Here is a 57,671-nt window from a genome sequence, read left to right as displayed (position 1 = left end):
TCGCCGGTCTCACCGATCAGCTGAGCGAGGCGAACCAGAGCGAGGGCGGCTTCGGCTTCACCTGGCCGGCCTCCTCGCCCGCGACCCGGCTCGACCACCTGCTGCAGCGCGGCATGGACGTCACCTCGAACCGCACGATGACCGCCGGCGACTCCGACCACCTGGCGATCGTCACCACGCTCACCCTCTGAGCCGTCCCGAAGCGCTCACATCTCCCGCACCCGTCCCGAAGCCCTCAGACCTCCCGAAGCCCTCACACCTCGCGCGACGCGAACCCGGCCTTCCGCGCCGTCGCGTACGCGGCCGGCAGCGCGGCGACCAGCGCGTCGACCTCGGCCTCGGTCGTGCCGTGCCCGAGCGTGAACCGGAGCGCCCCGCGGGCCTCCTCCTCCGGCAGACCCATCGCGGTGAGCACGTGCGAGACCTCGGGCACCCCGGCCTGGCAGGCCGAGCCGGTCGACACCGAGAAGCCCGCCATGTCCAGGAGGAACAGCAGCGAATCGCCCTCCGCTCCGGGGAAGGTGAAGTGCGCGTTGCCGGGAAGCCGCCCCTCCGCCGTCGGGTCGCCGCGCAGCACCGCCTCGGGCACGGCCTCCCGCACGCCGGCGATCAGACGGTCGCGGAGCATCCCGAGCCCGTCGACGAACCCGGCCGAGTCGAGCGACTCCCGCGCCGCGGCGGCGAAGGCGACGGCGCCGGCCGCGTCCTGCGTGCCCGAGCGCACCCGCTGCTGGTTGCCGCCGTGGATGAGGGCCTCGACCTCCCAGGAGCGCGAGAGCACCAGCGCGCCGATCCCCACCGGGCCGCCGATCTTGTGGGCCGAGATGCTGAGGGCCGCGGCACCCAGGGCGTCGAAGGCGATCGGGAGGTAGCCGTAGGCCGCCACCGCGTCCAGGTGCACCGGCACCCCGGCGGCCGTCGCGAGGGCGACGAGCTGGTCGACCGGCTGCACGGTGCCCACCTCGTTGCTGGCCCAGAGCACCGACACCAGGGCGACGGATGCGCCGTGCTCGGCGAGCGCCTCCTCCAGCACGGCGGGTCGCAGCCGCCCGTCGGCGTCGATCGGCAGCCAGTGCACCTGGGCGCCCTCGTGCGCGACCAGCCAGTCGACCGCGTCGACCGTCGCGTGGTGCTCGCCCGAGGCGACCAGCAGCACCGGCCGGGGCGCATCCTGCTGCCGCTTCCAGTACAGACCCTTGACCCCGAGGTTCACCGACTCGGTGCCGCCCGAGGTGAAGACGACCTCGATCGGCTCGGCCCCCACCGAGGCGGCGACGATCTCGCGGGCCTCCTCGAGCATCCGCTTCGCATCCTGACCCTGGCTGTGGATCGACGAGGGATTGCCCACGAGGCCCAGTGCGTCGACGTAGGCCGCGCGGGCCGCGGGGAGCATCGGCGTGGTCGCCGCGTGGTCGAGGTAGACGGGCATGGCACCACTACTCTAAGTCCCATGACTTCGGCCGACCCCCTTGCCCGGATGGGCGTCCGCCAGACTTCGCACGGCGGAGAGATCCGCGTCTGGTCCGAGAACGCGACCAGTGTCGAGGTCTGTCTGTACGACCAGAAAGACCCGAACTGGGTGTTCAAATCGGTGCCGCTCTCCCGGGATGCGGACGGCGTCTGGTCCGGCCGGTCGCGGAGCCTTGCGCCCGGCCGCCGCTACAGCCTCCGGGTCGACGGGCCCGAGGGGCCGCGGAACGCCTTCGACCCGACGCTCGCCCTCCTCGACCCGTACGCGCGCGGGATCGTGCGCTCGGGGCGCGAGCAGTTCCGGAGCGTCGTCGTCGACGAGGAGTTCAACTGGAACGGCGTCGCGAAGCCCGCGACCCCCCTCGACCGCACGGTCATCTACGAGGCGCACGTCAAGGGCATCTCGAAGCTCAACCCGCGCATCCCGGAGCACCTTCGCGGCACCTACGCGGGTCTCGCGCACGAGTCGAGCATCGGCTACCTCAAGAGCCTCGGGGTGACCGCCGTGGAGCTGCTGCCCGTGCAGGCCTTCGTCTCGGAGCAGCGGCTGCAGAAGCAGGGGCTGACCAACTACTGGGGCTACAACACCCTCGGCTTCTTCGCGCCGCACAGCCTCTACGCCTCCCGGACCGCGCAGGCCGAGGGTCCCGGGGCGGTGCTCCGCGAGTTCAAGGGCATGGTGAAGCTGCTGCACGAGGCCGGGCTCGAGGTCATCCTCGACGTGGTCTACAACCACACCGCCGAGGAGGGCCGGCTCGGGCCGACCACGAGCTTCCGCGGCATCGACAACTCCGGGTACTACCGTCAGACCTCGCGCGGCGACTACGTCGACGTGACCGGATGCGGCAACTCGATCGACACCAGCACCCCGGCCGCGGCCCGGATGATCCTCGACTCGGTGAGGTACTGGGCGAACGAGGTGCAGATCGACGGCTTCCGGTTCGACCTGGCCGCCACCCTCGGTCGCAACGCCGACCACTACTACGACCCCCAGCATCCGCTGCTCACCGCGCTCGTCGAGGATCCGGAGCTCGCCGGGGTGAAGATGATCGCCGAACCGTGGGACGTCGGGATGGGCGGCTGGCAGACCGGCAACTTCCCGCCGCACTGGACGGAATGGAACGACCGGTTCCGCGACCGGATGCGCAAGTTCTGGCTGCGCGACATCAAGTCGATCCGCGAGAACGGCAACCCGGGCGACGGCGTCGGGATGCTCGCCACCCGGATCGCGGGATCCTCCAACACCTTCTCCCAGGCCCGCGGCCCGCTCGCCTCGGTGAACTTCGTCACCGCGCACGACGGCTTCACGCTGGCCGACCTGACGGCGTACAACATCAAGCACAACGTGGGCAACGGCGAGTCGAACCGCGACGGCACCGACAACAACATGTCGTACAACCACGGCATCGAGGGCCCCACCGGCAGTCGCACGATCGAGCAGTCGCGACGACGGGCGATGCGCAACCTGATGGGCACGCTGCTGCTCTCGGCCGGGGTGCCGATGATCACCGCGGGCGACGAGTTCGGCCGCAGCCAGAAGGGCAACAACAACGCCTACTGCCACGACAGCGAGCTGACCTGGATCAGCTGGGACCGCCGCACCTGGCAGAAGGATCTCTGGCGCACCACCCAGCACCTGCTGCGGGTGCGGCGCGAGAACCCGGCGCTCCGGCCCGAGCACTTCGGCGTCTTCGGCGAGCGCACGCCTGGGGCGAGCCAGCTCGACTGGTACGACATCCGCGGGGGCTCGATGTCGGTCGCCGACTGGAACTCGCCCGAGTACCGCACGCTGGTCTACGTGGCGGCGTCCACGCCCGAGCAGGAGCCCTTCAACCGCATCCTCACCGTCATCCACGGCGTCGAGGCGGCCGAGACCGTGACGCTGCCCGAGCACGACGGGGTCGAGGCCTACGAGCTGCTCTGGGACTCGGCGGAGGACGCCCCGACCACCCACCACCACGACGACCCGCTCCCCCGCTTCGCGCCGGGGGACACGGTCGAGGTGGGTGCGGTCTCGCTGCAGCTCTATCGAGCGGTGTAGAACCTGTTTCTGCGCCGGGGCGCCTCTCGCCTGCGGCGAGGGGCGCCCCGGCGGTCGCGCCGGTCCCTGCCCGGCGCGACGCGACATGTTCGGGTGAGGTCGCTATCGCGGCCTCGCCCTCACCTTGGGTCGTCGGGTACGGCCCGCCGCTTCCAGCGTTCGTCGGAAGTCCGGGGCCGATCAGGCTGCGGGTTCAGACCGCGGGTGGCGACCGGCGGGGAGGAGCAGGGCCAGGAGGGCGGCCAGGAAGAGGACCGCGGCTCCTGTGGCTACCGCGGGAACCGCCGCGTCGACGTAGCCGGTGGGGGTGAAGCTGCCGCCGGCGCCGGTGAAGACCGCCGTCAGCACCGCGATGCCGAGCGCGACGCCGATCTCCCGCAGGGTCGAGTTGGTGCCCGAGGCCTTCGCGTTGTCCTCCGGCGACATGTTCGCCAGCACCGCCGTCGAGGCCGGCGCGAACACCAGGCCCATCCCGATCCCGGCGAACACGAACGCGGGCACCAGCAGCCCGTAGTCGAGCGTGGTCGACAGGGTCACGGCCAGCCAGGTGACGCCGACGGCCTGCAGCAGCAGCCCCACCACGATCAGGAGCCGGGTGCCCACCCGCGGTGCGATCAGCCCGGCGAGCGGGGCCACCACCATGGGCGCCAAGGTCCACGGCATGGTCATCACACCGGCCTCGAGCGGTGTCGCTCCGCCGACGATCTGCAGGTACTGGATTAGGATGAAGATCGAGCCGAAGATGCCGAAGCTGAACGTCAGGCCCACGATGTTCGACACCGTGAAGCTGCGGTCGCGGAACAGCCGCAGCGGCAGCAACGGGTTCGCCTGCCGGCGCTCCCAGAGCACGAAAGCCACCAGCAGCAGCACCCCTGCGATGAGCGACCCCATCACCTCGAGACTCCCCCAGCCGGCGTCGTTGCCCCGCACGACGCCGTAGACGATCCCGAGCACACCGAGCCCGGCGAGCGCCACACCCGGCAGGTCGACCCTCAGCCGCCGCCCGAACGAGTTCGGCAGCGCCAGCAGCACGAGCGGGATGCTCAGGATGCCGACGGGCACGTTGAGCCAGAAGATCGCATCCCAGTTCCAGCCCTGGATCACCGCGCCGCCGATGAGCGGGCCCAGCGCGACGCCGAGGCCGGAGATTCCGCCCCAGATGCCGATGGCGAGCGGTCGCAGCGCCGAGCTCACCGAGCCGACCAGCAGGGTGAGCGACAGCGGCATGAGTGCGGCGCCGCCCACTCCCTGCAGCGCGCGGGCGACGATGAGCATCCACGGTTCGGTCGCCAGCGCGCACAACGCCGAGGCCAGCGTGAACACGGCGATGCCCGCCAGGAAGACGTTCCGCCGGCCGAGCCGGTCGCCCAACGCCACCGCGAGGAGCATGAACGTCGCGAAGCTCAGCGTGTACGCGTTGACGAACCACTGCAGCTGCTCGATCGAGGCATCGAGTTCGCGACCCAGCACGGGGAGCGCGCTGGTGACCACCAGATTGTCGAGCGTCGCCATGAACATCGGCACCGAGGCGGCGATGACGGCGAGCCAGACCGGGATGCGCCGTCGACCGGACGGGATGGGGGCCTCGAGCGCCTGGGCCTGGTCGGTGATCGCCATGATGATCCTTCGGGAGCGTTGTAGAGGTAATCGGATGATTACTAACTGGACTATAAGTAATCGGCTGATACCATGTCAAGCGTGACCGACTCCACTCCCGCTAGACGCTCGCGGATGCCCGCCGAAGAACGCCGCGAGCAGGTGCTCGATGCCGCCATGTCGGTGTTCGGCGAACTGGGCTACACGGGCGCCACCACCGACCGGGTCGCCCATGCCGCCGGCGTCAGCCAGCCCTACGTGGTGCGCATGTTCGGCACGAAGGAGCAGCTGTTCCTCGAGGTGCTGAACCGGGCCCTGCTGCAGCTCGTGGCGGCGTTCCGCGAGGCCATCGCGGGCGACCCCGTGGTGCCGATCGGGCGCCGTCTGGGCCTGGCGTACTTCGCGCTGACCGCTGACCGCGGCATCCTGCTCTGCCTGATGAACGCGTTCTCGCTCGGCAGCGATCCGGCGATCGGTCCGGCGGCCCGCTGCGGATTCATGGACGTCTACCGTCTGCTCCGCGACGAGGCGGGGATGTCGTCGCAGGAGGCCTCCGACTTCCTCGCGGGCGGCATGCTGGCGAACGTGGTGCTCGGGATGCGCCTCCTCGACGACTATGACGCTGATGCGGGGGTGCGCGAACTCCTTGGCACCGTCTTCCCCGAGAAGCTCGACTTCGTCCGCGCGTCGCAGCCGGGGCCGCAAGGGACCCCGCCAGCAAGGACGTGATTACGCACTAACGGCGGAGGGCGTGGGTCACTGCGGTGCTGAGGGCAGCGGTGGCGCCGGCCCGGTCGTGGGTGGGGAGGGCCTGGGCGGGGGCGGGGCCGTGGCCCTTGCCGGGCGGGAGCGCCAGGGCCGCGAGCGCCGCGACGAGGAGCACGAGCGCCCCGATGCCCACGGCGGGCACCGCGGCCTCGATGTAGCCCGTCGGGGTGAACCGCCCGCCGAGCCCGACGAAGACCGTCGTCATCACCGCGATCCCGAGCGCGACCCCGATCTCGCGGATCGTCGAGTTCGCCCCCGAGGCCTTCGCGTTGTCCTCGGCCGCCATGTTCGCCAGCACCGCGGTCGAGATCGGGGCGAAGACGAGCCCCATGCCGATGCCGCCCGCGATGAAGCCCGGCAGCATCAGCGCGTAGTGCAGCTCCTGGGTCATGGTCAGCGCCAGCCAGCCCACCGCCCCCGCCTGCAGCAGGCAGCCGACCACGATCAGCACCCTGGTTCCCACGCGGGGCGAGAGGATGCCCGTGAGCGGGGCGACGAACAGCGGCGAGAGGGTCCACGGCATCGTCATCAGGCCCGCCCCGAGGGCGTCGACCCCGGCCACGATCTGGAGGTACTGGATCAGGATGAACACGGCCCCGAACATCCCGAAGCTGAAGGTCAGGCCCACGACGTTGGCGACGCGGAAACTGCGGTCGCGGAACAGCCGGAGCGGCAGCAGCGGGTCTGCGACCCGCGACTCCCAGACCACGAACGCCGCCAGGAGCGCGGCCCCCGCGATCAGCGGTACCAGCACCGTCGGGCTCGCCCAGCCCGCGCTGTTGCCGTTCACGATGCCGTAGACCAGCCCCAGGATGCCGAGCCCGGCGAGCACCACGCCCAGCACGTCGGCCCGTACCCGGATCCCGATCGAGTCCGGCAGCGCGTACAGCGCCAGCGGCACCGCGACCACCCCGACCGGCACGTTGATCCAGAAGATCGCGTCCCAGTCCCAGCCCACCAGCACCGCACCGCCGATCAGCGGTCCGAGGGCCACGCCGAGCCCGGAGACCCCACCCCAGATGCCGATCGCGAGGTTGCGGGCGGCGGGCGACACCGAGCCGACCAGCAGCGTCAGCGACAGGGGCATGATCGCCGCCGCGCCCGCGCCCTCGACGGCCCGCGAGACGATCAGCATCTCCGGGGTCGTGCTGAGCGCGCAGGCGGCCGACGAGAGCGTGAACACCACGATGCCGATCAGGAACACGCGACGGCGCCCGTAGCGGTCACCGAGCGAGACGGCCAGCAGCATGAACGTGGCGAAGCTGAGGGTGAAGGCGTTCACGAACCACTGCAGCTGCTCGATCGACGCGTGCAGGTCGCGCCCGATCACCGGCAGCGCGCTCGTCACCACGAGGTTGTCGAGCGTGCCCATGAACACCGGGAGCGACGCGGCGACGATCGCGAGGGCCGTCGGTATCCGTCGTGCGCTCATCCGCAGCCCCTTCGCGAGCGTGATCCCCCCGGGACCACCGGTTCAGGGTACAGGCAGAGGGCGGCCGGAGTAAGCAGCCGCCACCCCCGGCTGTGCTAGCTGCGCCGGGGCACCTCTCGCCTGCGGCGAGGGGCGCTCCGGCGGTCGCGCCGGTCCCTGCCCGGCGCGACGCGACATGTTCGGGTGAGGTCGCTATCGCGGCCTCGCCCTCACTCTGGGTCGTCGGGTACGGCCCGCCGCTTGCCATCACCTGCGGAAGGCTTGGGTTGGTGCGGTGCCAGGCCGCCTACAGCGGCTGGCCCGGCCCGGCCCGGCCGGCCCACAGCGGCCGGGCCGGGCCGGGCCCGGCGCGGGCTCAGTGCGCCGAGGCGATCAGGCCCAGCTCGGCGGGGGACGCCAGGTTCGCGTGCTTGGGCACGATTCGGACGGTGTAGCCGAAGGACCCCGCCCGCGAGAGCGAGAGCGTGCCCGAGTAGACGAGCTCGCCGCCGTCGGGAGCCGCGTCGGTCGACCCGGCGGTTCCCCGGGCACCGACGGCGTGCGGCCGCTCGAGCTCGGCGACCGCCACGTCCGTGAGCTCGTCGCCGTGGGCCGCGTGGCCGTAGACGACCTCGACGGCCACGTCGTCCGGCGAGAGCCCGTCCAGCTGCACGTGCGCCCGCACATGCAGCTCGTCGCCGACCTGCGGGGTGTCGTCCAGTCCGCCCGACTCGACGTGCACGACCGCGACGCCCGGCCACGCGGCGCGCACCCGGTCCTTCCACTCGGCGAGCTCGCGCGCGGCCTCGTGGTCATCGACCGTCATCGCCCGCTCGGCCTCGGCCGCCGGCACGTAGAGCCGCTGCACGTACTCGCGCACCATCCGCTCGGCGCTCAGCTCGGGAGACAGCGTCGAGAGCGTGTGCCTGATCGACTGCATCCAGTGCTGCGGGATGCCGTCGGCGTCACGGTCGTAGAACCGCGGCGCCACCTGGTTCTCCAGCAGGTCGTAGAGGGCCTCCGCCTCGAGCGAGTCGCGCTCCTCGGCATCCCCGGCGGAGTCGGCCGTCGGGATGGCCCAGCCGTTCTCGCCGTCGAAGTACTCGTTCCACCACCCGTCGAGGATCGAGAGGTTGAGCCCGCCGTTCAGCGCCGCCTTCATGCCCGAGGTGCCGCAGGCCTCGAGGGGGCGGAGCGGGTTGTTCAGCCAGACGTCGGTGCCGGGGTAGAGCAGTTGCGCCATCCCGATGTCGTAGTTGGGCAGGAACACCATGCGCTGGCGCACCTCGGGGTCGGAGGCGAACTGCACCAGCTTCTGGATCAGCCGCTTGCCCTCCTCGTCGGCCGGATGCGACTTGCCCGCGATCACGAACTGCACCGGGCGCTCCGGGTTCAGCAGGATCGACTTCAACCGCGCCGGGTCGTGCAGCATCAGCGTGAGCCGCTTGTAGGTCGGCACCCGCCGCGCGAAGCCGATCGTCAGCACCTCGGGGTCGAGCAGCTTCTGGAACCAGCTCGGCGCGATCGAGTCCGGGTTCTGCTCGCGCCACGCCTCGGTCACCCGGCGGCGTGCGTCGTGCACCAGCTGCCGCCGCATGTCGCCGCGCACCGCCCAGAGCTCGGCATCCGTCACCGCGTCCGAGGACCAGTCGGCGGTGGTCGTGTCGCCCGTGCCGAGCTTGGAGCGGGAGAGCTCCTGCAGCAGCGGATCGGTCCAGGTCGGCGCGTGCACCCCGTTGGTGACCGAGGTGATCGGCACGTCGTCGCGGTCGAAGCCGGGCCAGAGCCCGGCGAACATCCCGCGGCTGACCGCGCCGTGCAGCACCGAGACGCCGTTGGCGCGCTGAGCGAGCCGCAGCCCCATGACGGCCATGTTGAACACGTCGGGCGAACCGCCCTCGTAGTCCTCCGCGCCGAGGGCGAGCACCTGCGCGACGTCGAGTCCCGGCAGCATGTCGGTGGAGAAGTACCGCTCCATCAGAGTGCGCTCGAAGCGGTCGATGCCGGCGGGGACCGGGGTGTGGGTGGTGAAGACGGTGCCGGCGCGCACGACCTGCAGGGCCTGGTCGAAGCTCAGCCCACCGCCGATCAGGTTCGAGATCCGCTCCAGGCCGAGGAATCCGGCGTGGCCCTCGTTGGTGTGGTAGACCTCGGGCATCGCCGAGTCGGTCAGTTCGGCGAGCACCTCGAGGGCGCGCACGCCGCCAATGCCCAGCAGCAGCTCCTGCAGCAGGCGGTGCTCGCTGCCGCCGCCGTAGAGGCGGTCGGTCACGCTGCGCAGGTCGTCGTCGTTGTCCGGGATGTCGGTGTCGAGCATCAGCAGGCGCACGCGCCCGACCTGCGCTTGCCAGATGCGGGCGTGCAGCGCCCGATCGGCCGGCAGCGCCAGCACGATCTGCGCCGGGGTGCCGTCGGCCTGGCGAAGAACCGACAGCGGGAGGCCGTCGGGGTCGAGCACCGGGTAGCTCTCCTCCTGCCAGCCGTCCCGCGAGATGGCCTGCGAGAAGTAGCCCGCTCGGTAGAACAGGCCCACGCCGATGATGGGCACGCCGAGGTCCGAGGCGGCCTTCAGGTGGTCGCCGGCCAGGATGCCGAGACCTCCGGAATACTGCGGCAAGGCCGCGGCGATCCCGAACTCGGGTGAGAAGTACCCGATCGACCGGGGCCGCGGGCCGTCGAGCTGCTGGTACCAGCGCGGCTCCTCGAGGTACGCGTGCAGCTGGTCGCGCAGGCTGTCGGCCCAGGCCACGAAGCCGGCGTCGGCGGCGAGCTGCTCGAGGCGCTCGGGACGGACCGCGCCCAGCAGGGCGACCGGGTCGCCGAGGGTCGCGTGCCAGTCGTCCGGCGAGATGAGGGCGAAGATCTGCTGCGTCGGCTGGTCCCAGGCCCAGCGGAGATTCGCCGCGAGTTCGCCGAGCGCGCTCAGCGACTCCGGCAGCACGGAACGGACGGTGAACTTGCGAATCGCCTTCACGCGATGAGCCCTTCTGCAGCGGTGGTCCGACCAACTCGGCCAGCCTAGGCCAGACGGGTTTCCACGCGGTGAACGCCCTTGTGCGCACTACCTTTCTCGGTAGGGTCTGAGTGTGGCTGCTACACGTAAACGACCCGCTTCTCCGAAGGCCTCCGCTTCACGGAAGGCCGTCCCTCCCGAGGCCGAGGAGACGCAAGCGACGGCGCCCGCCGCGGCTGCCGAGGCGGCTCCGGACGCGGCATCTGCCGCGACATCGCAGGCGACCGATGCGGTTTCGCCGGCGGCCCCGCCGGTCGCGTCGTTCACCCCCTCGGCCGGCCGCATCCCGATCCTCGGCGTGTTCCCCGAGGTCGACGGCGGCCGCTGGCCGGCGAAGGGCTACTCGGGCGAGGTCATCCCGTTCGGCGCCACCGTCTTCCGTGAGGGCCACGACGCCGTCGGCGCGCACCTCGAGCTCGAGCGGCCCGACGGCACCGTCTTCGACCGGCCGCTGCACCGCACCCACAGCTGGGACGACGAGTGGCGCGGTCTGGCGCAGGTCGACGTGCAGGGCGACTGGCGGTTCCGCATCCGCGCCTACTCCGACGACTACGCCACCTGGGAGCACAACGCGAGCGTCAAGATCGCCGCGGGCATCGACGTCGAGCTGATGTTCGCGATCGGCGCCGAGCTCTTCGCCCGTCTCGCCGGCGAGGCCGACCGCCCCGAGGCCGAGCGCACCCTCTTCTCCCAGGTCGCCGCCTCGCTCGGCGAGACCGCCGGGCCGATCCCCGACCGCCTCGCCCCCGCCTACTCCGCCGCCGTGCAGGAGGCGCTCGAGGTGCGGCCCGCCCAGAGCCTGGTCACCCACTCGGAGTGGCACCCGCTCCGCGTCGAGCGCACCCGCGCCGGGGCCGGGGCCTGGTACGAGTTCTTCCCCCGCTCCATCGGTGCGGTGAGGGACGAGGACGGCGGCTGGACCAGCGGCACCTTCCAGACCGCGGCGAAGCGGATCCCGGATGTCGCGGCCATGGGCTTCGACGTGCTCTACCTGCCGCCCATCCACCCGATCGGCGAGGCGTTCCGCAAGGGGCGCAACAACACCCTCGACCCCAAGCCCGGCGACCCCGGATCCCCGTGGGCGATCGGCGGGGCGGCCGGCGGGCACGACACCGTGCATCCTGATCTCGGCACCATCGACGACTTCCGCGCCTTCGTGGCCGCGGCGACCGGGTCGGGCCTGGAGATCGCCCTCGACTTCGCCCTGCAGGCCTCGCCGGATCACCCGTGGGTCACCGAGCACCCGGAGTGGTTCACCACCCTGCCGGACGGTTCGATCGCCTACGCCGAGAACCCGCCGAAGAAGTATCAGGACATCTATCCGATCAACTTCGACAACGACCCCGAGGGCATCCGCGCCGAGGCCCTCCGGGTGCTGGAGTACTGGATCGGCCTCGGCGTGCACATCTTCCGCGTCGACAACCCGCACACGAAGCCGCTGAACTTCTGGGAGTGGGTCATCCACGAGGTCAACGCCGCGCATCCCGAGGTCGTCTTCCTCGCCGAGGCGTTCACCCGCCCGGCGCCGATGCAGGCGCTCGCGAAGGTGGGCTTCCAACAGTCGTACACCTACTTCACCTGGCGCAACACGAAGACCGAGATCGAGGAGTTCTTCACCTCGATCTCGCAGGAGACGGACGCCTTCTTCCGCCCCAACCTCTTCGTCAACACCCCCGACATCCTCACCGAGTACCTGCAGTTCGGCGGGATGCCGGCGTACCGGATCCGCGCGGTGCTCGCCGCCACCGGGGCGCCCACCTGGGGCGTGTACTCCGGCTACGAGCTGATCGAGAACGTCGCGCGACCGGGCTCGGAGGAGAACGTCGACAACGAGAAGTACGAGTACAAGCCTCGTGACTTCACCGCCGCCGAGGCGGAGGGCCGCTCGATCGCCGAGGACATCACGCGCCTGAACGCGATCCGTCGCGCCCACCCGGCGCTCTGCCAGCTGCGCAACCTCCGGGTGCACGGCAGCGACGACGACGCGATCGTCGTCTACTCCAAGCACCTCGCCGCCGAGTTCACACCCGACGGCGTCTCGGACACCGTGATCGTGGTCGTGAACACCGACCCGCACTCGGTCAGGGAGACGACCGTGCACCTCGACCTCACCGAGTTCGGGCTCCCCTCCGACGCCGAGTTCCCGGTGGTCGACCTGCTCACCGGCAACGCCTGGCAGTGGTCGGCCAACAACTACGTGCGGCTGGATGCCTTCTCCGCACCCGCGCACATCCTCCACCTGATCCACGAGACCGACCCCGACAGCGAAGGCGGCACCCCCTGATGCCCTCCCCCGACGGCGCAACCGCCCTCACCCTCCCCGAGTTCCCGGAGGAGGTGCTCCAGCAGGTCGCTGCCGGGTCGTACTACAACCCCCACGCGGTCCTCGGCCAGCACCTCGTCGAGGCCGACGGGGTCTCCGACCCGGTCACCGTCATCCGGTCGCTTCGCCCCCTGGCCACCGAGGTCAGCGCGGTGCTCTCCACTGGCGCGCGGGTCGAGCTGACCCACCTGTACGGCGGCATCTGGCAGGGCTTCACCCTCACGGGCCTGAACGACTACCTGATCGAGGCCCGCTACGACGACGGCAGCGTCTGGACCGCCGACGACCCGTATCGCTTCGCGCCCACGCTCGGCGAGCTCGACCTCCACCTGATCGGCGAGGGCCGGCACGAGAAGCTCTGGGAGGTGCTCGGCGCCCGCGTCGAAGAGACCTGGGGTGTGGATGCCGCGACCGCGGGGACCGCGTTCGCGGTCTGGGCACCGCACGCCAAGGCCGTGCGCGTGATCGGCGACTTCAACGGCTGGGACGGCGTGCGCCACGCGATGCGCAGCCTCGGCGGCACCGGGGTCTGGGAGCTGTTCATCCCGGGCCTGACCGACGGCGGCAACTACAAGTTCGAGATCCTCACCCAGTACGGGCAGTGGGTCAGCCGTGCCGACCCGATGGCCCGGTACACCGAGGTCCCGCCGCTCACCGCCTCGGTGATCGGCACCACCCGGTACCAGTGGCAGGACGAGGCGTGGATGACCCGCCGGGCCGCGGTCAACCCGCACACGCAGCCGATGAGCGTGTACGAGATGCACCTCGGCTCGTGGAAGCCGGGGCTCGACTACCGGTCGCTCGCCGACGAGCTGATCCCCTACCTCGAGCACCTCGGGTTCACGCACGTGGAGTTCATGCCGCTCGCCGAGCACCCGTTCGGCGGATCCTGGGGCTATCAGGTCACGAGCTACTACGCCCCGACCTCCCGCTTCGGCCACCCCGACGACCTGCGCTACCTGATCGACCGGCTGCACCAGGCCGGGTTCGGCGTGCTGATGGACTGGGTGCCCGGCCACTTCCCGAAGGATGAGTGGGCGCTCGCGCGGTTCGACGGCGAGGCGCTGTACGAGCATCCGGACCCCCGCCGCGGTGAGCAGCCGGACTGGGGCACCCTGGTGTTCGACTTCGGCAACCGAATGGTGCGCAACTTCCTGGTCGCGAACGCCCTGTACTGGCTGCAGGAGTTCCACATCGACGGCCTCCGGGTCGACGCGGTGGCGAGCATGCTCTACCTCGACTACTCCCGCAAGGAGGGCGAGTGGATCCCGAACCAGTACGGGGGCCGCGAGAACCTCGAGGCGATCAGCCTGCTGCAGGAGGTCACGGCGACCGCCTACAAGACCAGCCCCGGCATCGTGATGATCGCCGAGGAGTCGACCTCGTGGCCCGGTGTCACCCACGCGACCGATCGCGGCGGGCTCGGCTTCGGCATGAAGTGGAACATGGGCTGGATGCACGACTCGCTGGGCTACATCGAGCAGGACCCGATGTACCGCTCGTACCACCACGGCGAGATCACCTTCTCGTTCCTCTACGCGTTCAGCGAGAACTTCATGCTCCCGATCTCGCACGACGAGGTGGTGCACGGCAAGGGCTCGCTGCTCAGCAAGATGCCGGGCGACCACTGGCAGAAGCTCGCCAACCTGCGCTCGTACCTCGGGTTCATGTGGGCGCACCCGGGAAAGCAGCTGCTGTTCATGGGCCAGGAGTTCGGGCAGCCCTCCGAGTGGAGCGAGGAGCGGGGCCTGGACTGGTGGATCCTCGACCAGCCCTCGCACCAGCAGCTCCTCGGACTGGTGGCGCGGCTGAACACGGTCTACAAGGAGAACCCGGCGCTCTGGACCCTCGACAACGAGCCGGCCGGCTTCGAGTGGATCGACGGCGGGTCGTCGTCGCAGAACCTGGTGTCGTTCCTGCGCTGGGACTCCGAGGGCAACCCGATCGCGGTGCTGATGAACTTCTCGGGCGCCCCCGTGGGCCCGTACCGCGTCGGCCTGCCCTTCGGCGGCCGCTGGGATGAGCTGGTAAACACGGATGCGGTCGAGTACGGCGGTTCCGGAGTCGGCAACTACGGCTCGGTCGAGGCCGAGTACGTCCCCTGGTCGGGCCGCCCGGCGTCTGTCGAGCTCACCCTCCCCCCGCTGGCGGCTCTGTACCTGAAGCCCCACCGCCCTTAGCTGGTTGCCGCGCCGCCGCCTCTGCGGCGCGGGCGACATGTTCGCGTGCCGTCGGAGAGCGCGGCCTTCGGTCGTGCTCTCCGGCGACGCGCTCACCCTGGGTCGTCGAGTACGGCCCGCGGCTTCGTGTGCCGTTGCTTCGGTCTCTCGTGCGGCCCCGACTGTCGGCGACCCGTCAGTTGTTGCCGCTATGGCGTCGAAATAGCGGCAACAAGTGACGGATCGCGGACCTGGGGACGGCATTCGACCCTGAGGGCACTGTGGCCGCGGGTCGCAGACCTGGGGACGGCGTTCGATCCGGAGGCGCGGGCGCCGGGGCGACGCTGCGGGCCGTACTCGACGACCCAGGGTGAGTGCGCGGCCGCGTGAGCGACCCCACACGAACATGTCGCGCTGCGCCGGGCGGGGACCGGCGCAGCCCGGGAGACGCGCGCGAAGCACGCGCCTCCCGGCAGCTAGTACAACAAGCCCGTCAGGCGCCGGCGCGCCGCCACGACACGGGGGTCGTCGGCACCGGCGACCTCGAAGTACTCCAGGAGGCGGGTGCGGATGGCGGTCTTGCCCTCGGCGTCCTGCTTCGGGAAGAGGGTGAGTAGCCGGTCGAAGGCATCCTCGAGGTGACCGCCGGAGATGTCGAGGTCGGCGACCGCGAGCTGGGCGTCGAGGTCGTCGGGGGCGGCCGCGGCGGCCGAGCGGATCTCGTCGAGCGACGTGTCCTGGAGGCGCGCCAGCAGGCTCACCTGCGCGAGCCCGGCCACGGCGAGGGCGTCGCGCGGGTTCTGGGCGATCGCCGTCTGGTACTCGCGGATGGCGGTGGCGTAGTCGCCGTTCGCGATCGCGTCGTAGGCCTCGGCGTGGTGCGGCGGCAGCGGCTCCTCCACGGGCTCGGCGGGCGGCGCATCCGGATCGACGTCCTGCGCCACGACCGTGCCCGTGACGCCGTTCTGGGCGGCGAGCTGCAGCACCTGCTCCAGCACGGCCCGCACCTCGGACTCGGGGTACGCGCCCTGGAACAGCGACACCGGCCGACCGCCGACGATCGCGGCGACCGTCGGCACCGACTGCGCCTGGAAGGCCTGCGCCAGCTGCGGGTTCGACTCGGCATCCACCCCGACCAGCACGAACCGGCCGGCGTACTCGCGCACGACCTTGCCCAGCACCGCGGTGATCTCTTTGCTCGCCTCGGCCCAGTCGGCCTTGAGGTCGACGATCACCGGCACCGTGTTCGAGAGCTCGATGATCTCGGTGAAGTTCGCGTCGTTGCCCTCGAGCACGAGAGAGGGCACGACGGGCGCCACGCTCCCGCCGTCGGCGGAGGTGCCACCCGCGGAGCCCGCGATGGTGGGAGCTCCGGGCGCACTGGGCGCACCCGTGCCGGCCGGGGCTCCGACCGCGCCCGAGCGGGCACGGTTCACCAGGGAGGACAAATCGACGGCTCCGCGCAGGTTTCCGGCGGAGGGCGGGGGGATGCTCACGGCAGTTCCTTCGCTTGGACGAGCCCCTGCGTGAATCCGAGGAGCTCGGCTTTGGTGGTGTCGCCCGACGGCGGGATGTAGAACAGCAGCTGGTAGTCGAAGATCGCCTCGGTGCCCTTCGAGCTCTCGTTGACTCCCGAGAGCGCCTTCACCGCACCCGTCGGGCTCACGGTGGCGCCCGACTCGGTCGGCTTCACGGTCTGCGACTCCCGCAGGTCGACCGCGACCAGAGCACCCGACTCGGTCGTGGCGAGCGCGATGTTCTGACCCGGTGCGGGCACGGTCGCGAACTCCATGGTCGCGGTCGAGGAGAGCGCAGCCTTGGCCGAGTTCTTGTAGTCCACGCCCACCTGCGTGCGGAGCGTGTCGCCGTTCGGGTCGACGGCGTTGATGTAGCTGCTCGCGTCGCCCACCTGGAGGATGTCGGCGTACGCGGTCTTCAGCTGGTCCGGCGTCATGGTCAAGAGCTTCGACTCCGGCGCGAGGCGCGTGGTGCCGACGCTCGCCGCCGCCACCGACGGGAGGCTGGTGTCGGGTTCGAGCGTGATGGCGTAGTAGACCTTGTAGTTCGACCGAGCGGTCTCCTGCTCGAGCATCAGCGCGACCGGCGGAACCGTGGTGTCGGCGCCCTGCACGACGGTGAACACCGTCTTGGGCCAGCTGTTGCTGGCCTGGGGCAGCACGACCTCGAGCGGCCCGGCCGGGATCGGCTGGGGCGCCGCGTACTCGGGGAACCCACCGCGGATCGCGTAGGTCGCCTTCCGCAGGTCGAGCGCGGGCCCGGTGAAGCGCGGAGCCAGCGCGTCGGCGCTGGAGGCCGCGTCGCCCTCGGCGGCGACCGTGGAGATCGAGGAGACGATCCCCTCCAGCTGAGCCTGGGTGACGGCGGGCATCGGGGTGCCGTCGTCGGCCGCCTCCACGGGCTCGCCGGGAGTCGGTGTCGGGTCGGGGGTGGCGGCCGTCGTCGCCGCATCCGAGTCGGCCGGAGTCGCCGGTGCGGCCTGGGGCCAGTAGTCGGACGAGCAGCCGCTGAAGGCGAGCACCGAGGCCAGGGCGAGCGGCGCCGCGATCAGCGGGGCGATCGAGCGACGGCCACGCTTCATGCCGGACTCGATCGCGTTGGTGCGCGACGGCGAGAAGCGCTTGCCCTTGGGCAGCGCGGGCGGCTTCCGCCTCGGGCGCTGCGAGCGCCGCATGTGCAGCAGGCCGAGCACGAGCAGCACCAGACCGGCGAGCAGGAACGCCACGCCGGCGACCAGCAGCGGCCCGACCCAGGGGGTCGCATTGGCGATCGGCCAGGAGATCGAGACCGAGGTGGGCGCGGGGCTCGTGCCGTCGGCCGCGACGATCACCGAGTACCCGGCGGGCAGGTTGACCGTGCGGTACATCGCGTCCTCCGCCGTGTACTGCTCGAGCCAGAGGTCGCTGCCGGCCGGGTTCGCCGATCCGCTCGCCACGTTCTGGGCGGCGTCGGGGTTGGCCGAGACGTTCTCCGCGGTCAGTTCGCGGCTCTGGTCGTCGTAGCCGATGCGCTCGTAGTCCGAGCCGTCCAGCCACGCCTCGACGTCAGACGTGCGGCCGTACGCGGCGAACACGGTCGAGCTGCCGGAGAAGACCAACGACTGCTTCCCGTCGTGCGTGAGCAGCGTGTCGGAGTCGATCATCAGGTACGGCGCGGTGCCGTCGGTGGTGACCGAGGCCGACACCGTGTCCGGTGGAAGGAAGACGGTTCGCTGCGCGACACCGGCGCCGATCAGCGCGGTCGCGATGATGAAGGCGAAGATGGCGAAGATAAAGCGCACGAAGACTCCTGACAAAGACATTAAAAGATAGCCGATCCCCCTGGAGTCGCGCACAGCGAACGTTCAGACGACCATAGGATTGGTCCACGCCCCGCCCCGGACGCCGTACTCGAGGGAGACCCCGTGAAGATCCAGAACGCGTTCACGCTCGGTATCGTCGCCACGCTCGGCGTCGGCGTGGGCATCGGGATCCTCGGCGCGGTCGCCTCCCTGGCGACGATCCTCACCTACATCGGCGTCGCGATCTTCATCGCGCTGGGCCTGGATCCGATCATCAGCTGGCTCGAGCGCAAGCACTGGCCCCGGTGGCTCGCCATCCTCACCGTGCTCGTCGCGGTCCTCGGCATCTTCACCGGTCTGGTGTTCGCGGTCGTGCCGATCATCGTCGAGCAGACCACCCAGCTGATCGGGATCATCCCCGACCTCGTGAACCGGGTGCTCGACCAGCAGTGGCGCGACACCGTCACCGAGCAGCTCGGCGGCTTCCTCGACGTCAACGAGATCTACAACGCGGTGGTCAGCTACTTCCAGGATGCGGGCAACGTCACGGCCCTCGCCGGCGGCGCCCTGCAGGTCGGCATCGGGATCGCGAGCGGCTTCTTCGGCGCGATCATCGTGCTCATCCTCACCCTGTACTTCACCGCGTCGCTGAACGGGATGAAGCGGGCGGTCTACCGCCTGGTCCCCGCCTCCAAGCGCGAGCGGTTCGCCGATCTCAGCGAGCAGGTCACCGGCGCGGTCGGGCGGTACGTGGTCGGGCAGATCAGTCTGGCGCTCTGCAACGGCATCCTGAGCTTCATCTTCCTCTCGATCATCCAGGCGCCGTTCTCCGCGGTGCTCGCCTTCCTCGCCGGCATGCTGTCGCTGATCCCCCTGGTCGGCACGATCTCCGGGTCGACGATCATCGTGCTGGTCTGTCTGATCCCCGGGCTCGGCTCACCACTGACCGCGCTGGTCGCCGGCATCTACTACATCGTCTACATGCAGGTGGAGGCCTACCTGCTCAGCCCGAAGATCATGAACCGGGCGGTCTCGGTGCCCGGGTCGATCGTGGTGATCGCCGCTCTCGCGGGCGGCACGCTGCTCGGCGTGCTCGGCGCCCTGGTCGCGATCCCGATCGCGGCGTCGATCCTGCTGATCATCAAACAGGTCGTCATCCCGATCCAGAATGAACGCTGAGGGTCAGACCTCGTAGGTCGTCGGCAGCGGGTAGGCCGCCGCGTTCACCCGCGCCACGATCTCGTCCAGCACCCGACGGGTCTGCTGCTCCCCCACCCAGAGGTGCTTGCCACCCTCGACCTCCACGAAGTCCAGGCTCGGCACGCTCGCGAACCGGGCGCGCGCCTCGGCGGGCCGGAGGAAGTCGTCGAGCTCGGGCACCAGCGCGACCAGCTGCTTGCCGTTGCCCTCCCAGGCCGCGACTTCGGCGTCGCTGGCCCGGTGCAGCGGCGGCGAGAGCAGGATGGCGCCGTCGATCGGGTACTGCGCCCCGTAGCGCAGCGCCAGCTCGGTGCCGAACGACCAGCCGACGAGCCACGGATGCGGCAGCCCCTGCTCGGCCACGAACTCCATCGCCGCCTGCACGTCGTAGCGCTCGCCCTCGCCCTCGTCGAAGGCGCCCTCGCTCGTGCCCCGCGGCGAGGAGACCCCGCGCAGGTTGAAGCGCAGCACCGCGAGGTCGGCGAGCGCCGGCAGCCGGGCCGCCGCCTTGCGGAAGATGTGGGAGTCCATGAACCCGCCGTGGGTGGGCAGCGGATGCAGGGTCACCAGCGTGGCGACCGGGTCGCCCGAGAGCGGGGTGGCGAGCTCGCCGACCAGGGTCAGTCCGTCGGCCGTGTGCAGCTCGACGTCCTCCCGACGGGCGGGCAGCTCGGTGCCGGAGCGGATCTCGATCGTCGTCATGGTCAGGCTCCGATTCTCCAGCAGTGGGTGTGCCAGTGGCGGCGTGCGGCCAGGTCGCTCGCGTCGCCGAGCACGCCGTCGGCGCGCCAGGTCACCAGGTGCGCGGTGCCCTGGGCCACGGTGAGGCCGCAGCCGGGGCAGAGGTAGTCCTTCACGGCCGAGGCCGCCGAGACGGGCTGCACGTTCCAGTCGCCGCTCCGGCGGTGCTCGACGCGGCGCCAGCCGGCCATCAGGCGATCCAGGCCCGGCTGGTCGTCCTCGGTGCCGCCGTTGCCGCCGCTCGCACCGTTCGGGCCGCCGCCGTTCTTGCCGCTTCCGCCCGCGCGGCGACGGGGGCGGTTGCTGCGGGGCATGCCCCAAGTCTACGAGCCGCGCCTCAGTGCGTGTCCGAGCCGTCCATCTGCTGCAGCCGCGACTCCTCCTGGTCGAGCATCACCTGAGCCCGCACCAGGATGCGCGAGCTGTACGCCCCGCGACCACGGGCATCCAGGAGCGCCGTGCGCTCGGCGCGCAGCACCTCGAGTCTGAGCACCCGGTACTGACGGTGCGGGGCGCCGGCGGAGGCACCCCCGTCGCCCGGGTCCGCGGCGTGCGCCCGTTCCCAGGCCGACTCGCTGCGGAGGTCGGCGTCGCTCCTGACCCGCTCGACGACGCTCTCGTCGACCTCCTCGCCGCTCGGCAGGCTGAGCGTCGCCACCTCCAGCACCTGGAGTCCGGCGACCCGCAGCTCGTCGACGAGGGTCGCGAACTCGGCGTGGTCGGCCGACTCGTCGATGCCGCGGAGGCGGGTCATCCTGATGACCCAGGGCAGGGTGCCGCCCTGCCCGATCAGCGTCACGATCGAGACCGTGAACGCGATGAGGATGAGCTGGCTGCGATACGGGGTCGACTCCGGCAGCGACTGGGCGGCCGCGACCGTGACCACCCCGCGCATCCCGGCCCAGGTGAGCACGAGGCCGCCCCGCCAGCCGAGCGCCTCGGCGGCATCCTGCCCCGTGGGGTCGCGCCGCCGGGCCCGGGCGCGCTGGATCGTGAGCAGGGGGCCGACGAACAGGAACCGGATGAGGAACAGCACCGCGGCCGCGCCGATACCGAGCAGCACGGCGCCGATGGCGTTGAGGTTGTCGTTCTCGGTGCTCCGGGTGATCGCGCCGAGGAAGATGTCCTTGAGCTCCAGCCCCATCAAAAGGAAGACGCCGTTCTCGAGCAGGAACTGGATCGTGCGCCAGTTCAGACGCTCGCTGATCCGCGTCGACGCCGAGAAGTGCTGCGCCCCCATGTGCCCGGTGTACAGCCCCGCCACGACGACGCTGAGCACGCCGGAGGCCCCGACCGCCTCGGCCGGGATGTAGGCGATGAACGGGATGACAAAAGAGACCGCGGTCGTGAGCACCGAGTCGGTGAGCTTGGACCGGAAGAACACGGTCACGAACCCGACGAGGATGCCGACCCCGATCGCGATGATCGACGAGTAGGCGAAGTCGATCGTCACTCCCCCGAACCCGCCGAGGGCGATCGTGCCCGCGGAGGCGGCGACAGCCGTGCGCAGCAGCACCAGTGCCGAGGCGTCGTTCACCAGGCTCTCGCCCTCCAGCACCGCGATCAGTCGCGGCGGCAGGCCGAGCTTCTTGCCGATGGAGGTGGCGGCCACCGCATCCGTCGGGCTGATCACCGCGCCCAGGGCGATCGCCGCAGCGAGGTTGAGGTCAGGGAGGATCACGAACAGGATGAACCCGGTCACGACCGCGCTGACGATCACGAGCAGCACCGACAGCACCGAGATCGAGCCGAAGTTCTTACGGAAGTCCACCAGCGGCAGGTTGATCGCCGAGGAGTACAGCAGCGGCGGCAGCACCACGGCGAGGATGATCTCGGACGGCACGTGCACCGGCGGGATGCCGGGGATGAGCGAGATCCCGATGCCGATCACGACCAGCACGATGGGGGTCGCGAGCCGCAACTTCGGCGAGAGCGCCGACACTCCGACGATGATGATCAGACAGATCACCGCGATGATCTCCGGCCTCATGGGGTCAGCCTACTGAACACCCCCGACGCGCCGTGGGAGCACGTCACCGATCGGGATCGGCCGGATCAGTACCAGCCCCGGTCCTCCGAGTGGGCCCAGGCCTCGCAGGGCGTGCCGTAGGAGCCCGCGATGTACTGCAGGCCCCAGTTGATCTGCACGTTCGGGTCGGACTCCCAGCCCGGCCCCATCTTCGAGCCCGGCAGTGCCTGCGGGATGCCGTGGGCGCCCGAGGAGGCGTTGTGCGCCTCGGGGTTCCAGCCGGACTCCCGGTTCCAGAGCGCCAGCAGGTAGTAGTAGTTCTGCTCGCCCCAGCCGTAGCCCATGACGGCCTGGTACGCGATGTCCTGCAGCGAACCGGCCTCCGGCGGGCCCGGGGTGGGCACGACGTTCGCGGTGCAGTCGGCCGGGGCCGCCGCGGTCTTGGCCGCAGCCGCCGAGACGGGCACGGCGACCGGCTCCGGGGCGGGAGGCGGCGGTGGTGGGGCGGTGATCGTGTAGCCGTCGCGCGAGACGGCCTGGGCCGTTCCGCCGCTGACGGCGAGCGACTGCGCCTGGCCGGAGGAGAGGATGATGTTCGGCGCGAAGCTCTGCGAGGCGTTGGCGCCGACCGAGTGCGGGTCGACCGCGAACAGCAGCATGAACGCGACGGCGACGCCGAAGGCCAGCACCTGGAGCCCCGTGCGGACGACGGGGTTGGTGGAGGCGCGCGCGGTCGACATCTGCATCAGTACCAGTGGTTCGCGTCGGAGTGGGCGAGGGCGGAGACGGGGTCGCCGTAGCGGCCCTGGATGTAGTTGAGCCCCCAGGTGATCTGGGTGGCGGGGTTGGTCAGCCAGTCGTCGCCGACCGAGGCCATCTTCGAGCCGGGCAGGGCCTGCGGGATGCCGTAGGCGCAGCTCGACTTGTTGAGCGCGTTGACCCGCCAACCGGATTCCCGGCTCCACAGGGCGATCAGGGCGTCGTACTGCTCACCCGTCCAGCCGCGCTGGGCGGCCAGGTCGAGGGCGACGGCCTGCGCGGTCGCCGCGTCGGCCACCGCGGCCGAGGGGTCGGGGCAGCCCGAGTCGGCGGCCTTCGCCGGGGTCGCCGCCTGGATGATCACCGGTTCGGGCTTCGGCGCCTCCTTCGCGGTGTAGCCGTCACGGAAGACCGCGGCCGCGACCGACCCGGAGACCTCGAGGCTCTGCGAGCCGACCGGCCCCTGCGCGAACGTGCCCTGGAAGGTCGCCGAGGCCGGCGGAGCACCGAGGTTGGGGGCGACCACCGTGACGAACGCGGTGGCTCCGACCGCCGCGAGCCCGGCGAGCTGGAGCGTGGCCCGGCCCAGTCGAGTGGTTCGGCGACCGACGCCCCTGGCCCGGGTTCGGGGGGCGGGGCGGGTGGAGACCTCGAGGTGCTTGGACACGATTCGACCGATTTTAGCCCATCAAGCCGATTTGTCTCCAGGGGATCTCTGCAGTTCGGCCAGAACCGTCCGGCGCGCGGCCTGTTCCACCGGGTCGGGCACCGGCAGCGAGGCCAGCAGCCGGCGGGTGTACGGGTCTTTCGGGTCGTCGAGCACCTCGGCGCCCGTCCCCTCCTCGACCAGCTTCCCGTGATAGAGCACCGCGATCCGGTCGGCCAGCAGGTCGACGACCGCGAGGTCGTGGCTGATGAACAACGCGGCGAAGCCGAGCTCGGCCTGCAGCTCGGCGAACAGCTCGAGAACCCTCGCCTGCACCGAGACGTCGAGCGCCGAGGTGGGCTCGTCCGCGATCAGCAGCTTCGGCTCGAGCGCGAGCCCGCGGGCGAGGCTGGCGCGCTGGCGCTGGCCGCCGCTCAGCTCGTGCGGGAACCGGTCGCCGTAGCTCTTGGGCAGCTGCACCGCCTCCAGCAGCTCGTCGACCCGCGTGCGCGCCGCCGCGGGTGAGGAGGCCCGACCGTGGATGACGAGGGGTTCGGCGACCGCGTCGGCGATCGTGAGCAGCGGGTTGAAGCTCGCCGCCGGATCCTGGAACACGAAGCCGATGTCGGCGCGCAGCGGCTTGAACCGCCGTTCGGAGAAGCCGACCATCTCGAAGTCGAGCACCCGCAGCGACCCGCCGGTGGCCCGGGTCAGGCCGCCGATGGCGCGACCGATCGTGGTCTTGCCCGATCCGCTCTCGCCGACCAGGCCCAGCACCTCGCCGGGCAGGATGCGGAACGACACGTCGTCGACCGCGCGGAAGCCCTTCTGCCCGAGCCGGCCCGGATACTCGATCACGAGGTTCTCGGCGACCACGACCGGGGTGTCGGCGCGCCCCTCGGCCGCGCGCGAGGCGCTGCCGGTCTCGCGGAGGGCGAGGCGCTCGGAGGTCTGCAGTCGGCCCTGGCCGATCCGAGGGACGGCGTCGAGCAGCTGCTTCGTGTAGGCCGCCTGCGGATTCGCGAAGAGCGTCTTCGCATCCGCCTCCTCCACGACCTTGCCCTGGTACATCACCGCGACCCGGTCGGCGAGGTCGGCGACCACCCCCATGTTGTGGGTGATCAGCACGATGGCCGTGCCGAGCTCGTCGCGGAGCCGGCGCAGCAGCTCGAGGATCTCGGCCTGAACCGTCACGTCGAGCGCGGTGGTCGGCTCGTCGGCGACGATCAGCCCCGGGTTCAGCACGAGCGCCGAGGCGATGACGACGCGCTGCTTCTGCCCGCCCGAGAACTGGTGCGGGTAGTAGTTGACGCGCACCTCGGGGTCGGGGATGCCGACCTTCCGCAGGATCTCGATCGCCTCGCGCTTGGCCTCGGCCCGCGAGATCTTCCGGTGCGCGCGGATGCCCTCCGCGATCTGCCAGCCCACCGTGTAGACCGGGTTGAGCGCGGTCGAGGGCTCCTGGAACACCATGGAGACGTCGGCGCCGCGCACCGCGCGGAGCTGCTTCTTGGTCAGCGCGACGACGTCCGACTCCCCGGTTCCGGCGCGGTTGGTCAGCACGACGGCCCCGCCCGTGGTCGCCGTGTCCGGCAACAGCCCGAGGATGGTCTTCGCGGTCACGGTCTTGCCGCTGCCGCTCTCGCCCACGATCGCGAGCACCTCGCCGCGGTTGACCGTGAGGTTCACCCCGTCGACCGCCTTGACGGCCCCGCTGTCGGTCGCGAACGAGATCGAGAGGTCGGTGATTTCCACCACGGGCTTCATGCGTTCTCCTCCAGGATGTCCTCGTCGGAGGGCAGCGTGCGGTCGACCGAGGTCTCGGACACGGCCCCCGACTTCACCTTGACCCGCTTGCGGCCGCGCAGACGCGGGTCGGCGAGGTCGTTGAGGCTCTCGCCGACGAGGGTGATGCCGAGCACCGAGAGCACGATCGCGAGCCCCGGGAACAGTGCCGTCCACCAGATGCCGCTCGTCACGTCGGACAGCGCCTTGTTGAGGTCGTAGCCCCACTCGGCGGCGGCGGTCGGCTCGATGCCGAAGCCGAGGAAGCCGAGGCCGGCCAGGGTCAGGATCGCCTCGGACGAGTTGAGCGTGAAGATGATCGGCAGGGTGCGGGTCGCGTTCCGCAGCACGTGCCGGAACATGATGCGCGAGGTCGGGGCCCCGAGCATCTTCGCCGACTCGACGTAGGGCTCGGCTTTGATGCGGATCGTCTCGGCGCGGATCACCCGGTAGTACTGCGGGATGAACACGACCGTGATCGACATCGCCGCGGCGATGATGCCGCCCCAGAGGTTCGACTGGCCGCCGCTGATCACGATCGAGAGCACGATCGCCAGCAGCAGCGAGGGGAAGGCGTAGATCGCGTCGCCGATGACGACGAGCACGCGGTCGAGCCAGCCCCCGAGGTAGCCCGAGACGAGCCCGAGCAGGATGCCGGCGATGATCGAGAAGACCACGGCGAAGACGATCACGAGCACGGCCGTCTGGGCGCCCCAGATGACGCGCGAGAACACGTCGTAGCCGCCCACCGTGGTGCCCATGATGTGCTGGGCGCTCGGCGGCTGCTGCGCGCCGAAGGCTCCCGCGTCGTCGCGCAGCTGCGCGAAGCCGTAGGGCGCGATGAGCGGGGCGAAGATCGCGGTGAGCAGGAAGATGCCGGTGATCACGAGACCGGCCACGAGCATCCCGCGCTGAAGGCCGACGCTCTGCCTGAGCTGCTTCAGCACCGGGAGCCGGCCGAGGAGACTGCCCTTGACGGGGGGCAGGGAGGAGACGGGAGCGGTGTCCGCACTCATGATCAGTACCTCACTCGCGGGTCGATGAGCGCCGCGATCACGTCGACGACGAAGTTCGTGACGGCGACGAAGACGGCGAGCAGGGCGACGATGCCCTGCACGGCGACGAAGTCGCGGGCGCCCAGGTAGGCCGCGAGCTGGAAGCCGAGGCCCTTCCACTCGAAGGTCGTCTCGGTCAGCACCGCGCCGCCGAGCAGCAGTGCGATCTGCAGACCGATCACCGTGATGATCGGGATGAGGGCCGGCTTGTAGGCGTGCTTGCGCACCAGCCGGAACTCGCTCACGCCGCGGGAACGCGCGGCGTCGACGTAGTCGGTGCCGAGGGTGCCGATGACGTTCGTGCGCACGAGCCGCAGGAAGACGCCCGCGGTGAGGAGCCCGAGGCAGATGCCGGGCAGGATCGCGTGCGACAGCACGTCGCCGACCGCGGCGGGGCTGCCGAGGGAGATCGCGTCGATCAGGTAGATGCCGGTCTTGTTGGGTAGCGTCTGCATGTTCAGCTCGGTGCGGGTCGAGGCCCGCCCGGCCACCGGCAGCCACTGCAGCCAGACCGAGAAGATCAGCTTGAGCAGCAGCCCGGCGAAGAACACCGGGGTGGCGTAGCAGAGGATGGCGAAGATGCGGAGGATCGCGTCCGGGTAGCGGTCGCGGAAGTAGGCGGCGAGCATCCCGAGCGGGATGCCGACGATGAAGGCGACGATGAGGGCGTAGAACGCCAGCTCGAGGGTCGCCCCGCCGTAGGTCAGCAGCACTTCGGTGACCGGGCGGTTGTCGCTGATGGTGTTGCCGAAGTTGCCGGTGAAGACCTGGCCGAGGTACTCGAAGTACTGCACGAGCACCGGGCGGTCGTACCCGGCGGCGTGGATGCGCTCCGCCAGCTGGTCGGCGGTCAGCCGGCCGCCCTGCGCCGCCGTGATCGGGTCGCCGATCGTGCGCATCAGCAGGAACACCAGGGTGACCAGGATGAAGATGGTCGGGAATATCAGCAGGAACCTGATCAGCAGGTACCGGCCGAAGCCCCCGCCCGCGCTCTTGGGTTTCGGAGCGACCACCGACGGTGCGTCGGTCGGAAGCAGACTTGTCGTCATCGTTGCCTATCAGTCGGAGCCGTTCCGCACGAAGGGCGACCGGTGTCGACCGGCCGCCCCCGTGGGATGAACCGGGAGGAACCCGGCTCTGGTGTGTTCTAGCCCTTGCTCAGCGGAGCGTAGCGGAACTTGAACGACGCGTCGAGGGTGACCCCGCTGACGTCGGTTCCGGCCACGGCCACCTGGGCGCCCTGCAGGTACGGCACCGTCGACAGGTCGGCGGCCACCTTGGCCTGGATCTCCTCGATCAGCGCGGTGCGGGCGGCCGGGTCGGCCGTCGACGCCTGCTGGAGGATCAGGTCGTTGACCTCGGAGTTGTCGTAGTGGTTCGCCAGGAAGTTGTCCTTCAGGAAGAACGGTGTGAGGTAGTTGTCCGCGTCGGAGTAGTCCGGGAACCAGCCCAGCTGGTAGGCCGGGTACAGGTCGGCGGTGCGGTCCTTGGCGTACTGGACCCACTCGGTCGACTGCAGGTTGACCGTGAACAGGCCCGAGCTCTCGAGCTGGCTCTTGATCAGCGCGTACTCGTCACCCGAGGAGGGGCCGTAGTGGTCCGGGCTGTACTGCAGGTTCAGCGCGATCGGGGTGGTGATGCCCGCGGCGGCGAGCGTCGACGTGGCCTTCTCGACCGAGGGGCCGCCCGAACCGTCGCCGTAGGTCTCTTTCAGCACCTCGGTGGCGCCGGTGAGGCCGGCGGGCACGAAGGAGTACAGCGGGGTGTAGGTGCCCTTGTAGACCTGGTCGGCGATCTCCTGGCGGTCGATCAGGTCGGCGACGGCCTGACGCACGGCCGTGGCCTTGGCCGGGTCGGCCTCGGGGGTCGTGGCGCCGAAGGGCTGGGTGTCGAAGTTGAAGGTGATGTAGCGGATCTCGCCGCCGGGGCCGTCCCAGACCTTCACCTTGTCGTTCTTGGAGAGGTCGTCGACGTCGGTGGCCGAGAGGCTGCGGAACGCCACGTCGATGTTGCCCTCCTGCACGTCGAGCTTGAGGTTCGACGAGTCGGCGTAGTACTTGGCGTTCACCGGCGCCTCGGCCGGGGGCAGCACACCCTTGTAGTCGGCGAAGGGCACGTACGAGATCAGGTTGTTGAAGTCGTAGCTGGCGATCGAGTACTGGCCGGCGAAGGCCTTGCCGGCGACGATGTCGGCGTCGGAGGTGATCGAGTCGGCCGAGAAGACCTCTTCGTCGACGATCGGGCCGGCCGGGCTCGAGAGGATCTGCGGGAAGACCTGGTCGTCGGGGCTCTTGAGGTTGAACACCACGGTGAGGTCGTCCGGCGCGTCGACGCTGTCGAGGTTGTAGAGCAGCGAGCTGGGGCCGTTGGGGTCGGCGATCTTGATGTCGCGGTCGAAGGTGAACTTCACGTCCGAGGAGGTGAGCGCGTGGCCGTTCGCGAAGGTCAGGCCGTCCTTGAGCTTGACGGTGTACTCGGTCGGAGCGGTGAACTCGGCGCTCTCGGCGATGTCCGGCTCCACGTCCGGGCTGCCGTAGGGGGTGTTCATCAGGAAGGGGAAGACCTGGTTCATGACGGCGAAGGAGCCGTTGTCGTACGAGCCGGCGGGGTCGAGGGTGGTGACCTTGTCGGTGGTGCCGACGACGATCGCCTCGCCGGAGCCGGTGGACGCGTCGTTCGAGCCACCGGCGGAGCAGCCGGCCAGCGCGAGCGTGAACACGGCGCTCCCGGCGACGATCGCCAGGGTGCGCCGGGTGAATGGGGATGCGGACGTCATATCCGGATGACCTCTTCCTGATTGGTGCGAGGCGGGCAGGCGCCATTGCGCGCGTAGACCGCGTGAGCTGTGCGTATAGCTAACACAACGAATGGGCTCCAGCCCAAACGGGGGTGACCGTCGATGAGCATTCTTTACGAGATCGAAACCTGAACGCACGAAATCGACGACAGTCGACGGTAATCCGCGCCGCACGTGAAGGATGTTGCGTGGCGAGCGTGCAGGTCAGCGCACGGCGAGCATCACATCGACGACCGCGTCCAGCACCGCATCCACCTGGGCCTCGCTGTACCCGCCGCGGCGGGAACGGAACACGGCGGTGCGCACATCCGTCACCGTGACGTCGGCGCCGGAACGGAAGTACTCGACCAGGTACTCGGTGAACGCGTCGACGTCTTTCGGGTGGTAGCCGACCCGGAGGAAGCCCGCACGCGCGAACTTCTGCCCCGCCGGCCGCTCGAGGCGGGCCAGGATCTCTCCCGCTCTGCGCCGGGCCCCGGCGTACCACGCCTCATCGCCCTCGGCCTGGTAGGCCCGATCGCGCTCGCGCAGTGCGAAGGCGTCCTCGAGGCGCTCGAGCGCCGCATCCACCGCGGGCGCGTAGTAGCCGCCCTTCTGCATCCCGAAGGCGGTGTTGCGCACCATCTCGCTGGTCAGCGCGTAGCCGCCCGTGGACGCCAGGCGCTCGTCGTAGGCCAGGCGCGCCTTCGAGAGGAAGTCGTCGACCTCGGTCACGTCGTAGCCGAGCGTGGTGGTGCGGGTGCGGGGGAAAGGTGCGCTCACGCCTCTATTGTGCCATCCGCCCGTCAGCTGGCGAAGATGACCCAGAGCACGTAGGCCGCGGCGGCCGAGGGCAGGATCGAGTCGAGCCGGTCGAGGAAGCCGCCGTGCCCGGGCAGCCACGAACTCATGTCCTTGATCCCGATGTCGCGTTTGAGCAGGGATTCGCACAGGTCGCCGACCGTCGCGGTGAAGGTGATCACCGCTCCGAAGATGAGGCCCACCCACCAGGGCTGGTGCAGGGCGAAGATCGCCAGGAGCACTCCGCCGACGAGCGCGGCGAGGGCGGCGCCGGCCAGACCCTCCCAGGTCTTCTTGGGGCTGATCGTGGGGGCCATCGGATGCTTGCCGAAGTTCAACCCGCTGGCGTACGCCCCGACATCCACCAGCACCACGGTGACGATGAAGGAGAGCACCCACCACTGGCCGCCGTCCTTGGCGACCAGGAACACGGCGATCGAGCCGAGGAACGAGACGTAGACCTGCACGAAGGTGCCGGCCCCGATGTCGCGGAGCAGGGCGCGGGCGGTCGGCCGGGGCCGCGAGACAGCGGCCTCGACCAGGCGCCAGACCGCGACCAGCAGCATCCCGCCGAGCGCGACCAGCCACTGGCCGGGAGCGCCCAGGTAGTAGGAGGCCGGCACGAGGGCGACACCGGCGATCATGCTGGCCACCCGGGGCACCCGGATGTCGGCGTGCCGGAGTGCCGTCGCGAGCTCCAGGGTGCCGAAGGCGACCAGCACGACGGCGAGCACCATGAAGATCTGCTTGAAGACCACCAGGCTCAGCACCATCACGCCGGCGAGCACCACGCCGATCGCGATCGCCGAGACGAGGTTGCGCCCGGAGCGCGCCGTGATCTTCTCGTTGGCCTCGTCGAACTGCTCTATGCGGGCACGCACCTGGGCCTGGATGTCCGCCCGCGTGAGCGGGCGCCCACGCCGGCTCGGCGGAGGACCGGCGGGCCTCGGTTCGTCGCTCATGGATGGCCTGTCGAGGTCAGACCTCGAGGAGCTCGGCTTCCTTGCGCTTCAGGGCGTCGTCGATCGCGTCGATGTGCGCCTTGGTGACCTGCTCGAGCTCCTTCTCGCCGCGGGCCACGTCGTCGTCGCCGACCTCGCTCTTCAACGCGTCGAGGTCGTCCTTGGCCTTGCGGCGGATGTTGCGGACCGAGACCTTGCCGTCCTCGGCCTTCGTGCGCACGATCTTGACGTACTCCTTGCGGCGTTCCTCGGTGAGGTCGGGCAGCGTGACGCGGACGATGTTGCCGTCGTTCGTCGGGTTCGCACCGAGGTTCGGCACGTCGCGGATCGCCTGCTCGATGTCGCGGAGCGCGCTCTTGTCGTAGGGCGTGACGATCAGCGTGCGCGCCTCCTGGTTCTGCAGCGACGCGAGCTGCTCCAGGGGCGTGGGCGTGCCGTAGTAGGGCACCATGATCTTCTGGAACAGCGCGGGGTTGGCCCGGCCCGTCCGCACCGACGCGAAGTCGTCCTTGGTCACCTCGACGGCCTTGTTCATCCGCTCGGTCGCATCGGTCAGTACATCCGCAATCACGGGCTACTCCTTCGGTGGATCAGTGTGGTCAATTGTAGTCAGTGCGAATTGGCGACGAGTGTGCCGATGCGCTCGCCGCGGATGGCCTTCGCCACATTGCCGGCGGGCTCCATGCCGAACACGTGCATCGGCATCCCGTTGTCCATGCAGAGGCTGAACGCGGTGGAGTCGACGACCTTGAGGCCCTGCACGAGGGCGTCGTTGTAGGTGAGGGTGTCGAGCTTGACGGCCCCCGGGTCCTCCCGCGGGTCGGCGGAGTAGACGCCGTCGACACCGTTCTTGGCGACCAGCACCTCGTCGGCGTGGATCTCGAGGGCGCGCTGGGCGGAGACCGTGTCGGTGGAGAAGTAGGGCAGGCCCGCACCGGCGCCGAAGATCACGACGCGGCCCTTCTCGAGGTGCCGGATGGCGCGGCGGGGGATGTAGGGCTCGGCGACCTGGGTCATCGAGATCGCGGACTGCACCCGCGTCTCGGCACCTGCCTGCTCGAGGAAGTCCTGCAGGGCGAGGGCGTTCATGACCGTGCCCAGCATGCCCATGTAGTCGGCGCGCCCGCGGTCCATGCCGCGCTGGGAGAGCTCGGCGCCGCGGAAGAAGTTGCCACCGCCGACGACGATCGCGACCTCGACCTCCTTGGCCGCCTCCGCGATCTCGCGGGCGAGACCGCTGACCACGTCGGGGTTCACCCCGAGGGAACCGCCCCCGAACGCCTCACCGGAAAGTTTGAGAAGTACCCTGCGCTTGGCGACCGGCTCTGACATCCGTCGTGCATCCCTTCGTCGTGCCCTGGTTCAGGCTACCGTCCTCGGACGCCGACCGCGCCCGGGCAGAGGAATGGGCCCGGATCTTGCGACCCGAGCCCATCCTCGTCGTGTTCGTGTGCCTCGGCGGCGGTTACGCGCCGACCTTGAACCGGGCGAAGCCGGTCACGGTCAGGCCGGCGTCGGCCAGCACCTTCGAGACGGACAGCTTGTTGTCCTTCGCGTAGTCCTGCTCGAGCAGGGCGACCTGCTTGAAGTAGGCCTGCACGCGACCCTCGACGATCTTGGGCAGAGCCGCCTCGGGCTTGCCCTCGTTCTTCGAGATCTCGGTGACGATCGCGCGCTCCTTCTCGACGGCCTCGGCGGGCACGTCGTCGCGGGAGAGGTACTGCGGGTCGGCGAACGAGATGTGCTGCGCGATGGAGCGAGCGGTCTCGGCGTCAGAACCCGTGTAGGCCACGACCACGCCGACCTGCGGGGGCAGGTCCTTGCTGGTCTTGTGCAGGTAGATCTCGAAGTTCTCGCCCTCGAGCCGCGAGATGCGGCGGAGCTCGATCTTCTCGCCGAGGATCGCGGCCTCGTCGTTGATCACGTCGGCGACGGTCTTGCCGTCGGCGGGGGCGGCGAGCGCCTCCTCGACGGTCGACGCGCCGGCGGCCGCGCTGGCCGCGAGCACCTTGTCGGCGAGGGCGATGAACTTCTCGCCCTTCGCGACGAAGTCGGTCTCGCAGGCGAGCTCGATCATCGTCGCCGCACCGTCGGCCTGCGTGGCCGCGATGAGGCCCTCGCTGGTGGAGCGGTCGGCACGCTTCGCGTTGCCCTTCGCACCCTTGAGGCGGAGGATCTCGACGGCCTTCTCCATGTCGCCGTCGGCTTCGACGAGGGCGTTCTTGGTGTCGACCATGCCGGTGCCGAGCTGCTCGCGCAGCGCCTTGACATCAGCCAGGCTGATTGTTGCCATGTGTGTTCAAACTCCTTGAAGAGGTGGGTTTTTCGTCGGTGCCCGAAGGCGACTACTCGGCGGCGGGGCGCTTCTCGGCGTCGGTGGCCTCGGCCTCGATCTTCGCCTCGGTCTCCGCGTCGGACTCGACGTGGTGCTCGACCACGAGGTTCGGGTCGGTGATCTCGGCGAGGTCGGCAGCGGCCTCGGCGTCGGCGTCGTTCTCCTCGGTGGGAGCCTGGACGTCGATCGCCTCGACGACGGCCGCGACATCCTCGGGGCCGGTGACGAGACCGTCGACGGCCTCGATCGTCTCGGCCTCGCTCGAGGGGGCCTCGGACGCCTGGAGAAGCTCGCGCTCCCACTCGGCCAGGGGCTCGGCGGGGGCGTCGCCCTCTTCGGGCTTCTGGTGGCGCTGGATCAGGCCCTCGGCCGCGGCGTCGGCGACGATGCGGGTGAGGAGCGCGACGGAGCGGATGGCGTCGTCGTTGCCCGGGATCGGGTAGTTGACCTCGTCGGGGTCGCAGTTCGTGTCGAGGATGCCGATGACCGGGATGCCCAGCTTCTTGGCCTCGTCGATCGCGAGGTGCTCCTTCTTGGTGTCGACGACCCAGAGCGCGCTCGGGGTCTTCGTCAGGTTGCGGATACCGCCGAGCGACTTGTGCAGCTTGTCGAGCTCGCGCTTCTTGATCAGCAGTTCCTTCTTCGTGAAGCCGCTCTTCGCGGTGTCCTCGAAGTCGAGCTCCTCGAGCTCCTTCATGCGGGCGAGTCGCTTCGACACCGTCTGGAAGTTGGTGAGGAGGCCACCGAGCCAGCGCTGGTTGACGTAGGGCTGGCCCACGCGGGTCGCCTGCTCGGCGATGGACTCCTGCGCCTGCTTCTTGGTGCCGACGAAGAGGATGGTGCCGCCGTGGGCGACCGTCTCCTTGACGAAGTCGTAGGCCTTGTCGATGTAGCCCAGCGACTGCTGCAGGTCGATGATGTAGATGCCGGAACGCTCGGTGAAGATGAAGCGCTTCATCTTCGGGTTCCAACGGCGGGTCTGGTGCCCGAAGTGAACGCCGCTGTCCAGCAGCTGGCGAATGGTGACGACGGCCATGGCCGTACTCCTTCTGTTCTCGGTTGTCTTCCGCGACGGTGGCCGCGGAGCCTGGTGCCCGGCGCGCATCCAGCCGTCTCCCGAGTTGTCGTCGGAGAGGGACCGAGTGGATGCGGCTGCCTGAGTGGGCACGCGAAGTCACCCCGACATGCGGGGTGCTCCGAGAATCATAACACCGGTCGGCGTCAGGCGACGGCCTGGCCTGACGACCGCCGCCAGGCGGCGCCGATAGGCGGTGCCGCGGCCTAGGCGGCGGCCTTCTCGTCGACGGCCGCCTTGCTGCCGCGGCGGACGACCTTCAAGCTGTCCATGCTCTCCAGCGACCGCCCCTTCGTCTCGGGGACGGCGAAGAAGACGAAGAAGAACGACACCAGGGCGAAGAAGGTGTACAGCCCGTAGGTGAAGGCCAGCGAGAAGCTCGACAGGGCCGGGAAGGTCTCGGTGATGGCGAAGTTGGTGAGCCACTGCGCGGCCGCGGCGATTCCGAGCGCCTTGCCGCGGATCCGGTTCGGGAAGATCTCGCCGAGCAGCACCCAGACGATCGGGCCCCAGGTCGCGCCGAAGAAGATCACGAAGAGGTTCGCGCCGACCAGGGCGAGGGGGCCCCAGGCGCCGGGGAGCTGCGGGGTGCCGCCGTCGGTGACGACCGCCTGCGAGAAGGCGACGGCCATGAGGCCGAGCGACACGACCATGCCGGCGGATCCGGTGAGCAGCAGCGGACGGCGGCCGATCTTGTCGACGAAGAAGATGGCGACGAAGGTCACCAGCACGTTGATGACGCTCGTGACGACCGAGATCGTGAAGCTGGTGCCGGAGTTCGTGGTGTCGAAGCCGACCGAGCTCCACAGGCTCGTGGAGTAGTAGAAGATCACGTTGATGCCGACCAGCTGCTGGAACATCGACAGCAGGATGCCGACCCAGACCACCGGGAGCAGACCGAACATCTTGCCGCGCAGGCTCGCGGTGCGGGCGTTCTCGCGGTCTTCGCGCAGGCTCTTCTCGATCTCGCCCAGGGCGTCGTCGACCTCGCGCTCGGGGATGACGCTCGCGAGCACCTTCCGGGCGTCGTCGCGGCGGTCCTTGCCGGCGAGGTAGCGGGGGGATTCCGGGAGCCGCCAGGCCAGGAAGCCGTAGACGAGGGCCGGGATAGCGCAGGCGATGAACATCCAGCGCCAGGCGTCGGCGCCGAACCAGAGGGGCTCGTTGGCACCGCCGGCCGCACCCTGGAGGAGGGTGTCGGAGAGCAGGGCGGCGAAGATGCCGAGGGTGATGGCGAGCTGCTGGAGGCTGGCGAGCGAACCGCGGACCGCCTTCGGGGCGATCTCGGCGATGTAGGCCGGGGCGATGACGCTCGCGATTCCGATTCCGAGGCCGCCGACGACGCGCCAGGCGATCAGGTCCCAGACCGCGAAGGCGAGGCCGGAGCCGATCGAGGAGACCAGGAAGAGCCCGGCGCCGATGAGCATGACCGGGATGCGGCCGATGCGGTCGGCGATGCGGCCGGCGAAGTAGGCGCCGATCGCGCAGCCGAGCAGGGCGCAGGCGACCACGAAGCCCGACAGCAGCGGGAGGTCGCCGAGCGCGAAGTCCTCGTCGATGGCCTTGACGGCGCCGTTGATCACGGAGGAGTCGAAACCGAAGAGGAAGCCGCCGAGTGCGGCTGCGATCGAGAGGGCGATGACCTTGCGCCGGAGCTGGCTCGAGGTGCGTGTTTCCTGCGTCGTCATGACGGACTCCTTTACCGGATCTCGGGGTCCGGACGTCATCGGCCGTTCCCCCACAGGATCGATCCTGGCACGGATCATCCACAAGTGTGCCGTTGCGGGCCCACCGCGGGGGGGCGAGCGGATTGGGTGGGGGGATGGGTTTTCGGGTGCGGTCGTGGGGCGTGGTGGGGGTGGTGTCGAGGGCCGTGCTCGGCTTGGTGGTGGGGGCTGTGCTCGGCTTGGTGCCGGTGGCCGTGCTCGGCTTGGTGTCGGTGGGTGGCGCGGCCGGTGCTGCGGCGAGTCCTTCGGCGGTCCGTGAGGCGGCGCCGGTCAGCGGGCCGGCGACAGACGCCGTGTCCACGAGATGGAGGTGGCCCCTCTCCCCCGCGGTCGTGATCGCCGAGTACCGGGCGCCGGCCGGTCGGTACGGCCCGGGCCATCGGGGCACCGACCTGGCGGCGACTGCCGGAGCGCCGGTGCTCTCCCCGGCCGACGGGGTCGTCGCGTTCGTGGGCTCGGTGGGCGGGCGTCCGGTCGTCGCGATCGAGCATCCCGGTGGCTACCGGTCGAGCGTGGAGCCGGTCGACGGCTCGGTGGCGGCCGGCGCCCTCGCCGCGCGGGGCCAGCCGATCGGCACGGTGGCGTCCGGCGGGCACTGCGGGGCCGCGTGCCTGCACCTGGGGGTCAGGCTCGACGGCGAGTACCTCAACCCACGGACCCTGATCGGCGGGGTGCCCCGGGCCCGGCTGTTGCCGGTCGGGGCGGGTGCGGGGGATGCGGGCGCGGGCGCGGGTGGGCGGGCGGGGATTCAGTCAGGCGCGGGTGGGCGGGCGGGGTCTGGGTCAGGCGCGGGGGTGCGCGGCGGCGTACGAGGCGCGGAGTCGCTCGACGGTGACGTGCGTGTAGATCTGGGTGGTGCCGAGGCTCGCGTGCCCGAGCATCTCTTGCACGGCCCGGAGGTCGGCGCCTCCGTCGAGCAGGTGGGTCGCGGCGGTGTGCCGAAGGGCGTGCGGTCCGGCCGGCCCGCTGCCCGGGATGCTCTCGAGCAGCCGGGCGACGAGCTGGTAGACCGCGCGGGTCCCGAGGCGTCCTCCACGGGTGCCGACGAACAATGCTCGAGCCGCGCGCCCGCTCTCGGACCGTGCCAAAAGCGCGACCCGCCCCCGCGCGAGGTAGTCGGTGATCGTGACCTGCGCCGGTCGGCCGAACGGCACAATCCGCTCCTTCGAGCCCTTCCCCACCACGCGCACGGTCCGCCGGTCCAGGTCGAGGTCGTCGAGGTCGATTCCGACGAGTTCGCTGACCCGGAGGGCGGAGGCGTAGAGCAGCTCGACCACGGCGAGGTTGCGCAGTGCATCCGGATCGCCCTCGCCGGCAGCCGCGGCGAGATCGCCCAGCAGTTCGCCCATCGAGTCGCCCGAGAGCACCCGCGGAAGCGATCGGTCGGGCTTAGGCGCCCGCAGTCGTACGGCCGGATCCGACTCGACGACCCCGCTGCGCCGCAGCCAGGCTGAGAAGGTCTTGGCGGTCGCCGCGCGACGGGCGAGGGTCGCTTTGGCGAGCTCGCGCTGCGAGGCGTCCCAGAGCCAGTCGCGGTACAGCGCCAGGTCGAGGTCGTCGACGTCGCTCGCGCCGCGCTCGCCGGCGAACCGCTCGAGGTCGGCGAGGTCGGCGGCGTAACTCCGCACGGTGTTCGGCGAGTAGCCGCGCTCGAGGCGCAGATACCGTTCGTACCCCGCGCGCGCCTCCGCCAGCTTCATCCCCCCAGCATGCCGCCTTGCTCCCTCATCCGGATGCGCCCCGCCGCGTGCTGCGTGCTGCGTGCTGCGTGTCGCCGGTCGCACGTCGCGGGTCGCATGTCGCGTGTCGCTAGTCGCGTCCGGCTTCGTGGCGGTGAGGGCTCCCGCTAAGACTGCGGGGCCGGAGCCGGAGGCGTCTGCCGGGAGAAGGCCTCGAGCTGCTCGGCCTCGGGCAGCGCGGTGACCCGGTCGACGAACTCGTTGTCGAAGCCCGAGACGATCGGGAAGTCGCCGATCGGCACGGTGGAGTGAACGACCCGGTCGTCGTAGACGTGCACGAGGGAGAAGGCCTGGCCGCCGCCGAGCCCGGTGAGGCGGCCGCGGACCGCGGCCACGTCCATCGTGTAGCAGGTGGCCGCGGCGACCGAGACCGGCACACCCGCGAACATGCTCGTCGTCGAGTAGTGGAGGTGCCCGCCGAGGATGGCGCGGACGTCGGTTCCCTCGACAGCGGCCGCCAGCTCGTGCTGCCGCTGCAGTTCGAGGATGGGCATCAGCGGGATCGTCGTGGGGATCGGCGGGTGGTGCAGGGCGATGATCGTGCCCTCGGGTGCCGGCTGGGAGAGCTCGGCGCGGAGCCAGAGAAGCTGCTCCTCGGAGAGCTCGCCGTGGTGGTACCCCGGCACGCTGGTGTCGAGGGCGATCACGCGGAGGCCGCCGAGACGGATGCTCGTGACGACCGGCTCGGTGACCGGCTCTTCGTCGAGCAGTTCGGCGCGAAGCCGCGCGCGGTCGTCGTGGTTGCCCATCACCCAGAGCACCCGGGCGCCGAGCCGCTCGGCGGCGGGCTCGACGATGCCCCGGATGCGGCGGTAGGCGTCGTCCTCGCCCAGGTCGGCGATGTCGCCGGTGAACACGAGAAGTTCGGGACGGATGCCCGAGTGCTCGAGCTGTCGAAGGGCCTGCGTCAGCGTCGCATCCGTGTCGACGGTGCCGTACAGCGGCTTCTCACCCGCCAGGAAGTGGGTGTCGCTGATGTGGACGATCGTGTGCAGGGGCTCCCCGTACTGAGACATGCCCCCATCCTCCCAGACCCCACCCCCGCGCCCACGCTCCTCCCCTGAACCCCACCCCAACACCCGCCAAACCCTCGACCCCCACTCCCCCACCCCGCCGACTCCCCACGCCGCCGACCCCGCCACCGCCAATTCGCCAGGCAGCCACCTCCGCGGCCCCCAGACTCCCGGCCAGCCGCGTCCCCGGCCCGCCGACCGCCCGCACCGCCACCTCGCGGCCCGCCGACCCCACCCGCACCGACTCTGCCACCTACCGACCCTGCCGTCCGCCATCCGCCATCCGCCATCCGCCATCTCTGCGACCGACCGACGCTGCGACCGACTCCGACTTACGCTGACGGCCCGGACCGCCACCTCCCGGCACGCCCACCGCACCCTCACCGGCCGCCCGAACAGCAGACTCCCGGCCCGCCGACCGCATGGCCCGACAACTTCCCGAACCGTCGATTCCGACACCCGGCGTACCCGCGAGGCGCGATGCGCGATGCGATTGGGCTAGAGGCGCAGCCAGCCGCCGGGGGTCTCGCGCACCGCGGACTCGAGCGTGAGGACGCCGAGAGCGACCGAGACGGATCGGGGCGACATCCCGGTTCGGCGGGCCAGATCGTCCACCCGCCGGGCCGAGCGACGACTCAGGGCGTCGAGGACGCGGGTCGCATCGGCGGTCCGCTCCCGCGCGGCATCCCCACGTGCTGCCTCCGCCCTCTTGGAATCCGCGTCGGCATTCGGATCGATCGCCGGTGACCACCGACCCCGCACCCCCGCCGATCCCGTGCCCGAGCTGGAGCCGGAGCCGGAGCCGGAGCCCCGACCCAGCGCGCCCGCCGAATCCGAGCCTCGGGCCGGGCTAGGCCGCGTCGTCGTCGTCCGCGGCGGCAGCGTCGTCGTCCGCGTCGGCCGCGTCGGCGGTGTCGGCGGTGTCGGTGCCGGTGTCGGCGGTGTCGGTGTCAGCGGCGTCGGCGTCGGCGTCGGCGCCACTCCAGGCGACTTCACCTGAGCGTGAGAATCTGGTGGCCCGAGGACGAGTTCGACGATGTCGGCCGCCGAGGTGATGCAGACGGCGTCGTACTCGCGGAGGAGACGGTGGCAGCCGGCCGAACTCGCACTCGTGACCGGGCCCGGCACCGCGCCGAGGGGGCGCCCCATCGACGCCGCGTGGCCCGCCGTGTTCAGCGAACCCGAGCGGTGGCCGGCCTCGACCACGACGGTGGCCTGACTCGCGGCTGCGATCAGTCGGTTGCGCTGCAGGAACCGCCAGCGGGTGGGCGCGGCACCGCACGGGAGTTCCGAGGCGATCGCACCCGTGTGGGCCACCCGCAGGAGCAGGTCGTGGTGCGCGGTCGGGTAGAGACGATCGACACCGCCTGCCAGGTAGGCGACGGTCGTGCCCCGGCTGGCGAGGGTCGCCCGGTGCGCCATCCCGTCGATCCCGTACGCCGCACCGGAGACGACCGTGAAGCCGCGGTCGGACAGGCCCGAGGCGAGGTCCATCGCCATGTGCTCGCCGTAGTTGGTCGCATCGCGGGAGCCGACGATCGCTATGGCTCCGCCGGGCGGTTCGAGAGCGGACGGATCACCCCGCACCCAAAGTGCGAGCGGCGCGTGCACGCCGAGCGCTTCGAACCCGCTGGGCCAGCACGCGTCGCCCGGCACCAGCAGCGTCGCCCCGACCTTCCCGGCGGCCCGCAGCGCGGCCACCACCAGGCGGGAGGCGAGCCGAGGAGTCCACCGCTCGATGGCGGCCTGCAGGTCGGCCTCGGGCACGACCTCGCCCACCGCCTCCGGCATCGCGACCAGCCACTCCCCCGCGGTTCGCCGCTCGATCAACATGGTCAGCGCGCGATCGGCTCCCATCGCCAGCACGACCAGCCCCGCGATCGCGTCGCCGGGCTCCGCAATGGTCGACCACCCCGCCGCCGCGAACAACTCCGCCACCCTCCGATCGTCGAGCTCGGGCACCCCACCACCCGGCTCAGCCTGCGCGCGAAGCCCCGACTCGTCGATAGGGCCGCCGACCATAACGCTCGTATCGCCGTCGATGACCGAGCGCCTATCACCCGGAGAGCGGATGCTGCCGTCCACGGCCGGGCCGTCTGCGCCGGTTTGGCTGGACGCCGGGTCAGCGGACGCAACTTCCCCGACCGGTGGCCCCGAAATTGCTCCGGCCGGCTCACGCTTGGCGTCCCCCGTCGCGGAATATGCGGCAACCGCGGAGACGAGGGTGCGGACGAGGGCGGCGTCCAGTTGGTAGAGAAGAGTCACGCTGCCACCGACTTCGGAAAGACCGGAGTCGCACCGGTGTGATCGGCCGGGGGGATGGGAGTGGCGGCGGTGAGGCTCATGGCGACCCACTGCCCGAAGGCGGAGGCCTGAGCGCGCTGGCTCGCTGGGCAGACTAGGGCGGCGTCGAGCGGGTAGAAGAGGGTCATGCGGCCACGGACTTTCGGAGGTAGAGGGCCCAGCCGAGGTGCTCGGCCGAGGGGGTGGGGGCCGCCTCGAGGTCGGCGAGGGTCCAGGCGACTCGGAGGACGCGGTCGTAGCCGCGCATGGTCAGGGTTCCGCGCTCGAGCGCCCGGTCGATCGGCGCGGTCACCTCGGGCGAGAGGCGACGGGACGGCGCCCGGAACCAGGCGCCGGGGACCTCCGCGTTCGTCTTCCACCCGGTTCCCGCGAGTCGCTCCCGCGCCACCGCTCGGGCCGCCACCACCCGCGAGCGCGCGATGGCGGTGGTCGTGTGGGCCGACCCCTCGGCCCGCATCCTGACCGCCGACGACGTGACCCGGTTCACCCGCAGCTGGAGGTCGACCCGGTCGAGCAGCGGCCCCGACAAGCGGGCCAGATAGCGCCGGCGGCCGATCGGGGTGCAGGTGCACGGGATGTCGGACGTGCCGTACTGCCCGCAGGGACACGGGTTGGCGGCCAGCACCAGCTGGAATCGGCCCGGGAAGTGGGCCACCGCGTTCGCACGGTGAATCGTGATGGTGCCGGACTCGAGCGGCTGCCGCAGGGAGTCGAGCACGGAGGTCGGGAACTCGGGAGCCTCGTCGAGGAACAGCACGCCGTGCGCCGCACGGGCGGCCGCCCCGGGACGGATCACGCGCGAACCACCACCGACCAGCGCGGCCGCCGACGAAGTGTGGTGGGGGCTCTCCAGCGGCGGCCTCGTGATCAGCCCCGTCAGCGGGCGCCCCGCCAGCGAGGACAAGGACGTGACGACGAGAGACTGCTCCGGATCGAGATCCGGCAACAGGGCCGGGAGGCGGTGCGCGAGCATCGTCTTGCCCGCGCCGGGCGGGCCGAGCATCAGGAGGTGATGACCGCCGGCCGCGGCGACGACGAGGGCCTCCACCGCATCCGGATTGCCGACGACGTCGGCCAGGTCTCCGGACTCGACCGGGATCGCCTCCGGCACCGGCAGGGTGATCGGCTCGACCAGCACCGGATCGAGCTCGGCTCCGTGACGGATGAGCGCATCCCGGAGCGACGCGACCGTCGTGATCTGCACATCCGGCACCAACCGCGCCTCGGCCTCGTTGCCCCGCGGCACGACGAACCGGGAGTACCCCGCCGCCCGTGCCGCCACGATCGCCGGGAGCACGCCCTGCATCGGGCGAACCCGGCCGTCGAGGCTCAGCTCGCCGAGGTGCACGACCGAGGCGATCGCGTCGGGGGAAACCAGGCCGTCGGCCGCGAGCACCGCCACCGCGATCGCCAGGTCGTAAGTGGAGCCCTGCTTCGGCAGCGCCGCCGGCGACAGGTTAACCACGATCTTCTTGGCGGGCAACGGGCAGCCGTCGTTGGCGGCGGCCGCCCGCACGCGGTCTTTGGCGTCGGAGAGCGCCGCATCCGGCAACCCGATCAGCTGGAAGCCGGGGATCGCATCGGCGATGTGGGCCTCGACCTCGACGACCGCACCGCTCATGCCGAGCAGCGCGACGGACAGGGTGCGCGCTACCACGAGCGCACCGGGCTCATCACGACACCCATCACGACACCCCGCGCAGGTGCTGCACCGCCGGCTCACCGAGCGTGGGCCAGACGATCCCCACCACGTCGATGCGGAACGACCGTCGCCGGCCGGCCTCCCTGACGTCGAACCACGACCCCGCGAGCAGGTGCAACCGCCGCAGCTTGGCCGGGGTGATCGCCTCGAAGGGATGCCCGTAGGCGAGGCTCGTGCGCGTCTTCACCTCGACGAGCACCAGGGTGCCGCCGTCGACGGCCACGATGTCGATCTCGCCCGCCGGACAGCGCCAGTTGCGCTCGACGAGCGTCAGGCCCGCCTCGATCAGGTGCTCGGCGGCGAGGGCCTCGCCGCGCCGGCCCAGTTCGTCTTTCGGTCTCATCAGTACCTCCGCGACCAGGCTGCCGGGAGGGCGGATGCGGAGGGACCACGAAAACAGATCTGTGGAGAACGGCCTCGGTCCGCCAGGGTGTGGAGGACGGGCTAGTCGACGAGCGAACTACTCGTCGAGCGCGAGCTCCTTGGGCAGCTCGAAGTCCTTGCTCGAGAGCTCCTCGACGTTCACGTCTTTGAAGGTCAGCACCCGCACCGACTTCACAAAGCGGTCGGAACGGTACACGTCCCACACCCACACGTCGTTCATCGTGAGCTCGAAGTAGAAGTCGTGCTCGGTGTCGCGCCGGGCCAGCTCGACCTCGTTCGCCAGGTAGAACCGGCGCTCGGTCTCGATCACGTACTTGAACTGCGAGACCACGTCCCGGTACTCGCGGTAGAGGGCCAGCTCGACCTCGCGGTCGTAGTCCTCGAATTCGTCTTCGTCCATCGTGCAACCAGTCTAGGCCGCAGAGCCGTCGTCGATGCGACGGGCAGCGGATGCGGCATCCGACCCCGCCCCCGAAGCCTGCGTCAGCGCGAAAGACTCCACCGGATCCGGCTCGTCCAGCCCCTCGAACCCGTCCAGCGCCACGGCCGTCTCCCCCGCCAGGATGCCCGACAGCCAGGTGTGCCGGTGCAGCCCGGTCGCGCCGAGCGAGAGGATCGCGTCGCGGTGCTCCTCGCTGCCGTAGCCCTTGTTGCGCGCCCAGCCGTAGGCGGGGTGGTCGTCGTGGTGCTCGATCATCATCCGGTCGCGGGCGACCTTCGAGATGACGGATGCGGCGGCCACCGACGCGCAGTCGCGGTCGGCCTTGATCCGCGTGCGCACCACAGGCGGTGCCGCGATGCCCACGGCCGCGGCGGGGTCGAGCGACAGCATGGTCGCGACCGAGGAGTCGAAGGTGCGGGTCAGCCAGTCGAAGTGGCCGTCGAGCACCACGGTCGCCGCCGGGACGTCGATGCCGCCCGCCGCGAGCTCCATCAGGGCGCGCCAGCCGGCGAGGCCCAGGCAGGCGGTGATGCCGATCTCGTCGATCTCGGCCGCCGAGGCGTAGCCCACCGCGTGCGCGACGCCCCAGGACATCGCCACGGGGGCCAGCTGCTCGCGCCGGGCCTCGGAGAGCATCTTCGAGTCGCGCAACCCGACCGGCACGCGCGTCGACCGCTTGACCTCGACCACGCAGACGCCGACGGCGACCGGGCCCGCCAAGGCACCCCGGCCGACCTCGTCGCAGCCGATGATCAGGCCGCCACGCTCGGCCACGAGCGAGCGCTCGAGCCGCAGGGTGGGGTCGGCGACGGGAGTCACCGGAGCGCTCCGGCACCCGTCTCGAAGCCGAGCGACGCCGAACCGGTCAGGCCAGCATCAGTAAGCGAAGCATCCGCCAGCGCCGCCCCCGCCCCCGACGCATCCGCCAGCGCCGTCAGCCCCGACCGCGGGTCGAACACGCTCTCGGCGACCGCCGCACCGGCGGACGGCCCCTCGGGCACGACAGGCGCGATGCCCGACGCGGCCGGAGTGGACGTCGGATCCGGGATCCCGCTGAACACGCTCCCGTAGTTGTCGAGCCAGGCCCAGTGGTCCAGCGGCCAGGTCACGACCACGGCGCGGCCCACGACATTGCCGATCGGCACGAAGCCCTTGCCCGGCTGGTCCTGGTTGAACCGCGAGTCTTTCGAGTTGTAACGGTTGTCACCCATCACCCAGAGCGAGTCGGCCGGCACCGTCACGTCGAACGGGTTCTGCGACACCGAGGAGACGCCGTCCGGCAGCTTCGTGTAGGCCGACTCGTCGAGGGGCACGCCGTTCACCGACATCTGGCCGAGCGCGTTGCAGCACTCGACGTGATCGCCCGGCAGACCGATGACGCGCTTGATCAGGTGGTCGTCGGCGTCGTCGGGCGCGAGCCCCACGCCCTGCAGCACCCAGTCGAGCGCCGCGGTGACCGGACTCTTCGGCTGCTGGACGGTCGGCATCAGCCAGCCCCCCGGATCCTTGAAGACGACCACGTCGCCCCGCTCGAGGGGCACGACGCCCGGCACGAGCTGGTTGACCAGGATGCGGTCGTTGATCTGCAACGTGTTCTGCATCGACCCCGAGGGGATGTAGAACGAGCGCACCAGGAAGGTCTTGATCAAGACCGACGCCAGGAGCGCGATCACGAAGATGATCAGAAGGTCGCGGGCGAACAGCCACGCACTTCGCGACCTCTTCGACCGTCGATCGTTCGGACTGTCTTCGCTGCTCTCGTGCGCCGGCACGGATGTTTCTGTCATTTAACCGCCTGAGCTCCCGGTCCACTGTAGTGGTCGGGAGCTCAGGATGACTCTCAGCGGCAGGGCCGCTTGGGGCGAATTCGAAGACTACGCGTCGCGCTTCTCCTTGATCTTCGCCTTCTTGCCGCGGAGGTTGCGGAGGTAGTAGAGCTTCGCGCGACGCACGTCACCGCGGGTGACGACCTCGATGTGGTCGATCACCGGGGAGTGCACCGGGAAGGTGCGCTCGACGCCCACCTGGAAGCTGACCTTGCGGACCGTGAAGGTCTCGCGGACGCCCTCGTTCTTGCGGGCGATGACGACGCCCTGGAAGACCTGGATACGCGAGCGCGTGCCTTCGACGATGTTCACGTGCACCTTGACGGTGTCGCCGGCGCGGAAGTCGGGGATGTCGCTCTTGAGCGAGCTCGCATCGACTGAGTCGAGGATGTGCATGGTGTTGTTCGCAATCTGTACCCGCCACAGGTCGACTACGGCTTCGATGTCAAAAGAGGATGTGCCCGATGAATGCTGACTCCCCTGTGGCAGAGTCGGGCCGCGGCACAAGGATCAATTGTGCCATAGATCCCGGATGCGGCGCAAAGCAGCGGGATGGGCCCGCGACACCCAGCCGAACGCGGTCGCCCGGGGCTCAGATCCGAGGCGGGATCGTGCCCTCGGAGCTCTGGATGACGATGTACTCGCCGTCGATCCGAGGCGGCCGCGGTGCACCGGTGACCCGGGCGGCCTGCGCCTCGAAGTCGGCCACGACGGCCCGCACCCGGCGGCGGGTCTCGACGATCAGCTGCACGACACCCGACCAGAACAGGGCGATCAGCCCCACCACGACCAGCGTGCTGAGCAGCGCCGTCGCGGGGGTGAAGAAGCCGACCGCGATGATCAGGCCGTGCAGCACCGTCAGCAGCGCCACATCCAGCCACGACACCGCGCGCTCGGCCCGCACGTCCTTCCGCGCGAAGATGAGGCCCGCGGTGGCGAGCATCCCGAGCGTGAGCATCATGACCCCGACGATCAGACCGATGATCTGCCAGCCGGTCGCGGCGAAGACGCCCCAGCCGACCAGGATCCACGCGGGGAGGATCACCGCAGCGGGGAACTGCCAGTAGAAGAAGGCCCGACGGATGATCACGATCCCAGAGTATGCAGCTACTCCGGATGTTCGCTGTGATCCGGGTGGGTAGGGTCTACATGGGCTCCGGTCCTCACAGACCGCCCGCGCACGCCCGGCCCGCGCATCCCCGGCCCCGCGCATCCCTGGAAGGACTCGCCATGATCGAACTGAAGACCCCCGCCGAGATCGAGCAGATGCGACCGGCCGGTGCGTTCGTCGCCGAGGTCCTGACCGAGCTCGCGGCGCGCACCGCCGTCGGCGTGAACCTGCTGAAGCTCGACCGCATCGCCCACGACATGATCAGGGCCCGCGGCGCCGAGTCCTGCTACATCGACTACCACCCTTCGTTCGGCGCCTCGCCGTTCGGCAAGGTGCTCTGCACGAGCGTCAACGACGCCGTGCTGCACGGCTTGCCCTTCGACTACGCCCTGCGCGACGGCGACGTGCTGAGCCTGGACTTCGCCGCCTCGGTCGACGGCTGGGTCGCCGACTCGGCGCTGACCGTCGTCGTCGGCACGCCCCGGTCGAGCGAGGACACCCGGTTGATCGAGGTCACCACCGCGGCGCTCGCGGCCGGCATCGACGCCGCACGCCCCGGCAACCGGCTCGGCGACATCTCGGCGGCCATCGGGGCCGTGGCCACGGAGGCGGGCTACGGCGTCAACACCGACTTCGGCGGCCACGGCGTCGGCCGCACCATGCACGGCGACCCGCACGTGCCCAACCAGGGGCGCGCCGGGCGGGGGCTGCCGCTCCGCGAGGGACTCGTCATCGCGATCGAGCCGTGGTTCCTCGAGACGACCGACAAGATCTACACCGACAAGGACGGCTGGACCCTGCGCTCGGCCGACGGCTCGATCGGCGCCCACATGGAGCACACGGTCGCCATCACCGCGGACGGGCCGCTCGTCCTCACCGCGCGCGGCTGACGCGGCCCCCTCGCGGGACGCCGGCGCTGTCGCCGTCGGCCGATGCCGCTGCTATCGCCCGCTCACTCGGGCGGCAGCAGATCCGGCCGCACGCGCCGCGTGCGCTCCACCTGCTGCTCGTGCCGCCAGCGCTCGATCGCGCCGTGGTTGCCGCTCAACAGGATCGGCGGCACCTCGAGTCCGCGCCAGGTCGCGGGCTTGGTGTAGCTCGGGTACTCCAGCAGCCCGTCCTCGTGCGACTCCTCGACCAGGCTCTCCGGGTTGCCGACGACGCCCGGGATCAACCGGCCGATCGCCTCGATCATCGCCATGACGGCGACCTCGCCGCCGTTCAGCACGTAGTCGCCGAGGCTGACCAGGCGCACCTCGGCGCGCTCGGCCGCGTGCTCGAAGACGCGCTGGTCGATGCCCTCGTACCGACCGCATCCGAACACCAGGTGCTCGCGACCGGCGAGCTCGCGCGCCATCTTCTGCGTGAAGACGGTTCCGGCGGGCGAGGGGAAGATGACGACGGGGGCGGATGCGCCGGGCTCGCCCTCCCCCAGCACGGCGTCGAGCGCCTCCCCCCACGGCTCGGGCTTCATCACCATGCCCGCTCCGCCGCCGTACGGGGTGTCGTCGACCGTTCGATGCCGGTCGTGCGTGAAGTCGCGCAGGTTGTGGGCGCGCACGTCGAGGATCCCGGTCTGCCGCGCCCGACCCAGCAGCGAGATGTCGAGCACGTCGAAGAACTCGGGGAAGATCGTGACGACGTCGATGCGCATCCCCAAAGCCTAACGGCGGGCCGCCGGGTGCCCGGAGAAACGACGAGGACCGATGCCCGTGGTGGGCATCGGTCCTCGATCGTGGGGGTCGTTACTCGGCGTCGCGCTCGGAAGCCTCGGCATCCGGAGCAGCAGCCCCGTCGACCGCGTCAGCCGCGTCGACCGCGTCAGCCGAATCGGCCGCGTCAGCCGAATCGGCCGCGTCGGCCGCCGGGGCAGAATCAGCTGAGTCCGCCGGATCCTCCGGCAGCTCCTCGAACAGCCCCGCGGGCGGCGTGACCGTGACCACACCCGCCTCGAGGTCGACCGAGGGCACGATCGCCTTGACGAACGGCACCATGACCTCGCCCGAGGGCGTCTTGACGATCAGCAGGTCTTGCGCCGGCAGGTGCTCGACGAGCCGCACGGTGCCGACCTGCTCACCGTCGCGCACGACGCGGAGCCCGACCAGCTGGTGGTCGTACCACGCGTCCTCCTCGTCGGAGGCCTCGGCCTCGTCGAGGTCGATCCAGAGGATCGCCTTGACCAGGCCCTCCGCCGCCGTGCGGTCGGAGACGCCCTTGAAGAAACCGACCGGATGCCCGTTGTACCAGCGCAGCTCGGTCAGTTCGAGGGTCTTGCCGTGCCAGGGCGAGGACGTCGGCACCTGGAGGGTGAACACCGCGCCCGGAACGAAACGTCGTTCCGGGTCGTCGGTGAACATCTCCAGCTTGATCGCGCCCTTGAGCCCGTGGGCCTTCGTGAGCCGGCCGACCCGCAACTGGGTGCTGTTGTTCTCAGTAATCGGTGTCCACCACGTCCACGCGAACGCGCTTGCCATCGGCGAGCGCGGTGACGAGGGTGCGCAACGCCTTCGCGGTGCGCCCCGACCGGCCGATCACGCGACCCAGGTCGTCCGGGTGCACACGCACCTCGAGGACCTCACCTCGCGGCGAGCTCTTCGTGACGACGTGCACCTCGCCGGGGTTGTCGACGATCCCCTTGACGAGGTGCTCGAGAGCGGGAGCGAGCAAGGTCAGGCCTTGTCCGCAGCGTCTTCGGCAGCCTCGACCGCGACCTCGTTGGCCTCGGCGTCGGTCTCGGCAGCGGCCTCGGCGTCAGCAGCGGCCTCGGCCTCGACGACGGCGGGCTTCTCGGCCTTGGGCTTGAGGACCGGCTTCTTCTTCTCGTCGGCGACGAAGGCTTCCTTCTCGCCCCTGACGCGGACGGTCGACACGGCATCCGCGTCGCCCTTGAACTTGCCCCAGTCGCCGGTGAGCTTCAGCAGCGCGGTGACCTGCTCGGTCGGCTGCGCGCCGACGGACAGCCAGTACTGGGCGCGGTCGGAGTCGACCTTGATGACCGAGGGCTCCTCGGTCGGGTGGTACAGACCGATCTCCTCGATCACGCGACCGTCGCGCTTGGTGCGCGAGTCGGCGACGACGATGCGGTAGTAGGGCGCCCGGATCTTGCCGAGGCGCTTCAGACGGATTTTGACAGCCACAATTCTCCTGTGTGATCTTCGAGGTGGGCGAACTGACAGCCGTGAGCGTGGGGGCACACTCGGCAAAAGCTCTAAGAGAATCCGCGACGCCTGATTAGAGGGTCGGGCGAGGGCGGACTCGACTGGCTATTCTGACAGATATTGCTGGCAAAGCGGTAATTCTCGAGAGGTCGTCCATGCAGATCAGCTTCGCTCCGTCCGAGCGGTCCACTCTCGGGATCGAGTGGGAGGTCGCCCTCGTCGAGCAGAGCTCGGGCGATCTCGTCTCCGTCGCCGCCGAGGTGCTGGAGTCGCTGCGGGGTCCTGACGGCTCCGAGCATCCGCAGATCACCGGCGAGCTGCTGCTCAACACGGTCGAGCTGGTCTCGAAGGTGCACCACCGGGTGAAGGATGCGGTCGACGACCTGCAGGCCCAGCTCGCCGAGGTCAGGGCGATCACCGATCCGCTCGACGTCGAGCTGATGTGCGCCGGGTCGCACCCCTTCGGGCAGTGGTTCGACCAGACGGTCACCGACAAGGAGCGCTACCACAAGCTCATCGACCGCACCCAGTGGTGGGGCCGCAACATGATGATCTGGGGCATCCACGTGCACGTGGGCATCGACGACAGCGAGAAGGCCCTGCCGATCGTCAACTCCCTGCTCAACTACTACCCGCACCTGCAGGCGCTCAGTGCGTCGAGCCCGTTCTGGGGCGGCGTGAACACGGGGTACGCCAGCAACCGGGCGCTGATGTTCCAGCAGCTGCCGACGGCGGGGCTGCCCTATCTCTTCGGCAGCTGGGCGAACTACGAGGAGTACGTCGACGACCTCATCCGCACGGGGGTGATCAGCGACCACACCGAGGTGCGGTGGGACATCCGCCCCAGCCCGCAGTGGGGCACGGTCGAGATGCGGGCCTGCGACGGGCTGTCGAGCCCGGAGGAGATCGGGGCCGTCGCCGCCCTCATCCAGTGCCTGGTCGACGACATGTCCCAGCGGCTCGACGACGGCGAAGACCTGCCGACCATGCAGCCCTGGTACGTGCGCGAGAACAAGTGGCGCGCGGCCCGGTACGGCATGGATGCCGAGATCATCCTGAACTCCGCCGGCGACGAGCAGCTGGTGACGGATGCGGTGCGCGGCGAACTCGTGCGCCTCGCGCCGGTCGCCGAGCGGCTGGGCTGCGCGGCCGAGCTCGACCAGGTCAACCTGATCCTCGACCACGGCGCCAGCTACCAGCGCCAGCTCCGCGTCGCGGAGGAGAACGGCGGCAGCCTGCGGGCGGTCGTGGCCTCGCTCACGAGGGAGCTGAGGCACGGGCTGAGTTAGCTGCTCACGCTTTCGCGCCAGGTCACCAGGTCGCGGACGGCCTGCATGTCGATGTCGGGGCCGGTGACGCCGAGGGTGAAGAGGGTGGCACCGAGCTCCAGCTGGCGGTTTAGGTCGGCGGCCGCGCTCTCGTCGGTGCTGCGGATGGCGGTCGAGATCTCGATCTCCGAGAAGTCGCGACCGACCTTCTCGCACCACTCCCGCAGGATGCCGAGCTTGCGCTCGAGCGTCTCGGTGTCCGAGAAGGAGTGCCAGATGTCGGCGTGCTGCGCCACGATCCGCAGCGTCTTCTTCTCGCCGCCGCCACCGATCAGCACCGGGATGTCGCGGGTGGGCGCCGGGTTCAGCTTCGCCCAGCGCGCCTCGATCCGCGGCAGCGCCTCCGAGAGCGCGTCGAGCCGCTGGCCGGCGGTGCCGAACTCGTAGCCGTACTCGTCGTAGTCGCGCTCGAACCAGCCCGAGCCGATGCCGAAGACGAGTCGGCCCACGCCGTCCTTGGCGCTGATGTGGTCGACCGTGCGGGCCATGTCGGCGAGCAGGTCGGGGTTGCGGTAGCTGTTGCAGGTGACGAGCGGCCCGAACTGGATGCGGGTGGTCTGCTCCGCCCACGCGGCCAGCATCGTCCAGCCCTCGAAGTGCGTGCCGTCCGGGTCGCCGGAGAGCGGGTAGAAGTGGTCCCAGTTGAACGCGATGTCCACGCCCAGGTCTTCGAGCTCGGCGAGGGTGTCGCGGATGGTCGCGTACGAGGAGTGCTGGGGAGCGATCTGCACGCCGATGCGCACGGGCCGGGGAGGAGTCGTCATGCTGTCAGCATAAGCACTCCCCCGGGCCGCCGGAATGAACGTCCGGGGTCAGTTCCCTTCGGACTTGCCGTGCCGCCAGTAGCCCATGAAGGCGACGCTGCGGCGGTCGATGCCGCGCTCGGCGACGAGGTGGCGGCGGAGGGTCTTGATGACCGCCGCCTCGCCCGCGAGCCAGGCGTAGAGCGGGGTCGCGGGGGCGGTGGGATCCTCCTCCGGCACCTCCCACAGCAGGTCGTGGTCGACGTCCACGTCGGCGAGCGACGCCGCCTGACCGGGCTGCCCGTCCGGGGAGGCCGACCGCCCGCCCGGGGCGGCGACCTCGTCCAGCAGGCGGCCGGCGTGCTCCTGCACCAGGGCCACGAGCGCCTCTCCACGCGGCCGGTCGCCGCGACCCACGACGACGACGTCGATCCCGGGGTGGGCCGGGAGGGCGGCGCGGTCGCCCGCATCCGGGACCTCGACGAGCGCGCAGCCCCGTGCATCCGCGGGCAGCTTCTCGAGGATGTTGGCGATGGCCGGCACCGCGGTCTCGTCGCCGGCGACGAGCACGCAGCCGGTGCGCGGCGGGAGGTGGAAGTCGATGCCGCCGTGCACGCCGTCGTGGTCGGCGTTCGGGCCGCAGACGATAAGGGATGCGCCGAGCGGCGCGGTCGAGGCCCAGGTCGAGGCGACGCCGACGAGGCCGTGCAGCACGATGTCGACGTCGATCTCGCCGAGCTCGGGGCGCACCGCCCGGATCGTGTAGGTGCGGATGGGCGGGCGGGCCTCGTCCGGCAGGTCGCGCCAGGCGGCGTACCAGTCCTCCTGCGACGCCATCAGCGCCGACGACCCGGCGTCGCGGCTCACGTCGAAGCCGTCGCCGGCGACGGGGAAGATCAGCTTGATCCGCTGGTCGTAGCCGTTGTCGGCGAAGCGGTCGAGGTCGGCGCCGGCGAAGGTGAAGCGCACGAAGTTGTCGCTTAGCGGGGTGCGCCCGACGAGGGACACCTCGAAGAGCCGGAACGGGTGAGCCAAGGTCTGCGCGGTGGAGGTCACATAGGGAAGGCTACCCTAACCTCAGATCAGCGCAAGAAGCGCTGAAGCGCCTCGAGCTCCTCCGGGCTGGGGTTCGGGGTGCCGTTCGCCGCCTTCGAGCCGAGACCGAAGCCCGCGCCGCCGGAGGACCCGGCCGCAGCCGCCGTCTTCTCGCCGGACGCGAGGGCCGCGTTCTCCGCCGCCCGCTTGGCGGGGTTCCCCGAGCGCGATCCGCTCTTCTTCTTGGCCTGCTGCTTGCCGCGACCGCCGCCGAAGCCGGCGCCGGGGATCGGGCCCATGCCCGGCACGTTCGGCACGCCGCCCTTGGCCACGGTCTTCATCATCTTCGAGGCCTGCTCGAAGCGCTGCACGAGCTGGTTCACATCGGTCACGGTCATGCCGGAACCCTTCGCGATGCGCAGGCGCCGCGAGCCGTTGAGGAGCTTCGGGTTCGTGCGCTCGGCCTTGGTCATCGACTGGATGATCGCCTCGGTGCGCACGATCTCCTTCTCGTCGAAGTTCTCGAGCTGCTGCTTGAGACCGCCGGCGCCGGGGAGCATGCCCATCATCTTCTTGATCGACCCGACGTTGCGCAGCTGCTGCATCTGCTTCAGGAAGTCGTCGAGGGTGAAGGAGTCGGTCGCGAACTTCTCGGCGACCTTGCGCGCCTCGTCTTCGTCGAAGGCCGACTGCGCCTGCTCGATCAGGGTGAGGATGTCACCGAGATCGAGGATGCGGCTGGCCATCCGGTCGGGGTGGAAGGGCTCGAAGTCATCCAGCGTCTCACCCGTCGAGGCGAAGATGATCGGGCGGCCGGTGACCGAGGCGACCGAGAGCGCCGCACCGCCTCGGGCGTCGCCGTCGAGCTTGGTGAGGACGACGCCGGTGAAGTCGACGCCCTCCTGGAACGCGCGGGCGGTGGCCACCGCATCCTGACCGATCATGGCGTCGATGACGAAGAGCACCTCGTCGGGGTTCGTCGCCTTGCGGATGTCGGCGGCCTGCTTCATCATGTCGGCGTCGACGCCCAGGCGGCCGGCCGTGTCGATGATGACCGTGTCGTACTGCTTGTCGATCGCGAACTTGATCGAGTCCTTCGCCACGCGCACCGGGTTGCCGACGCCGTTGCCGGGCTCGGGGGCGAAGACGGGCACGCCCGCCTGACCGCCGACGACCTGCAGCTGGTTGACCGCGTTGGGGCGCTGGAGGTCGGCCGCGACGAGGATCGGGGTGTGGTTCTCCTTCGCCAGCCACTTCGCGAGCTTGCCGGCGAGGGTCGTCTTACCGGCACCCTGGAGGCCCGCGAGCATGATGACGGTCGGCGGGCGCTTCGCGAACTCGAGCCGGCGCTGCTGGCCGCCGAGGATCTGCACCAGCTCCTCGTTGACGATCTGCACGACCTGCTGGGCCGGGTTCAGAGCGCGGTTGACCTCGTCGCTGAGGGCGCGCTCACGGACCTTCCCGGTGAACTCCTTCACCACGTCGAGCGCGACGTCGGCGTCGAGCAGGGCGCGACGGATCTCGCGGACCGTGCTGTCCACATCCGCAGGGCTCAGCTTGCCCTTCGTGCGGAGGTTCTTGAAGGTTTCGGCGAGCCTGTCCGAGAGTGTTCCAAAAGTAGCCATCGTGCAGCCAGTTTAACCGGTCCTGAGGCGTGCCGGAGCGGGCTGTGAGCGAACGTCGCCCAGGTCGTTAGCCAAGGTAATTAGCGTATGATAAATACATGACGATCGACGCGATGCAGACCCGGGAAGCCTCGGAGCTCAGTTCCGACCTGCGCATGGCGACCCTCCACCTGGCGCGGCGCATCCGTCAGGAGCGGGCCGACGACGAGTTGAGCCCGGGCCAGAGCGCCGTGCTGGCCTATCTGGTGCGCACCGGCGCGACGACCCCGGGCGAACTGAGCGCGTACGAGCACGTCTCGCCGCCGTCGATGAACCGCACGCTGAACGCGCTGCAGGAGGCCGGGTACGTGGTGCGGTCGCCGAGCGACGCCGACCGGCGGATGGTGCTCGTCGAGGCCACCGAGGCCGGCCGCGACGTCGTGCTCGCCACGCGGCGCCGGCGGGATCAGTGGCTCGAGCGGCGCCTGGGCGCTCTCTCCCCCGCCGATCGGGATGCGCTGGCCTCGGCCGCCGCGATCATGCGCCGGATGGTGGCCGAGTGAGCGCGATGTTCCGCTCGCTCGCGAGCATCGACTACCGCATCTGGTTCGCCGGGGCCCTCGTGTCGAACGTCGGCACCTGGATGCAGCGCACGGCCCAGGACTGGATCGTGCTGACCGAGCTCAGCGACCACGACGCCGTCGCGCTCGGCATCACGACGGCCCTGCAGCTCGGGCCGCAGCTGCTGCTCGTGCCGCTGTCCGGACTCATCGCCGACCGGTTCGACCGGCGGCACACCCTGATGATCACCCAGCTCGCGATGGCGGTGCTGGGGCTCGGGCTCGGCGTGATCGTGCTCTCCGGGGTCGCGCAGCTGTGGATCGTGTACGTGTTCGCGCTGCTGCTGGGCATCGCCTCGGCGATCGACGCGCCGGTGCGCCAGACCTTCGTCTCCGAGCTGGTCTCGGGGCGCAACGTCAGCAACGCGGTGGCGCTGAACTCGGCGTCGTTCAACTCGGCCCGCACCATCGGGCCGGCCGTCGCCGGGCTGCTCGTGGTCGCGGTCGGGGCGGGCTGGGTGTTCGTCATCAACGCCGTGACCTTCGCCGCGGTGCTGGTGTCGCTGAAGTTCATCCGCCCGTCCCGGCTCGTGCCGATGCCCCGGGCGCCGCGGGAGCGCGGTCAGCTGCTCGAGGGGTTCCGTTACGTGCGCGGGCGGCCGGACCTGATGATCGTGTTCCTGATCGTCTTCGTCGTCGGCACCTTCGGGTTCAACTACCAGATCTTCACCTCGACGATGGCGACCGTGGAGTTCGGCCTCGACTCCGCGGGGTTCGGCCTGCTCACCTCGGTCATGGCGATCGGCTCGGTGGCCGGCGCGCTCGTCTCGGCGAGCCGCGACAAGCCGCGGGTGCAACTGGTCTTCCTCGCCTGCGCGGGCTTCGGCGTGAGCGCGCTGCTCGCCGCCCTCTCGCCGTCGTACTGGCTGTTCGCCGGGGCGCTGGTGCTGATCGGCTTCGCGGGGCAGATCATGATGACCACCGCGAACGGCACCGTGCAGACCACCACCGACCCGCAGATGCGCGGGCGGGTGATGGCGCTGTACATGGCGGTGTTCATGGGCGGCACGCCGATCGGGGCACCGCTGCTCGGCGCCGTCGCCAACACCTTCGGGCCGCGCTGGGGCCTCGGCGTCGCCGCGGCCGCCGGGTTCGTGGCCTTCGCGCTCGGAGTGCTCTGGCTGGTGCGGTTCCGCGGGGCGCGGCTGCGCGTCGAGGGGCGACGGATGCGGCTGGTCTTCGGGGCGGGCGACCGGATGGCCGGGTCGACGACCGCCACGGGGTCGTTCTCGGCCGTCGGCGCCGGCGCGGGCGCGGGCGCCCGTGCGGAGGTGGACGCGGGCTGAGCGACGACCGGTCGCACGGCGGACCGGGTCCGATGTCCGAGGGCGGTGCCAGACTGACGGCATGCGCCACGGAATCGTCATCCTGCCCCAGTACGACTGGCCCGAGGCCCGCCGACGGTGGGAGGGGGCCGAAGCCCTCGGCTTCGATCACGCGTGGACCTACGACCACCTCTCCTGGCGGTCGCTCGCCGACCAGCCCTGGGGCGCAACGGTGCCCACGCTCACCGCGGCCGCGCTGGTGACCTCGCGCATCCGGCTCGGCACCTTCGTGGCGTCGCCGAACTTCCGGCATCCGGTGCCCTTCGCGAAAGAGCTGGCGACGGTGGACGAGATCGCCGGAGGCCGGCTGCTCGTCGGCGTGGGCTCGGGCGGCACCGGGTTCGACGCCTTCGTGCTCGGGCAGGCCGAGCTCTCGCCGCGCGAGCGGCACGAGCGCTTCGTCGAGTTCGTGACGATGCTCGACGAGCTGCTGCGGTTCGAACAGCCCGACTCCGGGTCGGTGGGCATCTCGGCCGAGGGCCGGTGGTTCCGGGCGCACGCGGCGCGGATGGTGGGGGTGCCGGCGCAACGGCCGCGGCTGCCCCTCGTCGTCGCCGCGAACGGGCCGAAGGGTCTCGCGCTCGTGGCCGAGCGGGCCGACGGCTGGGTGACGACCGGCACGAGCGAGTCCGGGGGCGAGGAGTGGTGGCGAGGGCTCGCGGAGCTGACGGCGCGGCTCGACGAGTCGCTCGACCGGGCCGGCCGCGACCGGGCGTCGCTCGACCGGTACCTGTCGCTCGACTCGGCCGAGGTCTACTCGCTCGAGAGCGTCGGCCGGTTCGACGACATGGTCGGGCGCGCGACCGAGCTCGGCTTCACCGACGTCATCAGCCACTGGCCTCGGGATGAGGGCATCTACGCCGGGTCCGAATCCGTGCTCGAGGAGGTGGCGGCCCGCTTCCCCGCGCGCGGGTAGCGTGGAGGTCGTGGACTTCGCGACCAACCCGACCGACGGCAGCCGCATCGCCTACCGGGTGACCGCCGCCGCCGCCGCTGCCGCTGCCGCTGGCGCTGGCGCCAGCGCCAGCGCTTCGGCCGCGCCCGTCGTGCTCGTGCACGGGACGGCCCTCTCGCAGGCGATCTGGCGCGGGTTCGGCTACCTCAAGGCGCTGTCGCCCGACCGCCCGGTGGTGACGATCGACCTCCGCGGCCACGGCCGGAGCGACAAGCCGCACCGCGACGAGTCGTACGCGATGCCGCTGTTCGTCGGCGACGTGCTCGCGGTGCTCGACGCGGCCGGCATCGAGCGCGCGCACTACCTCGGCTACTCCCTCGGGGCGCGGGTCGGCTTCTCGCTCGCGGCCGAGGCGCCCGAACGGCTGGCGAGCTTCACGAGCATCGCCGGGGCACCCGGCACCGGCGTCGGCGTGTTCGACCGCGTCTTCTTCCCGGGCAGCGTCGCGGCGCTCGAGCGCGGCGGGATGCCG

At 70.5% G+C, this 57,671-nt stretch carries 50 protein-coding genes and 2 pseudogenes (2 of these 52 only partly in view); 13 read left to right on the top strand and 39 right to left on the bottom strand.

The genetic code is table 11. The features are described 5' to 3' along the window. Positions 1–191, top strand: partial view of an endonuclease/exonuclease/phosphatase family protein gene (locus tag AC59HU_RS12715; protein WP_497223793.1) — the 3' end only. It extends 790 nt beyond the left edge of the window; 191 of the gene's 981 nt are visible here — the last part of the coding sequence; its start codon lies off the left edge, out of view; the stop codon is at positions 189–191. A gap of 62 nt (positions 192–253) precedes the next feature. Here AC59HU_RS12715 and AC59HU_RS12710 read toward each other — a convergent pair whose 3' ends face one another. After that, positions 254–1,429 carry a cysteine desulfurase family protein gene (locus AC59HU_RS12710; protein WP_497223792.1) on the bottom strand — a complete coding sequence of 392 codons (1,176 nt, stop codon included), beginning with the start codon at positions 1,427–1,429 and terminating at the stop codon, positions 254–256. A gap of 21 nt (positions 1,430–1,450) precedes the next feature. Between AC59HU_RS12710 and glgX the strand changes: the two genes are divergently transcribed. Further along, positions 1,451–3,511 (top strand): glycogen debranching protein GlgX, encoded by a 2,061-nt coding sequence (gene glgX, locus AC59HU_RS12705; protein ID WP_497223791.1) that lies wholly within the window; start codon positions 1,451–1,453, stop codon positions 3,509–3,511. Positions 3,512–3,691: 180 nt separating this feature from the next. Here glgX and AC59HU_RS12700 read toward each other — a convergent pair whose 3' ends face one another. Next, entirely contained in the window at positions 3,692–5,128 is a 1,437-nt protein-coding gene (locus AC59HU_RS12700) for a DHA2 family efflux MFS transporter permease subunit (RefSeq protein WP_497223790.1), read from the bottom strand. Positions 5,129–5,209: 81 nt separating this feature from the next. Between AC59HU_RS12700 and AC59HU_RS12695 the strand changes: the two genes are divergently transcribed. Beyond that, on the top strand, positions 5,210–5,836 hold the full coding sequence (locus AC59HU_RS12695; protein ID WP_497223789.1) for a TetR/AcrR family transcriptional regulator: 627 nt from the start codon (positions 5,210–5,212) through the stop codon (positions 5,834–5,836). Positions 5,837–5,843: 7 nt separating this feature from the next. Here AC59HU_RS12695 and AC59HU_RS12690 read toward each other — a convergent pair whose 3' ends face one another. Both AC59HU_RS12690 and glgP read right to left on the bottom strand, forming a co-directional pair. After that, the gene (locus AC59HU_RS12690; protein ID WP_497223788.1) at positions 5,844–7,307 is read right to left on the bottom strand and encodes a DHA2 family efflux MFS transporter permease subunit; all 1,464 of its coding nucleotides are present in this window, start codon (positions 7,305–7,307) and stop codon (positions 5,844–5,846) included. A 355-nt stretch (positions 7,308–7,662) separates the two neighbouring features. Further along, positions 7,663–10,260, bottom strand: coding sequence for an alpha-glucan family phosphorylase (glgP, locus tag AC59HU_RS12685; protein ID WP_497223787.1), 2,598 nt, complete (start codon positions 10,258–10,260; stop codon positions 7,663–7,665). 112 nt (positions 10,261–10,372) lie between these two features. Here glgP and AC59HU_RS12680 point away from each other — a divergent pair, with 112 nt between their 5' ends. Next, positions 10,373–12,583: an alpha-1,4-glucan--maltose-1-phosphate maltosyltransferase gene (locus AC59HU_RS12680; protein WP_497223786.1), complete on the top strand. Its 2,211-nt coding sequence runs from the start codon at positions 10,373–10,375 to the stop codon at positions 12,581–12,583. Next, the gene (gene glgB, locus AC59HU_RS12675) at positions 12,580–14,802 is read left to right on the top strand and encodes a 1,4-alpha-glucan branching protein GlgB (RefSeq protein ID WP_497223933.1); all 2,223 of its coding nucleotides are present in this window, start codon (positions 12,580–12,582) and stop codon (positions 14,800–14,802) included. The genes AC59HU_RS12680 and glgB overlap by 4 nt, the downstream gene beginning before the upstream one ends. A gap of 455 nt (positions 14,803–15,257) precedes the next feature. Here glgB and AC59HU_RS12670 read toward each other — a convergent pair whose 3' ends face one another. Next, positions 15,258–16,277 (bottom strand): tetratricopeptide repeat protein, encoded by a 1,020-nt coding sequence (locus tag AC59HU_RS12670; protein WP_497223785.1) that lies wholly within the window; start codon positions 16,275–16,277, stop codon positions 15,258–15,260. Next, on the bottom strand, positions 16,274–18,079 hold the full coding sequence (locus AC59HU_RS12665) for a DUF8094 domain-containing protein (RefSeq protein WP_497223784.1): 1,806 nt from the start codon (positions 18,077–18,079) through the stop codon (positions 16,274–16,276). The genes AC59HU_RS12670 and AC59HU_RS12665 overlap by 4 nt, the downstream gene beginning before the upstream one ends. A gap of 123 nt (positions 18,080–18,202) precedes the next feature. On the opposite strand from AC59HU_RS12665, the gene AC59HU_RS12660 reads away from it, so the two are divergent. After that, the gene (locus tag AC59HU_RS12660) at positions 18,203–19,258 is read left to right on the top strand and encodes an AI-2E family transporter (protein ID WP_497223783.1); all 1,056 of its coding nucleotides are present in this window, start codon (positions 18,203–18,205) and stop codon (positions 19,256–19,258) included. Between the two features lie 3 nt (positions 19,259–19,261). Here AC59HU_RS12660 and AC59HU_RS12655 read toward each other — a convergent pair whose 3' ends face one another. From AC59HU_RS12655 to AC59HU_RS12580, 16 genes are all read right to left on the bottom strand, one after another. Further along, the gene (locus AC59HU_RS12655) at positions 19,262–19,981 is read right to left on the bottom strand and encodes an alpha/beta hydrolase (RefSeq protein ID WP_497223782.1); all 720 of its coding nucleotides are present in this window, start codon (positions 19,979–19,981) and stop codon (positions 19,262–19,264) included. Positions 19,982–19,983: 2 nt separating this feature from the next. Further along, positions 19,984–20,334 carry an Rv1322 family protein gene (locus AC59HU_RS12650; protein WP_497223781.1) on the bottom strand — a complete coding sequence of 117 codons (351 nt, stop codon included), beginning with the start codon at positions 20,332–20,334 and terminating at the stop codon, positions 19,984–19,986. A gap of 23 nt (positions 20,335–20,357) precedes the next feature. Continuing rightward, on the bottom strand, positions 20,358–22,010 hold the full coding sequence (locus AC59HU_RS12645) for a cation:proton antiporter (protein WP_497223780.1): 1,653 nt from the start codon (positions 22,008–22,010) through the stop codon (positions 20,358–20,360). 65 nt (positions 22,011–22,075) lie between these two features. Beyond that, the gene (locus AC59HU_RS12640; RefSeq protein ID WP_497223779.1) at positions 22,076–22,735 is read right to left on the bottom strand and encodes an aggregation-promoting factor C-terminal-like domain-containing protein; all 660 of its coding nucleotides are present in this window, start codon (positions 22,733–22,735) and stop codon (positions 22,076–22,078) included. Continuing rightward, the gene (locus AC59HU_RS12635) at positions 22,735–23,415 is read right to left on the bottom strand and encodes an aggregation-promoting factor C-terminal-like domain-containing protein (RefSeq protein WP_497223778.1); all 681 of its coding nucleotides are present in this window, start codon (positions 23,413–23,415) and stop codon (positions 22,735–22,737) included. Before AC59HU_RS12635 ends, AC59HU_RS12640 begins: the two co-directional genes overlap by 1 nt. A 21-nt stretch (positions 23,416–23,436) precedes the next feature. After that, positions 23,437–25,161 carry a dipeptide ABC transporter ATP-binding protein gene (locus AC59HU_RS12630; RefSeq protein ID WP_497223777.1) on the bottom strand — a complete coding sequence of 575 codons (1,725 nt, stop codon included), beginning with the start codon at positions 25,159–25,161 and terminating at the stop codon, positions 23,437–23,439. Next, positions 25,158–26,195, bottom strand: coding sequence for an ABC transporter permease (locus AC59HU_RS12625; protein ID WP_497223776.1), 1,038 nt, complete (start codon positions 26,193–26,195; stop codon positions 25,158–25,160). The genes AC59HU_RS12630 and AC59HU_RS12625 overlap by 4 nt, the downstream gene beginning before the upstream one ends. A 2-nt stretch (positions 26,196–26,197) precedes the next feature. Further along, the gene (locus tag AC59HU_RS12620; RefSeq protein ID WP_497223775.1) at positions 26,198–27,283 is read right to left on the bottom strand and encodes an ABC transporter permease; all 1,086 of its coding nucleotides are present in this window, start codon (positions 27,281–27,283) and stop codon (positions 26,198–26,200) included. Between the two features lie 98 nt (positions 27,284–27,381). Beyond that, positions 27,382–29,010, bottom strand: a complete 1,629-nt coding sequence (locus AC59HU_RS12615) for an ABC transporter substrate-binding protein (RefSeq protein WP_497223774.1) — start codon at positions 29,008–29,010, stop codon at positions 27,382–27,384. Between the two features lie 225 nt (positions 29,011–29,235). Next, the gene (locus AC59HU_RS12610; protein ID WP_497223773.1) at positions 29,236–29,793 is read right to left on the bottom strand and encodes a DivIVA domain-containing protein; all 558 of its coding nucleotides are present in this window, start codon (positions 29,791–29,793) and stop codon (positions 29,236–29,238) included. A 23-nt stretch (positions 29,794–29,816) separates the two neighbouring features. Further along, entirely contained in the window at positions 29,817–30,692 is an 876-nt protein-coding gene (locus tag AC59HU_RS12605; protein WP_497223772.1) for a phosphatidate cytidylyltransferase, read from the bottom strand. A gap of 97 nt (positions 30,693–30,789) precedes the next feature. Further along, positions 30,790–31,344, bottom strand: coding sequence for a ribosome recycling factor (gene frr, locus AC59HU_RS12600; protein WP_497223771.1), 555 nt, complete (start codon positions 31,342–31,344; stop codon positions 30,790–30,792). A 38-nt stretch (positions 31,345–31,382) separates the two neighbouring features. Next, positions 31,383–32,105 (bottom strand): UMP kinase, encoded by a 723-nt coding sequence (gene pyrH / locus AC59HU_RS12595; protein ID WP_497223770.1) that lies wholly within the window; start codon positions 32,103–32,105, stop codon positions 31,383–31,385. Positions 32,106–32,238: 133 nt separating this feature from the next. Beyond that, complete coding sequence (gene tsf / locus AC59HU_RS12590; RefSeq protein WP_497223769.1) at positions 32,239–33,066, bottom strand: translation elongation factor Ts; 828 nt, start codon at positions 33,064–33,066, stop codon at positions 32,239–32,241. Between the two features lie 52 nt (positions 33,067–33,118). Then, positions 33,119–34,144, bottom strand: coding sequence for a 30S ribosomal protein S2 (rpsB, locus tag AC59HU_RS12585; RefSeq protein WP_497223768.1), 1,026 nt, complete (start codon positions 34,142–34,144; stop codon positions 33,119–33,121). 245 nt (positions 34,145–34,389) lie between these two features. After that, entirely contained in the window at positions 34,390–35,871 is a 1,482-nt protein-coding gene (locus tag AC59HU_RS12580) for a sugar porter family MFS transporter (RefSeq protein ID WP_497223767.1), read from the bottom strand. Between the two features lie 134 nt (positions 35,872–36,005). Here AC59HU_RS12580 and AC59HU_RS12575 point away from each other — a divergent pair. Then, positions 36,006–36,551: pseudogene (locus tag AC59HU_RS12575) on the top strand (murein hydrolase activator EnvC family protein); the annotation flags it as partial. Positions 36,552–36,692: 141 nt separating this feature from the next. Here AC59HU_RS12575 and AC59HU_RS12570 read toward each other — a convergent pair. The 10 genes and pseudogenes from AC59HU_RS12570 to AC59HU_RS12525 all read right to left on the bottom strand — a co-directional run bounded on the left by AC59HU_RS12570 (position 36,693) and on the right by AC59HU_RS12525 (position 46,410). After that, entirely contained in the window at positions 36,693–37,610 is a 918-nt protein-coding gene (locus AC59HU_RS12570; protein WP_497223766.1) for a tyrosine recombinase XerC, read from the bottom strand. A gap of 146 nt (positions 37,611–37,756) precedes the next feature. Then, positions 37,757–38,665, bottom strand: coding sequence for a phosphodiesterase (locus AC59HU_RS12565; protein WP_497223765.1), 909 nt, complete (start codon positions 38,663–38,665; stop codon positions 37,757–37,759). A gap of 495 nt (positions 38,666–39,160) precedes the next feature. Beyond that, on the bottom strand, positions 39,161–40,600 hold the full coding sequence (dprA, locus tag AC59HU_RS12560) for a DNA-processing protein DprA (protein ID WP_497223764.1): 1,440 nt from the start codon (positions 40,598–40,600) through the stop codon (positions 39,161–39,163). A 490-nt stretch (positions 40,601–41,090) separates the two neighbouring features. After that, positions 41,091–42,623, bottom strand: a complete 1,533-nt coding sequence (locus tag AC59HU_RS12555) for a YifB family Mg chelatase-like AAA ATPase (RefSeq protein ID WP_497223763.1) — start codon at positions 42,621–42,623, stop codon at positions 41,091–41,093. A 28-nt stretch (positions 42,624–42,651) separates the two neighbouring features. Next, positions 42,652–43,011, bottom strand: coding sequence for a YraN family protein (locus AC59HU_RS12550; protein WP_497223762.1), 360 nt, complete (start codon positions 43,009–43,011; stop codon positions 42,652–42,654). A 117-nt stretch (positions 43,012–43,128) separates the two neighbouring features. Next, a complete protein-coding gene (locus tag AC59HU_RS12545) occupies positions 43,129–43,452 on the bottom strand; it encodes a DUF2469 domain-containing protein (protein ID WP_022898285.1) in 324 nt (107 codons plus the stop codon). A 12-nt stretch (positions 43,453–43,464) separates the two neighbouring features. Beyond that, a complete protein-coding gene (gene rnhB / locus AC59HU_RS12540) occupies positions 43,465–44,313 on the bottom strand; it encodes a ribonuclease HII (RefSeq protein WP_497223761.1) in 849 nt (282 codons plus the stop codon). A 221-nt stretch (positions 44,314–44,534) separates the two neighbouring features. Then, positions 44,535–45,281 (bottom strand): annotated as a pseudogene (gene lepB, locus AC59HU_RS12535) (signal peptidase I); the annotation flags it as partial. 87 nt (positions 45,282–45,368) lie between these two features. Beyond that, on the bottom strand, positions 45,369–45,716 hold the full coding sequence (gene rplS / locus AC59HU_RS12530; RefSeq protein ID WP_497223760.1) for a 50S ribosomal protein L19: 348 nt from the start codon (positions 45,714–45,716) through the stop codon (positions 45,369–45,371). 196 nt (positions 45,717–45,912) lie between these two features. Then, positions 45,913–46,410, bottom strand: coding sequence for an MFS transporter (locus AC59HU_RS12525; RefSeq protein WP_497223759.1), 498 nt, complete (start codon positions 46,408–46,410; stop codon positions 45,913–45,915). Positions 46,411–46,550: 140 nt separating this feature from the next. Here AC59HU_RS12525 and map point away from each other — a divergent pair, with 140 nt between their 5' ends. Then, complete coding sequence (gene map, locus AC59HU_RS12520; protein ID WP_497223758.1) at positions 46,551–47,321, top strand: type I methionyl aminopeptidase; 771 nt, start codon at positions 46,551–46,553, stop codon at positions 47,319–47,321. Between the two features lie 62 nt (positions 47,322–47,383). Here map and trmD read toward each other — a convergent pair whose 3' ends face one another. The 4 genes from trmD to rpsP form a co-directional block, all read right to left on the bottom strand. Then, positions 47,384–48,085, bottom strand: a complete 702-nt coding sequence (gene trmD / locus AC59HU_RS12515) for a tRNA (guanosine(37)-N1)-methyltransferase TrmD (RefSeq protein WP_497223757.1) — start codon at positions 48,083–48,085, stop codon at positions 47,384–47,386. A gap of 91 nt (positions 48,086–48,176) precedes the next feature. Beyond that, complete coding sequence (rimM, locus tag AC59HU_RS12510; RefSeq protein ID WP_497223756.1) at positions 48,177–48,905, bottom strand: ribosome maturation factor RimM; 729 nt, start codon at positions 48,903–48,905, stop codon at positions 48,177–48,179. Continuing rightward, positions 48,862–49,098, bottom strand: coding sequence for an RNA-binding protein (locus tag AC59HU_RS12505; protein WP_066042604.1), 237 nt, complete (start codon positions 49,096–49,098; stop codon positions 48,862–48,864). The genes rimM and AC59HU_RS12505 overlap by 44 nt, the downstream gene beginning before the upstream one ends. Before the next feature lie 2 nt (positions 49,099–49,100). After that, positions 49,101–49,568 carry a 30S ribosomal protein S16 gene (rpsP, locus tag AC59HU_RS12500; RefSeq protein WP_497223755.1) on the bottom strand — a complete coding sequence of 156 codons (468 nt, stop codon included), beginning with the start codon at positions 49,566–49,568 and terminating at the stop codon, positions 49,101–49,103. A 176-nt stretch (positions 49,569–49,744) separates the two neighbouring features. Here rpsP and AC59HU_RS12495 point away from each other — a divergent pair, with 176 nt between their 5' ends. After that, positions 49,745–50,878, top strand: coding sequence for a glutamate--cysteine ligase (locus AC59HU_RS12495; protein WP_497223754.1), 1,134 nt, complete (start codon positions 49,745–49,747; stop codon positions 50,876–50,878). Here the strand turns inward: AC59HU_RS12495 and AC59HU_RS12490 are convergent. Genes AC59HU_RS12490 through ffh form a run of 3 tightly spaced genes read right to left on the bottom strand, consistent with a single transcriptional unit; the run spans position 50,875 to position 54,320 of the window. Continuing rightward, entirely contained in the window at positions 50,875–51,681 is an 807-nt protein-coding gene (locus tag AC59HU_RS12490) for an LLM class F420-dependent oxidoreductase (RefSeq protein ID WP_497223753.1), read from the bottom strand. The genes AC59HU_RS12495 and AC59HU_RS12490 overlap by 4 nt on opposite strands. Positions 51,682–51,729: 48 nt before the next feature. After that, the gene (locus tag AC59HU_RS12485; protein WP_497223752.1) at positions 51,730–52,716 is read right to left on the bottom strand and encodes a siderophore-interacting protein; all 987 of its coding nucleotides are present in this window, start codon (positions 52,714–52,716) and stop codon (positions 51,730–51,732) included. Between the two features lie 26 nt (positions 52,717–52,742). After that, positions 52,743–54,320, bottom strand: coding sequence for a signal recognition particle protein (gene ffh, locus AC59HU_RS12480; RefSeq protein ID WP_497223751.1), 1,578 nt, complete (start codon positions 54,318–54,320; stop codon positions 52,743–52,745). A 98-nt stretch (positions 54,321–54,418) separates the two neighbouring features. Here ffh and AC59HU_RS12475 point away from each other — a divergent pair, with 98 nt between their 5' ends. From AC59HU_RS12475 to AC59HU_RS12460, 4 genes are all read left to right on the top strand, one after another. Continuing rightward, positions 54,419–54,862 carry a MarR family winged helix-turn-helix transcriptional regulator gene (locus AC59HU_RS12475; RefSeq protein WP_497223750.1) on the top strand — a complete coding sequence of 148 codons (444 nt, stop codon included), beginning with the start codon at positions 54,419–54,421 and terminating at the stop codon, positions 54,860–54,862. Continuing rightward, positions 54,859–56,205, top strand: coding sequence for an MFS transporter (locus AC59HU_RS12470; protein ID WP_497223749.1), 1,347 nt, complete (start codon positions 54,859–54,861; stop codon positions 56,203–56,205). Before AC59HU_RS12475 ends, AC59HU_RS12470 begins: the two co-directional genes overlap by 4 nt. Positions 56,206–56,266: 61 nt before the next feature. Then, positions 56,267–57,160 carry an LLM class flavin-dependent oxidoreductase gene (locus AC59HU_RS12465; protein ID WP_497223748.1) on the top strand — a complete coding sequence of 298 codons (894 nt, stop codon included), beginning with the start codon at positions 56,267–56,269 and terminating at the stop codon, positions 57,158–57,160. A gap of 10 nt (positions 57,161–57,170) precedes the next feature. Further along, positions 57,171–57,671, top strand: partial view of an alpha/beta fold hydrolase gene (locus tag AC59HU_RS12460; protein ID WP_497223747.1) — the 5' portion only. The gene runs 336 nt beyond the window's last position; only the first 501 of its 837 coding nucleotides appear in the window; its start codon is at positions 57,171–57,173; its stop codon lies beyond the right edge, outside the window.

The organism is Herbiconiux sp. 320_LB (assembly GCF_059691755.1).
Note: the sequence above shows the minus strand (reverse complement) of the source record. Positions and strands in the feature narration are given on the sequence as shown.

Bases quoted from the DNA above. Each gene is read 5' to 3' on its own strand.
- AC59HU_RS12580 (WP_497223767.1), bottom strand. From the start codon at position 35,871: ATGACGACGCAGGAAACACGCACCTCGAGCCAGCTCCGGCGCAAGGTC.
- AC59HU_RS12650 (WP_497223781.1), bottom strand. From the start codon at position 20,334: ATGCCCCGCAGCAACCGCCCCCGTCGCCGCGCGGGCGGAAGCGGCAAG.
- pyrH (WP_497223770.1), bottom strand. From the start codon at position 32,105: ATGTCAGAGCCGGTCGCCAAGCGCAGGGTACTTCTCAAACTTTCCGGT.
- AC59HU_RS12550 (WP_497223762.1), bottom strand. From the start codon at position 43,011: ATGAGACCGAAAGACGAACTGGGCCGGCGCGGCGAGGCCCTCGCCGCC.
- rplS (WP_497223760.1), bottom strand. From the start codon at position 45,716: ATGCACATCCTCGACTCAGTCGATGCGAGCTCGCTCAAGAGCGACATC.
- map (WP_497223758.1), top strand. From the start codon at position 46,551: ATGATCGAACTGAAGACCCCCGCCGAGATCGAGCAGATGCGACCGGCC.
- AC59HU_RS12655 (WP_497223782.1), bottom strand. From the start codon at position 19,981: ATGACGACGATCGAGATCCGCTCCGGCACCGAGCTGCCCGCCCGTCGG.
- AC59HU_RS12630 (WP_497223777.1), bottom strand. From the start codon at position 25,161: ATGAAGCCCGTGGTGGAAATCACCGACCTCTCGATCTCGTTCGCGACC.
- AC59HU_RS12645 (WP_497223780.1), bottom strand. From the start codon at position 22,010: ATGAGGCCGGAGATCATCGCGGTGATCTGTCTGATCATCATCGTCGGA.
- AC59HU_RS12625 (WP_497223776.1), bottom strand. From the start codon at position 26,195: ATGAGTGCGGACACCGCTCCCGTCTCCTCCCTGCCCCCCGTCAAGGGC.
- rimM (WP_497223756.1), bottom strand. From the start codon at position 48,905: ATGGCAAGCGCGTTCGCGTGGACGTGGTGGACACCGATTACTGAGAAC.
- AC59HU_RS12690 (WP_497223788.1), bottom strand. From the start codon at position 7,307: ATGAGCGCACGACGGATACCGACGGCCCTCGCGATCGTCGCCGCGTCG.
- AC59HU_RS12700 (WP_497223790.1), bottom strand. From the start codon at position 5,128: ATGGCGATCACCGACCAGGCCCAGGCGCTCGAGGCCCCCATCCCGTCC.
- ffh (WP_497223751.1), bottom strand. From the start codon at position 54,320: ATGGCTACTTTTGGAACACTCTCGGACAGGCTCGCCGAAACCTTCAAG.
- AC59HU_RS12640 (WP_497223779.1), bottom strand. From the start codon at position 22,735: ATGCAGATGTCGACCGCGCGCGCCTCCACCAACCCCGTCGTCCGCACG.
- AC59HU_RS12570 (WP_497223766.1), bottom strand. From the start codon at position 37,610: ATGAAGCTGGCGGAGGCGCGCGCGGGGTACGAACGGTATCTGCGCCTC.
- tsf (WP_497223769.1), bottom strand. From the start codon at position 33,066: ATGGCAACAATCAGCCTGGCTGATGTCAAGGCGCTGCGCGAGCAGCTC.
- rpsB (WP_497223768.1), bottom strand. From the start codon at position 34,144: ATGGCCGTCGTCACCATTCGCCAGCTGCTGGACAGCGGCGTTCACTTC.
- AC59HU_RS12495 (WP_497223754.1), top strand. From the start codon at position 49,745: ATGCAGATCAGCTTCGCTCCGTCCGAGCGGTCCACTCTCGGGATCGAG.
- AC59HU_RS12490 (WP_497223753.1), bottom strand. From the start codon at position 51,681: ATGACGACTCCTCCCCGGCCCGTGCGCATCGGCGTGCAGATCGCTCCC.
- AC59HU_RS12710 (WP_497223792.1), bottom strand. From the start codon at position 1,429: ATGCCCGTCTACCTCGACCACGCGGCGACCACGCCGATGCTCCCCGCG.
- AC59HU_RS12475 (WP_497223750.1), top strand. From the start codon at position 54,419: ATGACGATCGACGCGATGCAGACCCGGGAAGCCTCGGAGCTCAGTTCC.
- glgX (WP_497223791.1), top strand. From the start codon at position 1,451: ATGACTTCGGCCGACCCCCTTGCCCGGATGGGCGTCCGCCAGACTTCG.
- AC59HU_RS12545 (WP_022898285.1), bottom strand. From the start codon at position 43,452: ATGGACGAAGACGAATTCGAGGACTACGACCGCGAGGTCGAGCTGGCC.
- AC59HU_RS12620 (WP_497223775.1), bottom strand. From the start codon at position 27,283: ATGACGACAAGTCTGCTTCCGACCGACGCACCGTCGGTGGTCGCTCCG.
- trmD (WP_497223757.1), bottom strand. From the start codon at position 48,085: ATGCGCATCGACGTCGTCACGATCTTCCCCGAGTTCTTCGACGTGCTC.
- AC59HU_RS12465 (WP_497223748.1), top strand. From the start codon at position 56,267: ATGCGCCACGGAATCGTCATCCTGCCCCAGTACGACTGGCCCGAGGCC.
- AC59HU_RS12615 (WP_497223774.1), bottom strand. From the start codon at position 29,010: ATGACGTCCGCATCCCCATTCACCCGGCGCACCCTGGCGATCGTCGCC.
- AC59HU_RS12565 (WP_497223765.1), bottom strand. From the start codon at position 38,665: ATGTCTCAGTACGGGGAGCCCCTGCACACGATCGTCCACATCAGCGAC.